This window comes from Nocardia sp. NPDC041819, from assembly GCF_055590505.1.
In genome coordinates, this window is the sequence record NZ_JBVJAP010000002.1 from 782,939 (window position 1) to 837,859 (window position 54,921).

Consider the following 54,921-nt stretch of genomic DNA (forward strand, 5'->3'; position numbering starts at 1 on the left):
GACGCCGTAGCGGATCAACCCGAACGGCGCGGGCATGCGCTCGTACAGGTCGATGCTCACGTCGGCATCGGACTTCATCAATGCGTCGGCGGCGTAGATCCCGGCCGGTCCGGCGCCCACGATCGCGATGCGGAGCGGGCGGGTCCTCGCGGTGTGCGCGTCAGGCCCGGCGGAGGAAGCCTGCGTCACCACGGAGGGCTCGCGAACACCGCCATCCTCTACTGCACTCTGTTCGGTCATCTCTTTACGCGCACCTTACGGTCGAAACAATTAATGACGTCTGGCTTAGCTTAGGCTAAGTTGACGCACCGGCTCGGTCGCGCCCTCGGGGCGCACGCCTGCGTTGCCGGCTAGTGGCTGCACGGTGCTCCGTTCGCCGCGGCGTGGAGCTGCCGATTCGCTATGACAGCAGGCCGCCGTCCCGCGATTCTATCGGGATGGCCGATGCCACCCCGCGTCGGTGCGTGAACTCGGCGGATGCCGTCGAAAGCCACAATCGTCGCTTACCCGCTCGCGCGAGGCCTATCGCGGACGCCAGGACCCGGTCGGCGCCACCCCGGTCCGCAGCCGGGGGCCGAGCGCTCGATACCCGCGCCGACCAGGGATCATCGAGCCATGACCGAACAGCAGCCGACCCCGGGCGAGGACGAGATCATCCGGGTCGATCAGACCGACAAGCGCTCGGCGGCCCCGTTCATCGCGGCCGCGGTGGTCGCGGCGATCGTGCTGATCGCGATCGTGCTCGGCGGCGTGCTGTCGCCCGCTGAGAAAAATGTCACAGAAGCCGACCGCATCGCGGCGGCCGTCCGCAACTTCGTCGACGGCTCCAACCGCAGCGACGCCGTGCCGCCGCCCGGCACCGCGTGCCAGGGTTTCGATGCGACCCGCTCGCCGCTGGCGGGGCAGGACGGCGCCGGAAAGCTGGTCGAGATCACGAAAATCGACAGTCCGATCATGGACGGCGACCGAGGGAAGGCGACCGTCACCACGAAGGTGGACGGGCAGGAGCGGACCTCGACCTGGAATCTCACCCGATCCGGCGGTAAGTGGCTGGTCTGCACCTGAGCGTTCGCGCAGTGTGCGCCACCGTTTGACAGGGTGACCCGGGTCGGTGCAATCTCAGTCGAAGGTCATGAGAACCAGTGTCAAGCCCCGGCATTACTGGTCGGCAACCCTCCTCCGCGGTGGGGTGCTCCGGGTGACGACCTGGCGGCGCCCTGGTCCCGGGCGCGGCAAGTGCGGATTCGCAGGAGGTGCACATGAGTTATGCCGGTGACATCACCCCACAGCAGGCTTGGGAGCTGCTGCGGGACGATCCCGAGGCCGTCCTCGTGGACGTGCGGACGGAAGCGGAGTGGAAGTTCGTCGGCGTCCCCGACACCAGTTCGATCGAACGGCCGACCGTGCTGGTCGAGTGGGTCGATTCCACGGGCGCGCGCAACGAGACGTTCGTCGAGCAGTTGAAGCAAGCGCTCGACGGCCACGATCCCGAGGCTCCCGTCGTCTTCCTCTGTCGCTCCGGTCAGCGTTCGATCGGTGCGGCGATCGCCGCCACCTCGGCGGGTTACCGCACCTCCTACAACGTGCTCGAGGGCTTCGAAGGCCCGCTCGACGAATTCGGGCATCGCGGCGGCGCGGGCTGGCGTGCCCTCGGATTGCCCTGGCGGCAGTCGTGATCACCGGCGGCGCGTTCGACAAGCCGCTGCCCGACGGCGTCGGTCCCGCGACGCTGGGCGTGCGCGGCGGGCTGCGGCGCTCCGGTTTCGAGGAAACCGCCGAAGCGCTCTATCTGACCTCCGGCTTCGTCTACGAGAGCGCCGAGGCCGCCGAGGCCGCGTTCACCGGCGAGGTCGAGCACTTCGTGTACTCCCGCTACGGCAACCCCACGGTGGCCATGTTCGAGGAGCGGATGCGCCTGATCGACGGCGCCGAGGCGTGCTTCGCCACCGCCAGCGGCATGTCCGCGGTGTTCACCGCGCTGGGCGCGCTGCTGAAGGCGGGTGACCGGCTCGTCGCCGCGCGCAGCCTGTTCGGCTCGTGCTTCGTGGTGTGCAACGAGATCCTGCCGCGCTGGGGCGTGGAGACCGTCTTCGTCGACGGCGAGGATCTCGATCAGTGGGAGCAGGCGCTGTCGGTGCCGACCCAGGCGGTGTTCTTCGAGACGCCCGCCAATCCGATGCAGACCTTGGTCGACGTGCGCCGGGTGACCGAGCTGGCGCACGCGGCGGGCGCGAAAGTGGTGCTCGACAACGTATTCGCCACTCCGCTGCTGCAACGTGGCTTCGAACTCGGCGCCGACGTGGTGGTCTACTCGGGCACCAAGCACATCGATGGGCAGGGCCGCGTGCTCGGCGGCGCGATCCTCGGCGCCCGGGACTACATCGACGGCCCGGTGAAAACGCTGATGCGCCATACCGGCCCGGCGCTGAGCCCGTTCAACGCGTGGACCCTGCTCAAGGGCCTGGAGACGATGCCGCTGCGGGTGCGCCACTCGGCGGAGTCCGCCCTGCGCATCGCCCGCTTCCTGGAGAACAATCCGGCGGTCAGCTGGGTGCGGTACCCGTTCCTGGAATCTCATCCGCAGTACGCGCTGGCCACCGGTCAGATGAGCGCGGGCGGCACCGTGATCACCTTCGAGCTGAGCGCACCCGAGAACGAGGCGAAGAAGCGCGCTTTCGAAGTCCTCAACCGGTTGCGCATCGTCGACATCTCCAACAACCTCGGTGACGCGAAGACCCTGATCACGCACCCGGCCACCACGACCCACCGCGCCATGGGGCCCGAAGGCCGGGCCACCATCGGCCTGACCGACGGCGTCGTGCGTATCTCGGTAGGCCTGGAAGACGTCGAAGACCTCCTCGACGATTTGGACACCGCTCTCTCCTGAGCCGCGAACCGTCGCGCGATCGGTCAGCCGATCGGCACGGTGACGCCGGGTGACGACGGTGCGCCGTGCAGGACCAGATGACTCGGTGCCTCGTTCTTCTTGCCGTTCTTCTTGCCGTTCTTGTTCTTGCCGGGCAGGTCGAAGGCCAGCCGGACGGTGCTGACGCGGCCACTGGCGATGCGCGTGAAGTCCTCGCCGGGCGAATTGAGTTCCGCGGTGACCGCCGCGTCGGGTGCGACGGAGCGGCCGCCAGTGGTGACCAGCCGTTGATCGGCGACGGCGAGAACTTGTTCGTCGCCGGACACATTGGTGACCGTCAGCGTCACGACCGTGTGGGAATCGCCGGTGTTCGCCGGGTCGGCGGCGCGCACATCGATCACGGCGAAAGCGAGGTCACCGTCGCGCACCGCGGGACCCGGCCCGGGTGGCCCGTCGCTCGGTGGCAGCGAAGTATCGGCCGGCGTGGCGGCCACGGTGGTTGTCGGGCCCGCGACGGGTGCGGACCCCATATCGATGCCGCCGAAAAGCCACAGCGCTGCCACCGCGACGAGCACCGCCCCGGCGGCGACGGGCAGCCACCGGCGCTCGCGTCGGCGAGCGAGTTGCCCGGCCGGAGTAGGTGAACCGGCCTCGGGCGTCGGCCGCGCCGGGATGGCGGAAGTCATGATCCGGGTGGACGTACGGCCTGCCGGTGCCGGAGCCGGTGCGACCGGCGGGGTCGGTCGCGCGGACGCGGACCGCATAAGGGCCGCCGACGCCGCCGCGGCGAATTGCCCCGCGCTGCGGTAGCGCGCGTCCGGCTCTTTGGCCATTCCCCGGGCGATGACGGCGTCGAGTGCGGGCGGGACGTCACGGGCGGCCAGCGAGGCGCGCGGCGGTTCGGTCATGAGGTGGGCCCGCATCTGCTGTGCCGGATCGCCCGCACCATAGGGCGGCTTTCCGGTCAAGGACTCGTAGAGCACGCAGGCCAGCGAATAGACATCGGACCTGGCATCGACGGCGGCGCCGGTGAATCGCTCCGGCGCCATGTAGCCGAGCGTGCCGACCACCAGCCCGGTGGCGGTGAGCGCGGTGCCGTCGGCGGCGCGGGCGATACCGAAGTCGATCAGATACACGAAACCGCTGGTGTGCAGGAGGATATTGCCCGGCTTCACATCGCGGTGCACGAGTCCGGCCGCGTGGGCGGCATCCAGCGCCTCGGCGGCCTGGGCGATGACGTCCACGGCCCGATCCGGCCGCAACGCGCCCGATCTCAGCCGCGTGCCGAGGTCGACGCCTTCGATGTAGGCCATCTCCAGGAACAGATGACCGTCGACCTCGCCGAACGCGTGGATGGGCACGATGTGCGGGTTGCGGGCACGGGTTCCCAGCCGCGCCTCCCGCTCGAAACGCTGCCGATAGAGTGAATCGGCGGTATACGCCGCGGACAGCACCTTCACTGCGACGGCCTGCCCGGCGCTGTCGTGCGCCAGCCACACCTCACCCATGCCGCCACGGCCCAGCAAGCGCTCGAGGGAATAGTTCCCGAACGTGCCACCGGCGCTCTGCACGGACATGCCTCGACCGTATCGCCGGGTTTCGTCGCCGTCGCGGGCGGGAGGCCGCGCACTCGCTCTCGACGCCATGGCCGCACGGAGTGCACGGGCTTCCTCAGGCGTCGGCGGCGCGTTCGATGTCGGCGAGATGGGTGATGTTCGCCTGGTCGTCCGGGGACGAACTCGGTTCGGTGGTGAACCAGGCGTCGAGGATCTCCCGGAGTTCGGCGCTGGAGGTCGAACGCAGGCTCAGGGCGAGGACGTTGGCATCGTTCCAGGTGCGGGCGCCCGCCGCGGTCGAAGCGTCGGCGCAGAGCGCGGCGCGCACGCCGGGGACCTTGTTGGCCGCGATCGAGGCGCCGGTGCCGGTCCAGCAGCAGACGATCGCCTGGTCTGCCTCGCCGGAAGCGACGTCCCGGGCCGCCGCCTCGCTGGCCCATGCCCAGTCGTCGCGTTCGGTATCGCACAGCGCGCCGTGCGGCACGATCTCGTGGCCGCGCTTGTCCAACTCGTCGATCAGCTCCTGGGCCACTCCGACCCGCTCGTCCGCCGCCACCGAGATTCGCATGCTCCCAGCGTAGTTGCCGGTTCATCGAGAGAGTCGCTCTTCGTCATTGACAGTATGCTGTCATATATGACAGCATACTGTCATGCCTATGAAGACAGTGCACATGGCCGTTTACGACACACTCGCCGATTGGGAGGTGGGCGCGGCCACCGCGCACATCAACAAGCCGAGCTGGCACCGGGAGCCGGGGACATGGCAGGTGAAGACGGTCGGCCCGAGCGCGGAGCCGATCACCACCATGGGCGGCATGCGCATCGTGCCGGACGTCGCGCTCGCCGATCTCACGCCCGCCGACAGCGCGATGCTGATCCTGCCGGGGGCGGAGACCTGGGAAGGGTCGGAACTGGACCCGTTCACGCACAAGGCGCGCGAATTCGTCGACGCGGGCGTGCCGGTCGCCGCGATCTGCGGCGCGACGTTCGGCCTGGCCAAGGCCGGCCTGCTCGACAACCGCGAGCACACCAGCAATGTCGCGGAATTCCTGCGCTACAGCGGCTATTCGGGCGCGGACCACTATGTCGAGGCCCCGGCCGTCACCGACGGTGACGTGATCACCGCCAGTGCGAGCGCGCCGTTCGAATTCGCGCGCGAGGTGCTCGGCAGGCTCGGCGTGTACGAGCCGCACGTGCTGGACGGCTGGTACCGGTTGTTCGCACACGCCGATCCCGGCGGCTGGGCGGTGCTCGCGGAGTACGACGCGCAGCACGCGTAAGCGAGAATTGCCGGTGATCCGGCCGGATCGCCGACATCGGGAGGTGCCGCATGACCCCTGAACAGGAGTTGTTCGCCACGGCGGCGATCACGTCGTTCCGCCTGAACGGTCAATTCCTCGCGGTTGCCGAGGAACTGGCCCGCCCGGCGGGTCTGACCGCCGCTTGGTGGCAGGTGCTCGGTGCGGTGACGCGCGGGCCGCTGCCTGTCGCGGGCATCGCCCGCGAAATGGGCATCACCCGGCAGAGCGTCCAGCGCATCGCGGATCTGTTGGTGGACAAGGGACTCGCCGAATATCGACCCAATCCCGCGCACCGCCGCGCGAAACTCGTCGCCGTCACCGAGGCGGGGCTGGCCGCGGTACGCCGCATCAACCCGCGGCACAAGGTGATGGCCGAACGGCTCGTGGACGAGCTCGGCTACGAGCAACTCGCGCGCACTGTCGAGGCTCTCACCGCGTTGTCCGCCGCCGTGGACGCGATCACCACGGACGGCGACTGACTGCGGCAGTCATCGGCGATTGCGTTCGGCGCGCTCGCGGCGATCTCCGGGGGTCCGCCCGCCGAGGCCCCGGGGCGCCCTCCGGCAGTGTGCGTCGTCTGCCCCGGACGCACCCTCTCATTCGGTGAACGGGGACCCGGTCTTCCCGATCAGGTCGGCGACGGAGTCCACCACCATCGTGGGGCGGTAGGGGAAGGCTTCGAAGGACCCACGGGTGGAGATGCCGGAAGTGACGAGGATGGTGCGCATGCCCGCCTCCAGGCCGGAGATGACGTCGGTGTCCATCCGGTCGCCGATCATCACCGTCGACTGGGAATGGGCGCCGATGCGACGCAGCGCGGAGCGCATCATCAGCGGGTTCGGCTTGCCGACGTAGTACGGGTCGCGGCCGGTGGCGCGGGTGATCAGCGCGGCCACCGAGCCGGTCGCGGGCAGCGAGCCGTCCCGGGACGGACCGGTCGGGTCCGGATTGGTCGCGATGAAGCGGGCGCCGCGCTCGACCAGCCGGATCGCGGTGGTGATCGCCTCGAAGGAGTACGTGCGGGTCTCGCCGAGCACGACGTAGTCGGGATCGCTGTCGGTCAGCACGTAGCCGATCTCGTGCAAGGCGGTGGTGAGCCCGGATTCGCCCACCACGTACGCGGTGCCGTTGGGCCGCTGTTCGTTCAGGAAGGTGGCGGTGGCCAGCGCGGAGGTCCAGATCGCTTCTTCCGGGATGTCGAGCCCGGTGTGCCGCAGCCGCGCCTGTAGATCGCGCGGCGTGCGGATCGAGTTGTTGGTCAGCACCAGGAACGGGGTGTCGTTGGCGCGCAGTTCGGCGAGGAACTTGTCGGCGCCCGGGATCAGATGGTCCTCGTGCACCAGCACGCCGTCCATATCGGTCAAGTAGGACAGGATCGGCTCGTCTGCGGTCACGCGGGCCATTATCCGCTATCGCCCCGCGACCGGAACGGCCACGACCGGCAGGCGGTGCGGATCATCCGCGCCAGGCCGTCGGCGCGGAGGCGGCAGCGTTGACTACTGTCGAGAACGGATCGCGATGGCGGCGAAACGAAACGCGAGGAGCGTGGCAGATGAGCGGACTCAAGCTCGGATACAAGGCATCGGCGGAGCAGTTCGGCCCCCGTGAACTCGTCGAGATCGCGGTGCTGGCCGAGCAACACGGCTTGGACAGCGCCACGGTGAGCGACCATTTCCAGCCCTGGCGGCACAAAGGCGGGCACGCACCCTTCTCGCTGGCCTGGTTGGCCGCGGTCGGCGAGCGCACCCAGCGCATCCAGCTCGGCACCTCGGTGCTCACCCCGACCTTCCGCTACAACCCCGCGGTGATCGCGCAGTCCTTCGCCACCTTGGGCTGCCTGTACCCGGATCGCGTCATGCTGGGGGTCGGCACCGGTGAGGCGCTCAACGAGATCGCCACCGGATACACCGGCGAATGGCCAGAGTTCAAGGAGCGTTTCGCGCGGCTGCGCGAGGCGGTCGATCTGATGCGCGCACTGTGGACCGGCGACCGCGTCGACTACGACGGCGAGTACTACAAGACCGTCGGCGCCTCCATCTACGACGTGCCCAAGGGCGGCATCCCGATCTACATCGCCGCGGGGGGCCCGTTGGTCGCGCGGTACGCCGGACGCGCGGGCGACGGCTTCATCTGCACCTCGGGCAAGGGCATGGACCTCTACACCGAGAAGTTGATGCCCGCCGTCGCCGAGGGCGCCGCGAAGGCCGGACGCAGCGTGGAGGTCATCGACCGGATGATCGAGATCAAGCTGTCCTACGACACCGATCCCGAACTGGCCAGGGAGAACACCCGGTTCTGGGCCCCGCTCTCGCTCACCGCGGAGCAGAAGCACAGCATCACCGACCCGATCGAGATGGAGGCCGCCGCCGACGCGCTGCCCATCGAACAGATCGCCAAGCGCTGGATCGTCGCGAGCGACCCCGACGAGGCGGTCGCCCAGATCAAGCCCTACCTCGACGCCGGCCTCAACCACCTGGTCTTCCACGCCCCCGGCCACGACCAGCGCCGCTTCCTCGACCTCTTCCAGCGCGACCTCGCCCCCCGCCTGCGCGCCCTCGCCTGACGTTGACGAGTGGCACACCACGCCAGAGGCCCTTTCGGCCGAGCCGCGGTGGTGTGCCACTCGCGGCGTCATGCCCGGCGGAGGGCGAAGATGCGGAGATCGCGGGTGGTGCGGGAGCGGTAGGCGGCGTAGGCGCCGGTGATGTCGACGAAGCGTTGGAAGATGGGGGTTTTATCGGGGTCTTCGACGGGGGTGGCGGTTACGGGGATGCGTTCGCCGGCTATCGCTACCGTGGCGGTGGGGTTGGCCAGGAGGTTGGCGGTCCAGGCGGGGTGGTGTGCCTGGCCGAAGTTGCTGCCGATCACGTAGAGCGTGTCGCCGTCGTGCACGTAGAGCAACGGCTGGGTGCGCGGCTGCCCGGATTTGCGTCCGATGGTGGTGAGCAGGATGACCGGCGCGCCGATCGGGCCGAGCACGGTGTACTTGGCGCCGGTGCGCTCGAGGACCGCCCGGTCCAGCGGGGTGAGGGCGCGGACCAGCCGGGAGCCCGGCTTGGTGGCCGCGAATCTGCTTGCCGCGCGGGCGAACAGGTTGGTGCGCGAACCCCACTGCCGATCCGGAAATTGCTCAGCCATGCCCGGACTATAGCGGGGCGGAAACCGGCCACGGTGGCCCCTGACACCGCGAGGCGCTGACACCGAGGCGCCGCTGATACCGCGAGGCGTGCCGACACCGCCGGGCATGGTGACACCGCTCGGCATGCGAGGCGCCACCGATACCGCTGAACCCTTCGCTACCGCTCGGCCTCGCGGCCTGGAGTGTTCCAGGCCGGCCCTGCGGCGGGCCGCGCTCGCTTGCCCGGCGAGTGATCACCGTCGCGCGGCGCGGCCCGGTTGCCCCCGGTTCACTAAGCTTTCCGGCATGGCCGACAACGCTCTATCCGCCGTGTACATCGCCTCTCCCGAGGGCGACACCGGCAAGTCGACGGTGGCCCTCGGGGTGCTGCAGATGCTGTGTGCGACGACCGCGCGGGTCGGCGTGTTCCGGCCGATCACGCGCTCGACCACCGAGCCCGACTACATCCTCGAACTGCTGCTCGAGCACAGCACGGCGGACATCGACTACGCGCAGGCGATCGGCACCACCTACGAGCAGGTGCACGCCGACCCGGACGCGGCGATCAGCGAGATCGTGCTGCGCTTCCACGAGGTCGCCAAGATGTGCGACGCGGTGGTCGTGGTCGGCAGCGACTACACCGATGTGGCCAGCCCGAGCGAGTTGCGCTTCAACGCCAGGATCGCGGTCAATCTGGGCGCACCGGTGCTGCTGGTGGTGCGCGGCGCCGGACGCACCCCGGACGAGGTGAAGCAGCTGGCCGACCTGTGCGCGGCCGAGCTGGCCCACGAGCACGCGCAGCTGGTCGCCGTCATCGCCAATCGCTGCGACCCGCAGGGGCTGGACGAGGTGGCCGCGGCGCTGCGCGGCTTCGGCGTCCCCTCCTGGACACTGCCCGAGGTCCCGCTGTTGATCGCGCCGACCATGGCCGAGCTGTGCACCGCCATCGGCGGCGAGATGTACAGCGGCGATCCGGAATTGCTGCACCGCGAGGCGCTGAAGATCATGGTCGGCGGCATGACGGCGGAACACATCCTGGAACGGCTGGTCGAGGGCGTAGTGGTGATCGCGCCGGGCGATCGGTCGGACGTGCTGCTCAGTGTCGTGAACGCGCACGAAGCGGAGGGCTTTCCGTCGCTGTCGGGCATCATCATGAACGGTGGCCTGCTGCCGCATCCCGCGGTGGCGCGGCTGATGACCGGGCTCAAGCCCAAACTGCCGATCCTCACCACCGAACTCGGCACCTACGACACGGCAGGGGCCGCCTACCGCACCCGGGGGCGGATGTCCGCGGGCAACCCGCGCAAGGTGGACACCGCGCTGGCGCTGATGGAAGAACGCGTGGACGCCGTGGAACTGTTGCGGCGCATCGATGTTCCGCCCAGTCCGGTGGTCACGCCGCAGATGTTCGAATACCAGCTCATCGAGCGCGCACGGGCCGACCGCAAGCGCATCGTGCTGCCCGAGGGCGACGACGACCGTATCCTGCGCGCCGCCGGCCGGGTGTTGCAGCGCAAGATCGCCGACCTGGTCATCCTGGGCGACGAGACGACGGTGCGCGCGCGTGCCGCCGAACTCGGGGTGGACATCTCCGCCGCGCAGGTGCTCGACCCGCGCACCTCCGGTTACCTGGACGAGTTCGCCGCCGAGTACGCCGAACTGCGCAGACACAAGGGCATGACGGTGGAGCGGGCCCGCGAAACTGTCGCCGACATCTCGTATTTCGGCACCATGATGGTGTACAAGGGGATCGCCGACGGCATGGTCTCCGGCGCGGCGCACACCACCGCGCACACCATCCGGCCCTCGCTGGAGATCATCAAGACGGTGGAGGGGGTCTCCACCGTCTCCAGCGTGTTCCTCATGTGCCTGGCCGACCGGGTGCTCGCCTACGGTGACTGCGCGGTCGTGCCGGACCCGACGGCACAACAGCTGGCCGATATCGCGATCTCCTCAGCGGCGACCGCCGAACGCTTCGGCATCGAACCCCGGGTGGCGATGCTGTCGTATTCGACCGGCGAATCGGGCAGCGGGGCCGACGTGGACAAGGTGCGCGTGGCGACCAAGCTGGCGCGTGAACGGGCGCCGGAGCTGCCGGTGGAGGGCCCGATCCAATACGACGCGGCCATCGAACCGACCGTCGCCGACGCCAAGCTGCCCGATTCCGAAGTGGCCGGCCGCGCGACGGTGTTCGTGTTTCCCGACCTCAATACCGGCAACAACACCTACAAGGCGGTGCAGCGCAGCGCGGGAGCGATCGCGATCGGACCGGTGCTGCAAGGTCTGCGCAAGCCGGTCAACGACCTCTCGCGCGGCGCACTGGTGGCCGACATCGTCAACACCGTGGCGATCACCGCCATTCAGGCGCAGGAGAGTTGATGCGGGAGCGCGGGATGCGGGAGGTTCGATGAGCGAGACGGCCGAGAACATGGTGCTGGTGATCAACTCCGGCTCCTCGTCCATCAAATATCAACTGCTGGATCCCGATTCGGGTGTGGTCGCGGCCTCCGGCATGGTCGAGCGGATCGGTGAGGACGAGGGCGGGCTCGAGCATCGCGCCGACGGCGAGACCACCGAGCGCCGCGAGCCGATCGCCGACCACGCCGCCGGGTTGCGGCTGGTCTTCGACACCTTCGCCGCGACGGGCCATGATCTGGTACGCGAGGGCGTGCGGGCGGTCGGACACCGGGTGGTGCACGGCGGCGAGGTGTTCTACCGGCCCACCCTGATCGACGACGACGTGGTGGCCTCGATCTCCGAACTCGCCGCGCTGGCGCCGCTGCACAATCCGGCCAACGTCGCCGGGATCGAGAGCGCGCGGGCGCTGTTGCCGGGAGTGCCGCAGGTCGCCGTGTTCGACACGGCGTTCTTCCACGGCTTGCCCGCCGCCGCCAAGACCTACGCCATCGACGCCAAGGTGGCCGCCGCGCACGGCATCCGGAAGTACGGCTTCCACGGCACCTCGCACGAATACGTGTCCGGCCGCGCGGCCGAGCTGCTCGGCCGCGAACCCGCCGAGCTGAACCAGATCGTCTTCCATCTCGGCAACGGCGCGTCGGCGTCGGCCATCCGGGGCGGTCGGCCGGTCGACACCAGCATGGGCCTCACCCCGCTGGAAGGGCTGGTGATGGGTACCAGGTCCGGCGACCTCGATCCCGGCATCGTCGCGCATCTGGCGCGGTCGGCACACCTGGACATCGACCAGATCGACGCCCTGCTCAACCGGGATTCCGGCATCAAGGGCCTGTCCGGCGTGAACGATTTCCGCGAACTGCGGCGCCTCATCGCGAGCGGGGACGAGGCCGCGCGGCTGGCCTACGACGTGTACATCCATCGGCTGCAGCGTTACCTCGGGGCGTATCTGATCGAACTCGGCGGGGTCGACGCGATCACCTTCACCGCCGGAGTCGGGGAGAACAGTCCGCAGGTGCGCGCCGACGCCCTGGCCGGGCTCAGCCGGTTCGGCATCGAAGTCGATCCGGTCGCCAACACCGCGGAAAGCCGTGCCGCGCGACTCATCTCCCCGTCCGGCGCGCCGGTCGCGGTGCTCGTGGTGCCGACCAACGAGGAGCTGGCCATCGCCCGCGCCGCACGGCAACTGGTCGAGCGGCGCGACTAGATCCAGGTCTTCGCGCGAATAGCGTTCGCCAGGTCGACGAGCGCGTAGCGATGCTTGCGATCGGGCGCTCCGCGGGCCAGCGAGCGCAGCCCCGCCTCGGTGCCGGTACGCAGTTCGCGTTCGGTGAACGGCGCGCCGAACAGTGTGGCATCGGGACGTTTCGGCGTGTTGCCCGCTTGCAACCAGGCCAAGGCCGCACCGAGCACCAGCACCCGCATCTGCACCGCCCGGCTCTCACCCGTGGGCAGGCTCAGCACCCGGGACGCCGAGATGTGCAGGGTCGCCTCGTCGAGATCGGCCACCGCCGCGGCCGTGAGCAGGAACAGCACGGCGGTCATCCGCGCGGTGGTGAAATGCCGCGACGCGGCGGGCACGGCGTCCAGCGCCCGCACGGCCTCGTCCACCCTGCCGTCCGCGGCCAGCTGCCTGGCCAGCCCGAAGGCAGCGCTCACCACGGTGCGGTCGGTGCGCCACACGGTCTCGTACGCCTTCTCGGCGTACGCGCGCCATTGCTCGGGATCCGGCGAATCCCAATGCTGGAGGATGAGTTCGGCCGTGGCGGCGAGGGCGAGCTGAGGAGCCAGCTCGCCGGGGACCACACGGAGGACCTCGTCGAAATTCGAGAAGGCGCGCTCGTACTCCCCATCGAGCAACTCGGCCATACCGCGATACCAGCGCACCCGCCACTCCCGCTCGGGCAACCGCGCGAGCAGGTCCACGACGGTGGCCGACTCCCGCAGATCGAGCCGCACACGCGCCTCGGCCAGGGTGAGTTCCAGATCGAGCGTCTCCGGGGCGTTGCCGGGATCGGCCTCGGCTCGTTCGCGGACGGTGCGCAGCGCCTCCAGCGCGTGGTCCGGCTCGGGATGCACCGCGGCCGAGAGCAGGGATGCGGACGGATCGGCCGGATCGAGCAGCGGGATCGGCAACCCGGCCACCACGTCGCGGGCGTCGAGCATGCTGCTGCGCGGACGGCCGTCGGTGTAGGCGTCGGTCTGGCTGATCAGCTCCTCGGTGCCGAAACTGGTCCGCGGCGGCGCGAAGACGGTGGACAACTGCGGGTGCTCGGTGTCGGTCTCGAGCGCGAGGATCTCCCGCAGCACGCCGGACAGCTGCGCGGACATCACACGGGCGGAGGGGAAGCGCCGCCGCGGGTCCGGGTCGGTGGCACACAGCAGCAGTCGATGGAAGAACTCGTAGCGCGCCAGCACCGGCTCGTCGGCGGGATCGGGGAGCCCGTCGAGGTAGCGTCCGTGCTCCGAAGGCATGCGCAGGGTCAGCACGGCCAGCGTGCGCCCCACGGTGTAGATGTCGGAGGCGACGGTCGGGCCGGTTCGCGCGACCTCCGGCGCCTGGAAACCCCGGGTGCCATAGAGGTTTCCGTATGCCTCGATGGTGGCGACGGCGCCGAGGTCGATCAGTTTGACCTGGTCCTCGGTGACCATGACGTTGTCGGGCTTCAGATCGTTGTAGGTCAGGCCGGTCGAGTGCAGGTACTCGAGCGCGGGCAGGATCTCCAGCAGATAGGCGATCGCCTCGGCGACCGGCATGCGCTTCGGGCGTTCGTAGGAGTCGAGGATGTCGCGCAGCGACCGGCCGCCCACGTACTCCATGACGATGTAGCCGACCGGTGTGCCGTCGGGGCCGGTGTGCTCGACGAAGTTGTAGATCTTGACGATGCTCGGGTGCGCCACCTCGGCCAGGAATTGGCGTTCGGCCATGGCCACCGCCTGCGCCTCGCCGTCACCGCTGTGCAGCAGGCCCTTCAGCACGACCCAGCGATCGCTGACATTGCGGTCGATCGCCAGGTAGATCCAGCCGAGTCCGCCGTGGGCGATGCAGCCCTGCACCTCGTACTGCCCCGCCACCATGTCGCCCGCGTGCAGCGTGGGGCGGAAGTCGAAGGGCGCCTCGCAGGTCGCGCACATGCCCGCCGTGGTCGCGGGCCGGGTCGCCGTCGCCCGGCCGACCGGTTTGCCGCAGCGCCAGCAGAATCGCCTGCCCTCGGAGACCACCGCGTCGGTGAGGACGGCGTCGCGGGGATCGGCGGGCGTCACTGTCGGGATCGGCACCAGTCCCGCGCCGAGCCGCCGCACCGCCGGACGGGTGCGCGCGCTGCGCACGCTGCGTCCGGAGGTGCGCAGCGGCGACGACGTGGGTTCGGATGCGGTGCGGCGCGTTTCGCCGGGTCCCGCCGCCGCGGTCAACGGCTGGTCGCCCGCCTTTTCCGTGCCGGGGATCTCCTCCGGCGCGAACGCCGGGGGCTTCTCCGGTCCGGAGTCGCGCATCCACGCGACAGTGCCCGACGGCGTGTCCGGATGGTCGACCTGTATCCGGGTCGAGTCGGAGTCTTGTTCGGCCGCTGTCTGTTCCGTCGTGCCCGACGGCGTGTCCGGACGGTTGACCTGCATGCGGGTCGAGTCGGAGTCTTGCTCCGCCGCTGGCTGCGCCGATTTCGCGGGCGACACTTGTTGCCCGGCGCCCGCGGTCCGTGTCGGTGCGGCGGACTGGTCTTCACCGGTGCTGCCCGGGTCCTCGCCAGAGGCGGCTCGTGCGGTTTCTCGAGCGACCGATGGATCCTGCGCCGCAGCTGGCGGGTCCGCGTCTTCGGCGCGGTGCCAGGCGACCGTGCCCGGCGAGACAGCGGCCACAGGCGATTCCGGATCGATCGAGCCCACCCGCTTACCGGTTGCCGGCGAGTGAGCGTCCAGGTGTCGTGTCCCCGCGTGGTCTCCGCGCGGCGGTTTCGCCGCCGCGCCCGGATGACGCCCGGCCGCTCCGGTGCACCCGTCCTCGAACACCTCGGCCGGGCCGGGCCGCCCCGGGGCGGTTTCGTCCGGGTCGGGCTCGGGGGCGGGCCGTGTGCTCATCGGCCGGTCAATCCTGATAGGTAGGGGCGGGCGGGGCGGGAACGGGACCGAGGACGGTGAGATATTTCTGGTACAGCCCGACCCACGTGCCGTCGTTACGGACGCGTTCCAGGGTGCCGTTGACGAATCGCACCAGATCGTCGTTGCCTTTGGTGATGCCGATGCCGTACGGCTCTTCGCTGATACTGCCGCCGACCAGCTCGGTGTACGGGTCCTGCGCGGCCAGGCCCGCGAGGACGGCGTCGTCGGTGCTCACCGCGTCCACCTGGCGCTGTTGCAGGACGACCAGGCAATCGGCCCAGCTCGGTACGGTGAGGATGGTCGCGGCCGGTTGGTCGCGGCGCATGTGCTCCAGCGACGTGGTGCCGGAGACGATGCACACCCGTCGGCCCGCCAGATCGGCCAGACTCCGGATCCCGGAGTTCTTCACCGCGAGCACCCGCTGGTTGGCGTGCAGGTAGACGGTGGAGAACGCGACCTTCTCGCGCCGCTCACAGTTGATCGTCATGGTTTTGGCGACCAGGTCCACGGTGCGGTTCTGCAACGCGGTCTCGCGCTCGGCGGAGCCGAGACTGCGGAATTCGATCAGATCCGGGCTGCCGAGCAGGTCGCGGGCCACCTCCCTGGCGATGTCGGCGTCGAAACCGACGATGGCGCCGGAGATCGGGTCACGGTAGCTGAACAGATTGCTGCCGGTGTCCAGGCCGACGAGCAGCCTGCCGCGCGCCCTGATCGCATCGATCGTCGGTCCGCGCGCGCCCGCCCCCGCGCCGCTCGGGCGCAGACTGGCGGTCGGGTCTCCGCATCGCGGTGTGCCCGGCGGCGGCGGGACCGGGGAATCGGTCAGCACCGGAACGGCTCTGGCGGGAAACGGGGAATCGGTGTACTTCGGCGTCTTGGTCGACACCGGCGCGCTGGAATCGCTCGCACAGCCGCCCGTCAGCGCGGCCACGAGGACGGCGGCCACCAGAATGCCGCGGGCGGATCTCATCGGTACTCCCGAAGCCGGGGCCATATGCCCAGTCCGACATAGCCTGCCGCCAGGACGCCGAGCACCATCGCTCCCGCGCCCAAGAAGTCCAGGACGCGTGCGGCCTGGGAGATCTCGTCGCGCAGCGTGTTCCTGGTCGCGGCGATACCTTGCTCGAGCGAACGGTCCAGCGCCTCCACCTGCACGGTGGCGTCGGCGGAGCCTGGACCGGTCGCCACCACGGCCGCGCTGTTGAAATCGCCCTTGGCCAGGGCGTCGTTCATCCGCTGATGCGCCACCCGCCAGCGCGCCAGCGCCGGAACGGCGTTGCGCACCTCGCCCGCCGCGGGCGCGGAGCCGGGATAGTTGCCGATCAGATCGGCCAGCCGTTCGATGTCCGCGTCGTAGGTGCGGTCGTAGTCGCCGGTCGCGTCCCGGCGCACCAGCTTCAACGTCTCCGCGGCGCGCGCCTGCTGCGCCAGGATCCGGCTCTCGGTCAGACGCGAGGAAGGTACCGCGCCGTCGTCGCGGGCGCTGATCATCGACGCCGCCGACACCGAACCCGCGATCACCGTCCACGCCAGCAGGATCAGCATGGCCACCGACGCGAGCAGCAGGCCGGGATTGAGCACCCGCCGCCAGCGTCGCGCCAGATCCCGCTGTACCCAGACCAGCACGCCGAGGGTGAGGATCAGCAGGCCGATGGCGGCCCACGGCGGGCGCACATGGTTGCGCTGCGCGTCGGTCACCGCTGCCGAGCGATGGTTGTGCAGCTCCTCGGCCATCGGTAGCAGCGTCGTCTGCATCTGGTTGGACGCCTCGCTCAAATACGCGGCGCCGACCGGATATCCGCTGCGATTGTTCGTCCGTGCGGTTTCCACCAGACCTGAGTACACCGGCAGGCCGGTGACTATGCCGGTGCGCAGCCTGGCATCCGGATCGATCGCCGCCCCCGGCCCCGCCCGGTCGGATTGGGTCACCAATTCCGCGGCCGCTTCGCCCAGTGCCTGCGTGTAGCGATCCCGCACCGCCTGCGGCTCCAGCCCGCCCGCGATGAAGGCGGTGCTCGCCGCGGCGTCGGCGATCGACAGCGAGGTGTAGAGCCGATGCGCGGAATCGGCGTCCGGTTCGGTGTCGTAGAGCAGCACGTCCAGGCTCTGCTGCCGGTCACCGACCGTCGCGGCGGTCATCGAACCCGCGGCCAGGCACAACCCGATCAGCAGCAGCCCGAGCGCGATCAGCCGTCCGGGTGAGGAATTGGCGAACGAGCGCAGGTTGGCCAGGTCGAGACGTTCGCGCACCACCGCGACGCTCAGCCCGCCCGGATCGTCCCGACCGGCGGGCTCGGGCACGGACGATGGCCGGAGTTCGGCCGTCGTCGGCTCGGAGCTAGCCATGTCCACCTCCCCAGTTTGGGCCGCGTACGCGGATTTCTCGACGGTTGGACCGAAGATCCGATCGACCCGTGCGTGTTGGTGCGGAGTTTATTGTGGTCGTACGGGAGCCGTTGCGTGTGAAACACCCTCGGTTGGGAGGAAACGATGGTGGGCGCTGCCGCAGCTGGACGAGGATGGGTACGAGATGCGTGGTGACGGTGACGGTTGGTCGCTGGGCCCGGACGGGCTGCGGCACTGGGGTCGCTTCGGGGCCGCCGGCCTGCTCCTGCGCGCTCCGCTGGCCGAGGGCGGTTCGGCCGTGCTGCTGCAACACCGCGCTCCGTGGAGTCATCAAGGCGGCACCTGGGCATTGCCCGGCGGGGCGCGCGACAGCCACGAGACGTCCGTGCACGCGGCGGTCCGCGAGGCTTGGGAGGAGACGGGCATCGACCCCGCCGACGTCCGGGTGCGCGGCGAGCGGGTGACGGCGTCGGCCCTGAGCGGCTGGACCTACACGACGGTCGTCGCCGACGCGGTGATGACGCTGCCGACCACCGGTAATCGCGAAAGCACCGAGTTGGCCTGGGTCCCCGAGGACGAGGTCGACGCCCGCCCGCTGCATCCGGGCTTCGCGGCGTCCTGGCCCACCCTGCGCGCCGCGCCCGCGCGGGTGCTGCTCGCCGAGATCGCGGGCGACCGAGCCGTCGCCGCCGCGCTGCCGCGCACGCTCGACCTCGCCGACCTCGGTTTCGTCTGGCTGCATTCGGATCCGGCCGGGCCTGGCGATTACGCCAGGATCGTCGACGAGCCGGGCGCGCAGCCCGCACCGAGCGGGAACACGGCGGTGGACACCGCCCTGTCGTTCACCCGCGGGCAGCTGCTGTCCTGACCGCGCCGCTCACGCGTTCGCCAGCAGCGCCGTTTTCAGCTCGCGCGCGGCGGCTTCCGGATCGCGCGCTTCGGTGATCGCGCGCACCACCACGACCCGCTTCGCCCCGGCTTCCAGCACTTGCGCGAGGTTCTCGGCGTTGATCCCGCCGATCGCGAACCAGGGCCGGGTGGGATGGGCTTCCGCGGTGGAGCGGATCAGTTCCGGGCCCGCCGCCTGCCTGCCCGGTTTGGTCGGGGTCGCCCAGATCGGTCCGGTGCAGAAGTAATCGATGTGCTCGTCGATCGCGGCGAGCCCGGCCTGCGCGCGATTGTGCGTGGATCGTCCGATCACCACCTCGGGCCCGAGAATCCGGCGCGCGTACCAGGGCGGGAGGTCGCCCTGTCCGAGGTGCAGCACGTCGGCGCTGGAGGCGAGGGCGATGTCGGCGCGATCGTTCACCGCGACCAGCCCGCCGTGCCTGCGCGCGGCGGCTTTCAGTTCGGCCAGCGCGCCGAGTTCGGCCCTGGCCTCGAGCGGACCGAACTTCGCTTCGCCCGGTGATCCCTTGTCTCTGAGCTGGATGATGTCGACTCCGCCTGCGAAAGCGGCCTCGGCGAACTTCGCCAGATCGCCCTTCTCCCGGCGTGCGTCGGTGCAGAGGTACAGCCGCGCGTTCGCCAGACGCTCCCGCGGCGAGGCGGGTCGATTCGGGTGGGAGGGTTGCACGCCTTCGACCGTAGCCGCGCTACCGTGGGGATGCGAAACAGGAGGCAGGTGGATCGGGATGCGGACTCTGGCCGTCGTCGGTGGCGGCGCCATCGGGCTCGCCGTGGCCTGGCGGGCCGCCGAGGCCGGTTGGTCGGTCACGCTGCTCGATCCGGCGGTCGCGACCGGGGCCTCCTGGGTGGCCGGAGGAATGCTCGCACCGCTGTCGGAAGGCTGGCCCGGCGAGGACCGGGTGCTGGAATTCGGCGCGGCGTCGCTGGCCCGCTGGCCCGGCTTCGCCGCCAGGCTCGAAGCCGCGACCGGCGTGTCGGTCTTCGTGGCGGACGAGACCATGACCGTCGCGCTGGACGCGGCCGACGCGGCCGACCTGCGCACCGTGGCCGACTGGGTCGGCAGCCGCGGGCACGAGCTGCGGATGCTGGACCGCGCCGGAGTTCGCGAGCGGGAACCCGGCCTGGCCCGAACGGTGCGCGCCGCGCTGCTCGCGCCCGCCGAACCCGCGATCGACAACCGCAAGCTGCTCGCCGCACTGCGGCGGGCGGCCGAGGCGGCGGGCGTCGTGGTGCGCGCCGAGTCCGTAGACTCGCTGACGGAACTTCCCCACGACCAAGTCGTGCTCGCCGCGGGAGCCGCGTCGGCGGCGTTGTGGCCGGAATTGCCGGTCCGCCCGGTCAAGGGCGAGATCCTGCGCCTGCGGCACCGGCCGGGCGTCGCGCCCGCGCCGCGCCGGGTGATCCGGGCCCGGGTGCACGGGCGGGCGGTATACCTGGTGCCGCGCGCCGAGGGCATTGTCGTCGGCGCCACGCAGTACGAAGCGGGTTTCGACACCGCCGTCACCGTAGCGGGCGTTCGCGATCTGATCGCCGACGCGGAGGCGGTGTTCCCCGGCATCGGCGAATACGAACTCGCCGAGGCAGGCGCCGGTTCCCGGCCGGGTAGCCCGGACAACCTGCCGCTGATCGGCCGGCTCACCGACCGGATCGTGGTGGCCACCGGGCACGGCCGCAACGGCATGCTGACCGTGCCGCTCACCGCGGACGCGGTGGCCGGCCTGCTCGGCGGGGCGGTGCTGCCCGAAGCGGAAGTTGCCGACCCGCAACGCTTTTCGACGACTGTAGGAGGAAGCAGATGACGCTGTCATCCGTCCCCATCGGTGTCACGGTGAACGGCGACGAGCACGAGTTCGCCGAGCCGCTGACCGTACGCGAGCTGCTGGAGCGCCTCGACCTGCCGTGCCGGGGCGTCGCGCTGGCGGTGGACGGCGCGGTGTTCCCCAAGTCGCGCTGGGACGAACCGGTCGGGCGCGGCTGGCAGATCGAGGTGCTGACGGCGGTCCAAGGTGGCTGAGGCCGCGGCGGAATCCGGGAGGGCCGACGCCCCGCTGCGGATCGCGGGCCGCGAGTTCGGTTCCCGCCTGATCATGGGCACCGGCGGCGCGGAGAACCTCGCCGTCCTCGAGGAGGCGCTGATCGCCTCCGGCACCGAGTTGACCACCGTGGCCATGCGGCGCATCGATGCCGCGGGCGGTACGGGCGTGCTCGACCTGCTGAAACGACTGGACATCGCGCCGCTGCCGAACACGGCGGGCTGTCGCACCGCGGCCGAAGCGGTGCTCACCGCGCAGCTGGCGCGCGAGGCGCTGGACACCGACTGGGTGAAGCTCGAGGTGGTCGCCGACGAGCGCACCCTGCTGCCCGACCCGATCGAACTGCTCACCGCCGCCGAACAACTCGTCGACGACGGGTTCGTCGTGCTGCCCTACACCAACGACGACCCGGTGCTGGCCCGCCGCTTGCAGGACGCAGGCTGCGCTGCCGTGATGCCGCTCGGCGCGCCCATCGGCACCGGCCTCGGCATCGGCAACCCGCACAACATCGAGATGATCGTCGCGGACGCCGAGGTCCCGGTCATCCTGGACGCGGGCATCGGCACCGCAAGCGACGCCGCCCTCGCCATGGAACTCGGGTGCTCGGCGGTACTGCTCGCCACGGCCGTGACCAGGGCGAAGCGCCCCGAACTGATGGCAGCGGCGATGGCGGACGCCGTCCGCGCCGGGTATGCCGCCCGGCTGGCCGGGCGCATCCCGAAGCGGTTCTGGGCACAGGCGTCGTCGCCCGCGCTGTGATCGGGTTCGCTCGTGTCGGGGCTGCGGACTTCGGGTGCGCGGCGATGTTGTCCGCCTCGACCGGACGGGGGCGCCCCGCCCCCAGCTGACGGCCGCTGCGGTGGCGGACGTGGCGCCGGTGGATATGCGTCCGGTCGGCCGGGCGCATCCCGAGCGGTTCCGGTGCGGGCGTCGCCATCCCCGGTCCTCGGACACGTGCGGAGGTAGGCCGCACCCCCGCACGGTGTTGTCGCGGCTCAGCCGTTGACGAAGGTGAGGTTCGTCGCGTCGTAGCGCGTCCCCGCGATCTGCTCCGGTGGCGCGGCGGCTTCGATGGCGGCGAGGTCCTCGGGGGACAGCTCGATGGCCAGGGCCGCGAGGTTCTCCTCCAGATAGCGCTGCCGCCGGGTGCCGGGGATCGGCACGACGTCCTCGCCGCGGTGCTGCACCCAGGCCAGCGCGAGCTGGCCCGCCGTGACCCCCTTCGCCGCGGCCAGCTCGGTCAGCTTCGCGACGATCGCGAGGTTCCGGTCGAGGTTGCCCTCGGCGAAACGCGGCTGGCTGCGCCGCACATCGGTCTCCGCCAAACCTTCGACCGAGTTGTAGCGACCGGTCAGGAAACCGCGCCCGAGCGGGGAGAACGGGACAAGGCCGATGCCCAGTTCCCGGCAGACCGGCGCGATCTCCGCTTCCAGATCGCGGGTCCACAGCGACCACTCACTCTGCAACGCGGCGATCGGATGCACGGCGTGCGCGCGCCGGATGGTCTGCGCTCCGGCCTCCGACAGCCCGAGGTGGCGGACCTTCCCCGCCTGTACCAGCTCGGCCATGGCTCCGACGGTCTCCTCGATCGGCACCTGCTGGTCGACCCGGTGCAGGTAGTAGAGGTCGATGTGGTCGACTCCGAGCCTGCGCAGCGACGCCTCGCACGCCTGCCGCACATAGGGGGCGTCGCCGCGGATGTGGGTGGGCTCGCCCAAGCGATTGGCGAAACCGAACTTCGTGGCCAGCACCACCTCGTCACGGCGCTGCGCGATGGCCCGCCCGATCAATTCCTCGTTGTGCCCCGCGCCGTAGAAGTCGGCGGTGTCCAACAAGGTCACGCCGAGGTCGAGGGCGTGGTGCAGCGTCGCGATCGACTGCGCGTCGTCCGCTTCGCCGTAAGCGTGACTCATGCCCATACATCCCAGACCCTGCGCGGAGACTTCGAGTTCGCCGAGCCGCCGAGTGGAAACGTCGATCATGCTGCAACCTCCTGGGTTCGAATCGGTCGCTTCCGACGCTAGGTGTTGGAGCGCACTCCATGTCAACCGCGCGGGCGTAACCCGCGAGTGGCACACGGTGAAGATCCTTCTCGCACTTCGCCGCGACCATGTGCCACTCGCGGGAGTGGTCAGTCGGGGGTTGGGCTGGTGCGTCGGTTGCGGCGGGAGCGGGCGAGGTCGTATGCGGTGCACAGGAGTTCGCGGGTTGGTTCGGCGGTTTGCGTGCCAGGGTTGATGACCGCGAGCCAAGCGGCGGAGCCGTAGACGGGGTGGGGGATCATCGTGTCCGTCGTGCTCGGATCGTGCGGGGACGGTTCGCGGGGGGTATGGCCGGTCCACTGGATGAAGGCCTCTTTGCCTGCGGCGATGTTGACGCGGAAGGTGTTCGGGCGGTCCAAGCGGGATCCCTCGTCGCCGGGATAGTTCTTCGTGACGATTGTCGCGAAGGGCTGGGTCTTCGTCGGCACGACGCCGTCCGGTGCGTAGTAGAAGAACGTATCGCCCCAGCTGATCTCCGGTGATCCGTCGCTGGGGCCGGGACGCAGAACCAGTACTCCCTCGAGGGCGGAGACGAAGTCGATGATCTCGTCGATGGTCATGTGCTCCAGCGTTTCATTAAGGTGCTTATCGCGACTTCGGCCCGGATATCGAGGAGCAATAGCGTGGAAACTCTCAACTCGCGATTGCGAACGGTCGATGTGGCGCGGCGTGCCGGGTACTCGGTGCAGCAGATTCGCAACCTCGAGCGAGACGGTGTGCTGCCGCCTGCGCTGCGCACGGCAGCGGGCTATCGCGAGTACGGGGAGGTACACGTGCGATCCGCGCTGGCATACCGCGCGCTGGCGGCGGGCGTCGGTCCCGTCGAGGCCAAGCGGATCATCCGCACCGCGCACGACCGCCCGATCTCCGAGGGGCTCGCGCTTGTCGACGCGGCGCATGCGCGGCTGCACCGTGAGCGAACGGACCTCGCGCTGGCGAAGCGGGCGGCAGCGGCGATCTCGGCCGAGCCGATCGATGACGTCCGGCCATCGGATTCGATGAGCGTCGCCGAACTCGCCGCCGCGCTGGGCGTACGCCCCTCGACACTGCGGCATTGGGACGCCGAGGGACTCGTGGTCCCCGACCGTGCCGCCACACACCGGACGCGGCGGTACTCACCCGCTCAGGTTCGCGACGCCCGGATCGTCCACCAGCTTCGCAGCGCCGGATACCGCGTCGACACCCTTCGCACCTTGATGCCCGACCTGCCGCGCGGCCACCGATCCGCGGACGTCGAAGCCGCGCTCGCGGCCAGGGACGCGAGCATCACGGCTCGCTCCCACGCCCTCCTCGACGCGGCCGCCGCGCTCACCGCCGTCATCGCGCTCGCGGCCTCCTGATCTCGGCCGCCGGGTTCACGCGAGGGCGCATCGCAACGATCGCTCGAACCTCTCGGAAGGCCGATCGCCCAGGATACGAAACCTGGATCCCCCGGTATCGAGCGTGCTGCGCGATCCGAGCATGATCCCCGATTACGTCGCGCCGCTCCTGCAAGTCGCCGAACTGCTGGGCCGCTGAGGCTTCGGTGCGTCGGGTCGTCACGACGTAAGCGGAAGGACTGAGTTACCCGTCGCCGGCTGTGCTGTCCGGTTCGCTGCTCGTGCCGCACTCACGGAGCCACCGCTCAGCGGACAGCTTGCGCGGGCACGCCGGGGTGCATGTGGCATGAAGCTTCAGCAGGCCCTGCGCGTGCTTCTCATCGACGGGCCAGTTGCTGTCCTCGCAATAGTCCTGGATCCAGCTGCGCCGCGGCGTCATCGCTGCTGCTCGCGGTCGATTCGGTCCATGACCTCACGGAACGGCACGCGCTCGTCCGGATCGTCACCAAACTCGAGTAGCCACGGCAGCACCCAGAACAGCAGGATCAGCAAGCCGCCTACAGCGGCCATGACGATCAAGGTGACAGCGAGTTCGGTCACTCCGGAACCCCCTTGCATTGTGGTGTGGTTGGTGGCACCCGGCGCCGAGGAGTTCGGGGCTCGACCCGGCGCTGGGTGCTACAGAAAGTGTGTTCTGCGGGGACCGCTGCGAATCGCCACAACATGTGGCAGCGTTGAAGCATGGATGAGATGGGGGTCGGAGGACGGACCGCCAGGGCGCGCAAGCTGGCGCGGCTCACACAAACTCAGCTTGCGCACAAGGCAAACGTGTCGCTGTCCCTGCTACGCAAGGTCGAACAGGGTGACCGCCCGGCCTCGCCCGCGTTCATCGCTGCCGTCGCTCGCGTACTGGGGCTGAATGTCGCCGATCTGACCGGACAGCCCTACATCCAGGACCGCACCGACACCGCGGCGCACGCCGCGATTCCCGAACTTCGGCGCGCCATCCTCGCGTTCAACGACGAACCCCTCGCCGGGCCAACCACATTCGAGGAACTGACCGACGCTGTCGACCGCGTACGGGAGGGGATGCGCCGGGCTCACTACTCGGAGCTGACCGCCGACCTTCCCGACGCCATCCGGGGCCTGCACATGCTCGCCGACGACGAGCACTCCAGCCGCCATCGGGAAGCAATCCACTCCACCCTCGCCTACGCCTACAGCAAGGCCATGCTGTTCGCCTACCAATACGGCTACCTCGACCTGGCAGGGCTCGCCGCGGAACGCTGCGGGTGGGCGGCCGAACGCAGCGGCGACCCGATTTGGCCGATCGCTGCCGAGTACAACCGTGCCCTGGTCTTGCTGTCCTCCGGTGCCTATGTCGGAGGATTGCGGACGATTGAACGCGCCCACACCGCCAGCGAGCAACTGGCTACGACGCCTGATCTGCTCGCGGTGCGCGGCGCACTGCACCTGCGCGGGGCCATCCTCTCGGCTCGAGCACTCGATAGCGACGCCGCGGACTCGCACATACAGGAGGCTCGCGGTATCGCCGCGGCGATCGGTGCGGACAAGTACCGCAACTATGGAACCGGGTTCCGACCGTCGAACGTCGACATCCACTCCGTTGCCGTACCCGTTGAACTATCCGATGGAACCACGGCCGTGGCTCGCGCCGAGCAGATCCGCCTGCCCACGTCGGTGGCGCCGTCGCGCGCCGGGCATCACTGGATCGACGTGTCCCGCGCCTGGCTGCTCCATGGGGACAAGGACCGCGCGCTCGCCGGTCTGGACCAGGCGCGACGGATCGCGCCGGAGCTGACGCGCAACCACCCCCAGGTGCACGAGACAGTGCGGGTGCTCGCCAACGCACGGCGCGGCACCGACCAACTCGCCCGGTTCGCCAAGTGGGCCAACATCAAGATCTGACTTGATCGACGCCTACGACCGACACCGGACGTGGACCGCTCAACACCACGAAGGCCCGCAACCGATTCGTCTGGTTGACCTTCTCTGTTCTGGTGAGCGTGTCCCAACTTGTCACAATTCCGTTCGTACGGGGGAATCCGAGAGAGTGCGCCAGAGTGGGAAACTCCAGCTCACTGGACCTGCCCGTACGGGCTTGCACCCACCCGCACACCTCTCCCTCATCCTCGAGGATGATCCAACTCGGCACTATTTACCGACGCGCGCGGCCGCGATTTGCGGAATGCTGGGCGCATGATCGAACTGAGAGGCCTGACCAAGCACTACGGGCAGACCGTAGCGGTGCAGGATCTGTCCTTCACCGTTCGACCCGGCCAAGTGACGGGATTCCTGGGGCCCAACGGTGCGGGCAAGTCGACCACCATGCGGATGATCCTCGGGTTGGACAAGCCCACCGCGGGCACCGCGCTGATCAAGGGCAAGCCGTACCACGAACTGGACCATCCGCTGCGCACCGTCGGCGCGCTGTTGGATGCCAAGTGGGTGCACCCGAACCGGTCGGCGCGCGCCCATCTGGAGTGGATGGCCGCGTCCAACGACATCGCCAAGTCCCGAGTGGAGGAGGTGCTGCGGCTGGTCGGCCTTTCGGAGGTGGCGGGCAAGACGGCGGGCGGTTTCTCGCTGGGCATGTCGCAGCGCCTCGGCCTGGCCGGGGCGCTGCTGGGCGACCCCGAGGTGCTGCTGTTCGACGAGCCGGTGAACGGCCTGGACCCGGAGGGCATCCTGTGGATCCGCCGGTTCATGCAGCGGCTGGCCGCCGAGGGCCGCACGGTACTGGTCTCCAGCCACCTGCTGTCGGAGATGGCGCAGACCGCCGAGCACCTGGTGGTCATCGGGCGCGGCAAGCTCATCTCGGACTCGACCACGCAGGAGTTCATCGAACGCGCCTCCGAGCAGTCGGTGCGGGTGCGCAGCCCGCAGCTCGACCAGCTGCGCAGCGTGCTCACCTCGAACGGGATGACCGTCCGCGAGGACGGCGCGGGCGCCGACGGCCCCGCGCTCATGGTGGCGGGCGTGGCCAGTGACGCGGTCGGCAAGCTGGCCGGCGAGCACAACATCACGCTGTTCGAGCTGGCCCCGCAGCGCGCGTCGCTGGAAGAGGCGTTCATGCGGATGACCGGTGGCGCCGTGCAGTACCACGGCGAAGGCTTCGACCCGACGGGAGCGTCGGGCCCGGACGCGGCGGCTCGCGTAACCGCGGACGGCGGCTCCTACACAGCGATGGGAGGTGCGCTCTGATGGGCGTGCTGGCAGCGGAACGAATCAAGCTCACCTCCACCAGGTCGCCCTGGTGGTGTTCGGCGATCGTCGTCGTCCTCGCGCTCGGGATGGCCGCGCTGCTCGCCTCGGTGGCGCGCGCGTCCTACGGCAAGGAGGGCGCGATCGACCTGACCGTCTCCACCGCGGTGGCCGGGATCAGCGGCTTCGGCGTGATGGTCCTGATGATCATGGCGACCTTGACCGTGACCAGCGAATATCGCTTCGGCCTCATCCGGACGACGTTCCAGGCGACGCCGCACCGGGCCAAGGTCGTCGCGACCAAGGCCGGGTTGGTCGGCGGCTACGGCGCGGTACTGACCCTCGTCCTGGTGTTCCTCGCCTACCTGGTGGCCAAGGCGCTGAGCGGACCGGACGCGGGCGCGGCCCTCACGCTGTCCAGCCCGGAGGACTGGCGCGAGGTCTACGGCATCCCGATCTACGTGTTCCTGTGCGTCCTGCTCGCCATCGGCGTCGGCGTGCTGGTGCGGCAGTCCGCCGCCGCGATCTCGCTGATCGTGCTGTGGCCGCTGCTCATCGAGGGGCTGCTCGGAGCGTTCGGCAGCTTCGGCCGCAACGTGACCCCGTTCCTGCCGTTCGCGAACGCGAACCGCTTCTTCAGCGCCTCCGCGTCCACGGCGAACTGGCACTGGGGGCCGTGGGGCAGCCTGCTGTACTTCACCGTCTTCGTCGCGATCGTCTTCGGCGCGGCCTTGGTCGTGGTGAACCAGCGCGACGCGTGACGCATGCGGCGAGGCCGCTCGACCACCCGAGTCGCCATCCCTCGCCACTCGGGTCGGCGGGGCGCCGACCTTGTCGGGAGGTCCGGCGCTCCGTCCACCGCCCGCCACTGCCCGGCGGACGGTGCGTCGATCGGCCCGGCGCGAATGCTCGCGCCGGGCCGATCGTGCGTGTGAACATCGCGGAAACTATGTCCATGCCGCTTCCGAGACCCCTTCTCGGCCGAGTAGCCTCGGTTCAGCAACCAGCTCGTTATCCAACGCGGAGCCCGTCGACGTGCTCGCTGTGTTCGTCGCGGAGGTGAGAGATGGCGATGATCGGTAACCTGCCGACGTCAGATCGGCTGAGATACTCTCGGGGCGTGAATGAAACACCTTCCGGCGGCCCCGAGTCGGGGCCGGGGCCGGAGGCCGATGGAGGCGTACCGCCCGAGGTGGTCATTCCGTTGGAGCCGTCCGATGGGATCGATCCTTCCCGCCGTTCCGGCAGATTCCGTCGCGGGCAGCTGTCCGCCCTGGTGAACGCCGCGAATCAGCGGGCTGATCTGATCGGCGCGCTGCGCAGGGCGCGCCAGCAGCTGCCGGGGGACCCGGCATTCGGCGATCCGCTGTCGGTTTCCGGGCCCGGTGGCGCGCGGGCGGTCGCGCGCGCGGCGGACAAGCTGGTCGGCGACGCCCCGAGCGCGGCGCGCGAAATCGGTTTCGGGGCCTTGCAGGTCTGGCAGGCCGCGCTGGAACGGATGGGACGGGGTAGAGGTAGCCAGGAAATAACTGTCATGTTCACCGACCTGGTGGCCTTCTCGCGCTGGTCGCTGTCGGCCGGTGACGAGGCCACCCTCGAACTGTTGCGCAAGGTGGCCAAGGCCATCGAGCCGCCGATCGCCGAACGCGGCGGTCAGGTGGTCAAGCGCATGGGCGACGGCGTGATGGCGGTGTTCCCCTCGGCGGACCGGGCGATACGCGCCGCGGTGACCGCCAAGCGCAACCTGGCCGACGTGCAGGTGCGCGGCTACACCCCCAACATGCGGATCGGTTTGCACACCGGTTCCCCGCGCGAGATCGGGGGTGACTGGCTCGGGGTGGACGTCACGATCGCGGCCCGGGTGATGGAGGCCGGTGGAAACGGCAACACCATGCTGTCGGAGGCCACGCTGCTGGGGTTGCGGCCGGAGACGCTGGCGGAGCTGGGTTTGACGGTCAAGCAGTATCGCCGCGGCCTGTTCGCGGCTCCCCTCAGCGGCGTCCCCGATGACCTGCGGATCTTCCGGCTGTCCAAGGGCTAACCGAGCCACCAGGTCAGCGCGCCGCCCGCCGCGAGAACGGCGCAGACGGCCAGCGCGATCGACAGCGGCCGGGCCGTCTTCCAGGTGGTGTAGGCGCCGCCGAGCAGGAACCCCGCCAGGGCGAACAGAACGATCACGGTGACGTCGCTGGACACGTGCCCATCTTGCTCCGGCCCGCTCGACCACCGCTGTGCGGGTGGGGATCGTTCAGGGTGCAATTAACAAGCACGCATGCTTGCTTTTTTCTGGCCCGGGTGTGATGCTGGTCGCGGAACGCGGACTTCACGGGTGCGGCATGCGGCCCATCCTGACGGTTCGCCGTACAGGAGGCATTCCCGCTGATGAGTATGCTGGCCGCCGACCCGGACGTGCTCCGGATCGGAAACTGTTCCGGCTTCTACGGTGATCGGCTCGGCGCCATGCGCGAGATGCTGGACGGTGGCCCGATCGACGTGCTCACCGGCGACTATCTCGCCGAGCTGACCATGCTGATCCTCGGCCGGGACCGCATGAAGGACCCGGACCTCGGCTACGCCAAGACCTTCGTCAAGCAGATCGAGGAATGCCTCGGGCTCGCGCTGGAACGCAACGTGCGCATCGTGACCAACGCGGGCGGCCTGAACCCGGCCGGCTTGGCGGCGAAGCTGCGCAAGGTGGCCGCCGACCTCGGGCTGGACGCGAAGATCGCGCATGTGGAGGGTGACGACCTCCTCGCCCGCGCCGGTGACCTCGGTTTCGGCGCGCCGCTGACCGCCAACGCCTACCTCGGCGCCTGGGGCATCGTCGAATGCCTGAACGCGGGCGCGGACATCGTGGTCACCGGCCGGGTCACCGACGCGTCGGTGATCGTCGGTCCGGCCGCCGCGCACTTCGGCTGGGGCCGAACGGATTACGACCGGCTGGCCGGCGCGGTGGTGGCCGGGCACGTGATCGAGTGCGGCACCCAGGCCACCGGCGGCAACTACGCCTTCTTCACCGAACTCGCCGATCTGGGCAGGCCGGGCTTCCCGATCGCGGAGATCCGCGCCGACGGCAGCAGCGTCATCACCAAGCACGCGGGCACCGGCGGGGCGGTCACGGTCGACACCGTCGAGGCCCAGTTGATGTACGAGATCCAGGGCCCCCGCTACGCCGGACCCGACGTGACCTCCCGCCTGGACACCATCCGGCTCGACCAGGACGGCCCGGACCGGGTGCGGATCAGCGGCGTCACCGGCGAGGCCCCGCCGCCCCGGCTCAAGGTCTCGCTGAACACGCTCGGCGGCTTCCGCAACGAGATGGAGTTCGTGCTCACCGGGCTGGACATCGAGGCGAAAGCCGAACTCGCGCAACGACAGCTGGAATCCTGGCTGCCGACCAGGCCCGCCGAGCTGACCTGGACGCTGGCCCGCCTGGACCGGCCGGACGCGCAGACCGAGGAGCAGGCCAGCGCGCTGCTGCGCTGCGTGGTCCGCGACCCGGACCCGAACAAGGTCGGGCGCGCCTTCTCCAACGTCGCGGTGGAACTGGCGCTGGCCAGCTATCCCGGATGCAGCTTCACGACCCTGCCCGGCAATGGATCGCCCTACGGCGTGTTCACGCCCGGGTTCGTCGACGCCGCGGAGGTCCCGCACACAGCGGTGCTGCCCGACGGCACCCGCGTCGGCGTGCCGCCGTCCGCCGAAACGGCCGAACTCGCCGCGCTCGCCGAGCCGCCCGCCCCGGAAGCGCTGCCCGCCGGGGAGACCCGCCGCGCGGCGCTGGGGACGATCGCGCTGGCCCGCAGCGGCGACAAAGGCGGTGACGCGAATATCGGCGTGTGGGTCCGCACCGACGAACAATGGCGCTGGCTGGTGCACACCCTCACCGTGGCGCGCGTCAAAGAACTTCTGCCGGAGACCGCTTCGCTGACGGTCACCCGGCATGTGCTGCCCAATCTGCGGGCGCTGAACTTCATCATCGAAGGCCTGCTCGGTCAGGGCGTGGCCTATCAGGCCCGCTTCGACCCGCAGGCCAAGGGACTCGGCGAATGGCTGCGGTCTCGTCACCTCGACATTCCAGTGGAGCTGCTGTCATGACGAAACTCTGGGAAACGCCGGAACGACGCGAATTGCGAGCCACGGTCCGTGGCTTCGTGGAACGCGAGATCCTGCCCTACCTGGACGGCTGGGAGCGCGCCGGGGAGATCCCGCGCGAGCTGCACAAGAAGGCGGGCGCGCTCGGCCTGCTCGGCGTGCAGTTCCCGGAATCCGCGGGCGGTTCCGGCGGCGACGGCGTGGACGCGATGATCGTCTGCGAGGAGATGCATCAGGCCGGGGCGTCCGGCGGACTGTTCGCGTCGCTGTTCACCTGCGGCATCTCCGTTCCGCACATCATCGCCTCGGGCAACGCCGAGCAGATCGAGCGGTGGGTGCGGCCGACGCTGGCGGGCGAGAAGATCGGTTCGCTCGCGATCACCGAACCCGGCGGCGGATCGGATGTCGGACACCTCACCACCACCGCGCGTCGCGACGGCGATCACTACATCGTCAACGGCGCCAAGACCTACATCACCTCCGGCGTCCGCGCCGACTTCGTGGTCACCGCGGTGCGCACCGGGGGGCCGGGCTCGGGCGGCATCTCGTTGCTCATCGTCGACAAGAACACGCCGGGCTTCACGGTCAGCCGCAAGCTGGACAAGATGGGCTGGCTGGCCTCCGACACCGCCGAGTTGTCCTACGTCGACGTCCGGGTGCCGGTGGAGAACCTGGTCGGCCCGGAGAACTCCGGCTTCTTCCAGATCGCGGGCGCGTTCGTCAGCGAGCGCGTCGGCCTCGCGGTGCAGGCGTACTCCAGCGCGCAGCGGTGCCTGGACCTGACCCTGGAGTGGGTACGCAACCGGGAGACCTTCGGGCGTCCGCTGATCAGCAGGCAGGCGGTGCAGAACACGGTCACCGAGATGGCTCGGCGCATCGACGTCGCCCGCGTCTACACCCGTGATGTGGTGCAGCGCAGCGCCGAAGGCGAGACCGACCTGATCGCCGAGGTGTGCTTCGCGAAGAACACCGCCGTCGAGGCGGGCGAGTGGGTGGCCAACCAGGCCGTCCAGTTGTTCGGCGGTCTCGGCTACATGCGCGAATCGGAGATCGAACGCCAGTACCGGGATATGCGCATCCTCGGCATCGGCGGCGGCACGACCGAAATCCTCACCGGACTGGCGGCGAAGCGATTGGGGTATCAGTCATGACCATTCTGCGCAGCACCCTGGACACCGCGGCGCCCGAGTACGAAGCCGCCGCCGACGCGATGACGGCCAAGCTCGCGGAGGTGGAGGCCGAGTTCGCCAAGGCCATCGCGGGCGGCGGACCGGACAAGCTGGCCCGGCACCGCAAGCGCGGCAAGCTCACCGCGCGTGAGCGCATCGAACTGCTCGTCGACGAGGACTCGCCGTTCCTGGAACTGTGCCCGCTGGCGGGCTGGGGCAGTGAATTCCACGTCGGCGCCAGCACCATCGCCGGGATCGGCATCGTGGAGGGCGTCGAGTGCATGATCGTCGCGCCCGACCCGACCGTGCGCGGCGGCACCTCCAACCCGTGGACGCTGCGCAAGACGTTGCGCATCAACGACATCGTGCGGGAGAACCGGCTGCCGGTGATCTCGCTGGTGGAATCCGGCGGCGCCGACCTGCCCACGCAGAAGGAGGTGTTCGTCCCCGGCGGCCGGATGTTCCGCGACCTCACCCAGGCGTCGGCGGCGGGCATCCCGACCATCGCGTTGGTGTTCGGCAACTCCACCGCGGGCGGCGCCTACATTCCCGGCATGTCCGATCACGTGGTGATGATCAAGGAGCGCTCCAAGGTGTTCCTCGGCGGCCCGCCGCTGGTCAAGATGGCCACCGGTGAGGAGTCCGACGACGAATCCCTCGGCGGCGCCGACATGCACGCGCGGGTCTCCGGTCTCGCGGATTATTACGCGCTGGACGAGCAGGACGCGATCCGCATCGGACGCTCCATCGTCAAGCGGCTGAACTGGCGCAAGCAGGGCCCGGCTCCGCGCGCCGAGGTGATCGAGCCGCTGCACGACCCGGAGGATCTGCTCGGCATCGTGCCGTCGGACCTGAAGATCCCGTTCGACCCGCGCGAGGTGATCGCCCGCATCGTGGACGGTTCGGACTTCGACGAGTTCAAGCCGCTCTACGGCAGCAGCCTGGTCACCGGATGGGCCGAACTGCACGGCTATCCGGTGGGCATCCTGGCCAACGCGCGCGGCGTGCTGTTCTCCGAGGAATCACAGAAGGCCACCCAGTTCATCCAGCTGGCCAACAAGACGAACACGCCACTGCTGTTCCTGCACAACACCACCGGTTACATGGTGGGCAAGGAGTACGAGCAGAAGGGCATCATCAAGCACGGCGCGATGATGATCAACGCGGTCTCCAATTCGAAGGTGCCGCACATCTCGGTGCTGATGGGTTCGTCCTACGGGGCGGGCCACTACGGCATGTGCGGCCGTGCCTACGACCCGCGTTTCGTCTTCGCCTGGCCCAGCGCGAAATCCGCCGTGATGGGCGGCGCGCAGCTGGCGGGCGTCATCTCGATCGTCGGCCGGGCCGCCGCCGAGGCCAAGGGCCTGCCGTTCGACGAGGAGGCCGACGCCGGGATGCGCGCCATGGTGGAGGCGCAGATCGAGGCCGAATCGCTGGCGATGTTCATGTCAGGGCGGCTCTACGACGACGGCGTCATCGACCCGCGCGACACCCGCACCGTGTTGGGAATGTCCCTGTCGGCCATTCACAATGCCCCGATCAAAGGCGCCGACGGCTTCGGCGTCTTCCGAATGTGAGGCCGGATATGACTGCATCGCACGGCGATTCGAATACGGGTGGGCAGATCATGAACGTTCTCGTCGCCAACCGTGGCGAGATCGCCCGCCGGGTCTTCGCCACCTGCCGCCGGATGGGTCTTGGCAGCGTCGCGGTGTACTCCGACGCGGATGCCGCCGCGCCGCACGTCACCGAGGCGGACGCCGCGGTGCGGCTGCCCGGCAACACGCCCGCCGAAACCTATCTGCGCGGTGAACTGATCATCGAGGCCGCGCTGGCCGCGGGCGCCGACGCCATCCACCCCGGCTACGGGTTCCTCTCCGAGAACGCCGATTTCGCCAAGGCCGTGCTCGACGCCGGGCTGGTCTGGATCGGCCCGCCGGTCGAGGCGATCGAGCAGATGGGCTCGAAGGTCGCCTCGAAGAAGATGATGGACGCCGCCGGAGTGCCGGTGCTGGCCGAGCTGGACCCGGCCGAGGTCACCGAGTCCCACCTCCCGGTGCTGATCAAGGCGTCCGCGGGCGGCGGCGGGCGCGGTATGCGGGTGGTGCGCGAGCTGGCCGATCTGACCTCGCAGATCGAGGCCGCACGTCGCGAGGCGGAATCCGCCTTCGGCGATCCGACGGTCTTCTGCGAGCGCTACCTGGAGACCGGCAGGCACATCGAGGTCCAGGTGATGGCCGACACGCACGGCGCCATCTGGGCGGTGGGCGAGCGCGAGTGCTCCATCCAGCGTCGCCACCAGAAGGTGATCGAGGAGGCGCCGTCGCCGCTGGTGGAACGCACCGAAGGCATGCGGGAGCGGCTGTTCGAGGCGGCGCGCCTCGCGGCGGGCGCGATCGGCTACACCGGCGCGGGCACCGTGGAGTTCCTCGCCGACGAGCAGGGCGAATTCTTCTTCCTCGAGATGAACACCCGCCTGCAAGTGGAGCATCCGGTCACCGAGTGCACCACCGGCCTGGACCTGGTCCGGCTGCAACTGGACGTCGCCGCGGGCGGCGCGCTGCCCGCCGAACCGCCCGCGATGCGCGGACACTCGATCGAGGTGCGGCTCTACGCCGAGGACCCGGCGCAGGACTGGCAGCCGCAGAGCGGAACCGTGCACCGGATCGACATACCCTCGGTGCGCACCGAATTCGATCTGCTGGACCGGCCGGGCGTGCGCCTGGACACGGGCGTCGTGGACGGTTCGGTGGTCGGCGTGCACTACGACCCGATGCTGGCCAAGGTCATCTCCTACGCCGAGACGCGCGGCGAAGCGGCCCGCTTGCTGGCCGCGGCCCTGCACCGCGCCAAGATCCACGGCCTGGTCACCAACCGCGACCTGCTGGTGCGCGTGCTGCGTCATCCGGCCTTCCTGGCCGGTGACACCGACACCGCGTTCTTCGCCACGCACGGGCTGGACGTCCTCGCCGCGCCGCTGGTGTCGGCGTCCGACGAGGCGCTGTCCGTCGTGGCGGCGGCACTCGCCGAGGCCGCCGCCAACCGTGGCCGCGCGCGGGTGGGCGGCGGGCTGCCCAGCGGGTGGCGGAACCTGCCGTCGCAGTCGCAGCGCAAGTCGTACGAGAGCCGCGCGACCGGGACGCACGAGGTGGGATACCGCTTCGGCCGGACCGGCGTCACCGTGGACGGTCACGACGGTCTGGAACTCGTCGAGTCGGCTCCCGATCGTGTCGTGCTGTCGGTTCCGGGCGAACGCGGCCCGGTGCGCAGGCGATTCGAGGTCGCCCGCTACGGCGACCAGGTCTATGTCGACTCGCCGCTCGGCCCGGTGGCGCTGCGCCGGGTGCCGCGCTTCAGCGACCCCGCCGACCAGGTGGCCACCGGCTCGCTGCTGGCGCCCATGCCGGGCAGCGTGATCCGGCTCGGCGCCGAGGTCGGCAGCCAGGTCGAACAAGGTCAGCCGATTCTGTGGCTGGAGGCGATGAAGATGGAGCACACCATCGCCGCGCCCGCCGCGGGCGTGCTCAGCGCCGTGAACGTCACCGTCGGCCAGCAGGTCGACGTCGGCGCCGTGCTCGCGGTCGTCGAACCCGTGGAAACCCAGGAGAACTGATGAGCCACAATCGCGCAGCGCTCATCGAGCCGACGGGGTGCGGGAGCACCCGCAAGATACAGGAGAACTGATGAGCTTCATCGAAACCGACGAGCAGAAGGCGCTGCGGGCCGCCGTCGCCGCGCTGGCCGCGAAGTACAACTACCGCGACTACGTGCTGCCCAAGGCGCGCAAGAACGAGCCGCTGGACGAATTGTGGCAGGAGGCGGGCAAACTCGGCTTCCTCGGAGTGAACCTGCCCGAGGAGTACGGTGGCGGCGGCGCGGGCATGTACGAGCTGTCGCTGGTGATGGAGGAGCTGTCCGCGCAGGGAGCGGGCCTGCTGCTCATGGTGGTCTCCCCGGCCATCTGCGGCACCATCATCACCAAGTACGGCACCGACGAGCAGAAGCAGGAGTGGCTGCCCAAGCTCGCCGACGGCTCCGGCAAGATGGTCTTCGGCATCACCGAGCCGGACGCCGGCTCCAACTCCCATCAGATCACCACCACCGCGCGCCGCGACGGCGACGACTGGATCCTCAACGGCCGCAAGATCTTCATCTCCGGCGTCGACCAGGCCGAGGCCGTGCTGATCGTGTCCCGCACCGAAGACCACAAGACCGGCAAGCTCAAGCCCGCCCTGTTCATCGTGCCGACCGACGCCGAAGGCTTCACCAAGACGGCGCAGGAGATGGACATCATCGAGCCCGACCACCAGTACAGCCTGTTCCTCGACGACGTCCGGCTGCCCTCCTCCGCGCTGGTCGGCAAGGAGGACGCGGCGTTGATGCAGCTGTTCGCGGGCCTCAACCCGGAGCGCATCATGGGCGCGGCCATGGCGATCGGCCTGGCCCGCTACGCCATCGATCGCGCCGTGGAATACGCCAAGGAGCGCACGGTGTGGAAGACGCCGATCGGTGCGCACCAGGGCATCTCGCATCCGCTCGCCCAGGTGAAGGTCGAACTGGAGCTGGCGAAGCTGATGATGCAGAAGGCCGCGACCCTGTACGACACGGGCGACGAGATGGGCGCCGCCGAGGCCGCCAACATGGCGAAATACGCGGCGGCGGAGGCCAGCATCAAGGCGCTCGACCAGGCCATCCAGACCCACGGCGGCTCCGGCCTGACCAGGGACGTCGGGCTGGCCGCGATGCTCGCCGCCGCGCGCATCGGCCGCATCGCGCCGGTCAGCCGGGAAATGGTCCTGAACTTCGTCGCCCAGTACTCGCTGGGCCTGCCGAAGTCGTACTGAGAGGACGCCGCATGACCGAGACGGCTCCGTTCATCCGCTACGAGGTGAGCGACGGCGTCGCGACGCTCACCTTCGATTCGCCGCACAACCGCAACGCGCTGTCGTCCAAGCTGGTCGCCGAGTTGCTGCGCGGGCTCGACGACGCGGCCGCCGACGACGCGGTGCGCGTCGTCGTGCTCGCGCACACCGGCAACACCTTCTGCGCGGGCGCTGATCTCAGCGAGGCCAGTGACGCCGATCCGGCCGTGGCCGCCGACGAGCGCACCCGGGTCATGATCGGCGTGCTGCGCAGGCTGGTGGAGATTCCGAAGCCGGTGATCGCGCGGATCGACGGCAACGTGCGGGCAGGCGGCATGGGCATCGTGGCGGGCTGCGACCTCGTCGTGGCCGGACCGGCCAGCAGTTTCGCGCTCACCGAGGTGCGCATCGGGCTGGCGCCGTTCATGATCTCGCTGACCCTGCTGCCCAGGCTCAGCCCGCGCGCGGCCGGCCGGTACTACCTGACCGGCGAGAAGTTCGACGCCGCAGTGGCCGAGGAGATCGGCCTGGTCACCGTCACCGCCGACGACCCGGCGGCCGAGGTGGCGCGGCTGTGCGCGGAGGTGCGCAAGGGCTCCCCGCAGGGGCTGGCGGAGGCAAAGCGACTGGTCAACGCGGGCATCCTCGCCGAGTTCGACGCCTCCGCCGAAGAACTCGCGCGGCGTTCGGCGAGCTTCTTCGGCACCCCCGAGGTGCACGAGGGCATGCTGGCCTTTTTGCAGCGCCGCCCGCCGAGCTGGGCAGAATGACGACCATGGCGACACCCCACGAACCCAAGCAGGACCGCAGCCGCGCCACCCGGCAGCGCCTGCTCGAGGCGACCATCGACTGCCTGGCCGAGATGGGCTGGGCGGCCGCGACGGTCGCCGTGGTCGCCGAACGGGCCGGGGTGTCGCGTGGCGCGGCGCAGCATCACTTTCCCACCAGGGAGGATCTGATCACCGCCGCGCTGGAGTACATGTTCGACACGCGCAGCGGGCAGGCGGTGCAGGAAGCCGCGACGCTGACGGAGCTGGGTGACGGCCTGGCCCGCACCGAGGCGGTGGTGGCGGGGCTGGTCGAGTCCTACACCAGCCCGTTGTTCAAGGCGGCGCTGCAAGTCTGGACGCACGCCGCCGCCGACCCGGTGTTGCGGGAGCGGATCGTCCCGCTGGAGGCCCGCTTCGGGCGGGCCTCGCACCGCCGCGCGGTCGAAGCCCTGGGTGTGGACGACTCGGACCCGGTCACCCACCATTTGGTGCAGGCGACCCTGGACATGGCGCGCGGTCTCGGCCTCGCCGACGTTCTCACCGACGATTCGGCCCGCCGTAAGCGGATAGTCGAACAGTGGGCGGCCACGCTTCACGCCGCCTTGCACGCCTCCCGCTGAACCCGAGCCCGCGACCGGGCCGGGCGCGGGGGCTCGAGTGCCGGTCTCGGTACCCTGTATCACTACCTACGTAGTATTCGAAGGGTGTCCACCAAACGCGACCTCGTCTTGGACGCGGCGATCGACCTGCTGGGATCCCGCGGTACCCGCGCGCTCACCCACCGCGCGGTCGACGAGGCCGCGGGCATGCCCGCCGGATCGGCGTCCAATTACTTCCGCACCCGGGAAGCGCTGCTGATCGGTATCACCGAGCGCCTCGAGGCGCGCGACTACGCGGATTGGGAGGTGCTCACGCGGCAGCCCGCGCCCGGCACGATCGACGAACTCGTCGAGGGCATGGCCGCGTTCGTCGTGCACGCCGTGCGCGCCGACCGAATGCGCACCCTGGCCCGCTATGCCCTGTTCCTGGAAGCGCAGTGCGTTCCCGCGCTACGCGAGACCATCCGCCGAGGACATCTGCGGCTGACCGAATGGACCGCGACGCTGCTGGCGGGAATCGGCGCGGATCGGGCGGATGCGCGGATCCTGGTCGACCAAATCGACGGGATCATCCTGCATCAGCTGGTGAACCCGGTAGCGGACTTCGATCCACGCCCCGCGCTGGACCGGCTGATGCGCGCGCTGGCCGCCGGGAGCGATTGACCTGCGGCGCTCGCCGAGCGGCCTGCGCATCGCGACGCGCCGCACGCCGCGCTGCTCAGCACAGACCTTGCTGCTCGAGCCTTCCCGAATCGATGGCGTAGGAGGAGGCTCCGATCGCGGCGCCGATCAGGCCGACGATGATCGCGCCGGGAATCGCGCCGACGAAGAAGACGGGCAGGCCGACGAGCGCGCCGATGGCGGCGCCGATCGCCGCGCCGATTCCCGTGCGCAGTTCGATGGTGTCGCCGGGCGGCAGGCATGCCTTGATGTAGGTCACCTGCGGGGGTTCGCCGGTCGCCGCGACGACCGATTCGGCTCGGTCGGCGGGAGCCGCCGATGCGGTGGCGGCGAATCCGACGGTGAGCGCGGTTGCGACCAGTGCGCTGACCACCGTCACGGTCAGCTTCATAAAAGCGTTCAACTGTTTCCCTGAAAGTTCGCGGTGGACACGTCAGCTGATGGTCCGGCTACCGGCCCGGAGCCGTCACGCGTCCGATCATCATCGCTGGAGTTTTGCGGGATGCCAAGAGCGGGCGCTCGAATCATCGGCGCCGGTCGCATGTTCGACGTTCCACCGCTGTGCGCCCGCGCGCATCGCGGGATCGTGACCAGGGAAGGTGACTGCGCACAACGCGATCCGCACCGGCGCCGAGGTATGGCGCCGGTGCGGATGCGGTGTTCAGCGGGCGCAGGGGTCGCGCTGAACACCGGGAGGCGATGCGGCCCCGGGGAATGCAGGGCGACAGGACCGCATCGCGCGGTTTCAGTGGGTGGCGGTCAGGTCGTACACAGTGACCCCGTCCACCTGGGTGGCGGTGAAGTTCTCCTGGACCCACTGCGTGATCTGGGCGCTGGGGGAGGAGTCGGACGAACCCGGCCCGCCGCGTCCGCCGCCGACGAAGTAATGGATCTTCCCTTCGGCGACATATTGCTTGAACTGCTCCAGCGTCGGCGAGGGGTCGCTGCCGTTGAAGCCGCCGATGGGCATCACGGGCAGTTCGGTGGCCAGCTGCAAGCCCGCGGCGCTGTTCGAGCCGATGGCCGCGGCCACCCAGGTGTAGTCGCCGCCGTTCTGCTCGAGCAGGGACACGACCTGGGCGCTGGGTTCGCTCGCCCCGAGCAGACCGCCGATTCCGCCGCCGTTGGGGCCGGGACCGCCGTCTCCGGGCGCGCCCTGCGTCGCGGCGGTGCCCTGCGGGGCCTGCCCGCCGGGCAGCGTTCCCGGCGGGAACATCGTGCCGTCGCCAGGTGGGTTGCCCTGCGGTGCGGTACCGGGCGGCGTACCCGCGCCGTCGGGGAGCTGCCCGTCGCCAGGCATCCGGCCGCCGGGTGCATTGCCCGGTTGCGGAATGCGGCCGTCCGATGTCGCGCCTCCCGGCGAACGCCCATCCGGCGGCGTACCGCCCGGAACCTGTCCGGCTCCATCGCGGCCGGTGGTCCCGGTTCCATCCGGCATGCGGCGATTCATCCCCGGCATTCCCTCACCCCACGGTGGCCGACCACGCATCGCGACGTTCGGCCCGGCCGAAGGAATCGAACCCGCGTGCGGCGTCGCGATCGTGTCGACGGCGTAGGCGACCGGTCCGGCGAGGAAGGTGAACGCCACGGCCAGCGCCGACGCCACGGCGAGCTTGCGCGGCGCGGGCACGAGCACGGCGAGCGTCGCGATCACGCCGACGACCAGCACCGTCCAGCGCAGCCACGACTGCCATTCCGCACTGCGGGACAACAGCATCCAGGCGGTTGCCGTGGTGAGACCCACCGCGAGCGCCGACGTAAGCCGCACCCACAGCCGGTGCCGTCCCCGCCACGACAGCACCGCACCCGCGCCGACGAGCGCGGCGATGGCCGGAGCCAGGGCCACGGTGTAGTACTGGTGGAAGATGCCGGCCATGAAGCTGAAGACCAGCCCGGTCCCCAGCAGCCATCCGCCCCAGAGGACGAGCGAGGCGCGCTGTGGATCGGTGCGAGCGGCTCTGCCGCGCAGCAGGATTCCCACGACGAGCGCGACCAGCGCGGCGGGGATCAGCCACGCGATCTGACCGCCTTGCGCCGGTTCGAACATCCGCGTGATGCCGGTGCTTCCCCACATGCCGTTGCCGCCCGGCGGAAGGTCGCCGCCCGGTCCGACGCTGCCGCGCTCGTTGCCATTGAGCCTGCCGAGCCCGTTGTAGCCGAGGGTGAGTTCCAGGATCGAGTTGTCGTGCGAGCCGCCGATCCACGGACGTGACGAGGCGGGCCACAGTTCGACCGCCAGCAACCACCAGCCCGCGGTCACCACCATCGCGGCCGCGGCGGCGAAGAGTTGCAGGATGCGCTTGCCGAGTTTCGGCGGGCCCGCGATCGAGTAGGTCAGCGCGAGCGCCGGAACCACCAGCAGCACCTGCAATTGCTTGGTGAGAAAACCGAAGCCGATCAGCACGCCGGTCGAGACCAGCCAGCGCCAGCGGCCGTCCTCCACCGCCCGCGTCATCGCCCAGGCGGCCGCGACCATCAGGAACACCAGCAGCGCCTCGGGATTGTTGAACCGGAACATCAGCGCCGCGACGGGCGTCACCGCCAGCGCCAACCCGGCGAGCAATCCGGCCGCGGGCCCGAACGGCCTGCGCACCGTCGCCCACAGCAGTGCCACACTGGCCACCCCGAGCAGCACCTCCGGCACCAGGATGCTCCAGCTGCTCAGCCCGAAGGCCCGCACCGACAGCTCCATCAGCCACAGTGAGGCGGGCGGTTTGTCCACGGTGATCGAGTTCGCCGCGTCGGAGGACCCGAAGAAGAACGCCTTCCACGAGACCGACCCCGCCTGTACCGCGGCCGAGTAGAACGAATTCGCCCAACCGTTGGCGCTCAGGTTGCACAGATACGCCACCGCCGTGCCGATCAGTAGCGCCGCCAGCGCCGGATACTCCCAGTTCCGGCGCGGCCTCGGCCGCGGTTCGGTCGCGGCGGGTCGCGCGGTGAGCGTCGCCGTCATCAACGGTCTCCCTCGGCGGTGCTTCCGGCGGCGGCGAGAGCCGGCGCGCTCCGCGCGCCGTCGCCTCCGCTGTCGCGGAACACCCAGCGCAGCCCGACGAACCGCAACAGCGTCGCTACCAGATTGGCCACCACCAGGACGAACAGCTCCAGGTGCACCGAGGCGTCCGGCGCCCACCGATGCAGCGCGAACAACGATCCGCTGGTGAGCGCCAAGCCGATGCCGAAGATCACCAGCCCTTGGAACTGATGCGACACGGCTCCGTTCGACCCGCGCACGCCGAAGGTGAAGGCCCGGTTGGCGGCGGTATTGCCCACCGCCGTGATCAGCAGCGCGGCGAAGTTCGCCACCTGCGCGCCGGCGAGCGGCTGCAACAGCACGTAGAGCAGCAGATAGGCCAGCGTGCTCAGCACGCCGACGATCGCGAACCGCACGAGTTGCCCGACCATGCCCAGCGGCACTCCCGGCACCAGCGGTTCCCGGCCCACCGACCGGCGCAGTTCCTCGAGCGGCAGCGTGCCGGTGGCCAGCGCCCGCCCGAGCCGCCAGATGCCGAGCAGGTCCTTGCGCGCGGTGTCGATGATGTCGACGCGGCTGTCCGGATCATCGATCCAGTCCACCGGAACCTCGTGGATGCGCAGCCCCGCCCGCTCGGCGAGCACCAGCAATTCGGTGTCGAAGAACCACTCGCCGTCGTGCACCAGCGGCAGCAGGCGGCGCGCCACGTCGGTGCGCATGGCCTTGAAGCCGCACTGGGCGTCGGAGAAGTGCGCGCGCAGCGAGGCTTTCAGCAGGAGGTTGTAGCAGCGCGAGATGATCTCGCGCTTGGGCCCGCGCACCACCCTGGACGCGGCATCGAGCCGGGTGCCGATGGCCAGGTCGGAATGCCCGGTGATCAGCGGTGCGACCAGGGGCAGCAGCGCGTTCAAGTCGGTGGACAGGTCGACGTCCATATAGGCGACCACCTGCGCGTCGGAGCGTTCCCACACCGCTCGCAGCGCCCGCCCGCGTCCCTTGGCGGACAGGTGCACCACCCGTACGTCGTCCAGTTCTTCGGCGAGCAGCTGGGCGACCTGTAGCGTGTCGTCGGTGCTCGCGTTGTCGGCGACCGTGATGCGCGCCGGGAAGGGGAACCCGTCGCGCAGGTAGGCGTGCAGTCTGCGGACGCACACGCCGAGGTCGGCTTCTTCGTTGTAGACGGGTATCACCACGTCCAGCACGGGCGCACCCGTGGTCTCGGTCCGTTCCGCCGCCGCGACGGTCAAGGTCTCGGTCATGCGAACAACATTCGACGGCTACGCTGCCACGGCGCTGGGCCTCAGCTGTGAGGTTCCTGGGGGTGCCGCCCGAGCCGGATCACGCCATGGGCGGGCCCCGTAGCGTACGGTCGATGACAGCGGGACCATTCAGGTTCTCCGAGCAAAGGACCACGTTTGTCCGACAAATCTCCGCGCAGTTCGATGTCCAAGAAATCCGGGAAGTCCCTGAAGGAAAAGCGAGCGGAGAAGAAGGCCAAGACCGCGGGTGACAGCGGCGCTGGTTCCAGCAAACACTGACCGGTGGGACGGGACCCGGCCGACGGCCGGGTCTCCATACCCGGGTGGACAGGTAGCATCCGGATTCGTGATGCTCAGCGGCCGGACGGAAGACGACCCGCCGCGCAAACGTGTGGACGCGCGCACCGAGCGTTGGCGCGAGCATCGCAGGAAGGTGCGCGAAGAATTCGTCGACGCGGCTTTCCGCGCGCTCGACAAGTTCGGCCCCGCGGTCAGCATGGGCGATATCGCCAAGGAGGCGGGCGCCGCCAAACCGAAGCTGTATCGCCATTTCGAAGACAAGACCGACCTCTACAACGCGATCGTCGACCGGGTGCGCGACATGCTCTGGGAACAGATCATGACCAGTTTCGACCTGACCGGCGACTCGGCCGCTGACCTGGTGCGCCGCGCCGCGTCCGAATACGCGCAGGTGGTGTCGCGGCAGCCGAACGTCTTCCGGTTCATGCTGCACAGCCACTTCACGCAACGCTCCGACGACGCCGACCGCGCGCTGCAATCGGCCCGGCAGTCCGCCCACCGCGCCGCCGAACTGTTCGCCGGTGCCGTGGACGAGGAGTCGGTGCGGGTCGCGAGCGCGGAACTGGTGATCTATTCGATCTTCGGTGCGGTGGCCTCGGCCACCGATTGGTGGCTGGGGGTGAACCGGGTGGAGCCGCCCGCCATGCCGGTCGAGCAGTTCGCCGCCTATCTGAGCGAGATCATCTTCGCGCTCGTGGCGGCCAGCGCTCGGCTGCACGGCATCGCGATCGCAGCCGATCTTCCACTGCACCGCGCCTTTTCCGCTCTGTGACCGCCAGCGCCCCCCGGGCCGGGCGCCGAGGTCTTCGCCGCATCCACGCCGAACGTCGTTGTTCCGATCGCCTCGCCGTTGAAGCCATCCGTGTCGGCGACGTCTTCAGTATCGCAGCGCCCACCGACAGGAAATGGCGTGCGCCGAGCGGTTGCCCCGCTCAGTTTCCATGCAATCGCCACAGCGGGGACACCGGCCCGTGGCCCGCGCCCAGATCGTAGGACGCGGCCAGGCAGCGGTAGGTCCACTCCTTGGCGAACTCGATCGCTTCGGGCACCGAATAGCCGTGGGCCAGCGCGCAGGCGGTCGCGGCGGCCAGCGTGTCGCCGCCGCCGTGGTCGTTGCCGGTCGCGATGCGCGGGGCGGTGAACTCGAGGAACCGCTCGCCGTCGAACAGCAGGTCGGTGCTGTACTCGGAGGAACGCAGGTGCCCGCCCTTCACGACCGCCCACTGCGGCCCCAGCTTGTGCAGCGCCTCGGCGGCGCGCCGCGCCGAATCCTCGTCTTCGACGTCGATACCCGTGAGCAGGCGGACCTCGTCCAGGTTCGGTGTCACCACGGTGGCGAGCGGGATCAGGGTGCCGCGCAGCGCGTCGAGCGCCTCTGCGTGCAACAGCGGATCGCCGTGCATCGAGGCCGCGACCGGATCGACGACCAGCGGAATGTCGCCGTCGCGACCGATGCCGACCTCCTGGCACACCGCCGCCACCGCCTCGATGATCGCGGTGGAGGCGAGCATGCCGGTCTTCGCGGCGCCGACGCCGATGTCCGTGGTCACCGAGCGCACCTGGTCGGCGACGACCTGCGGCGGAATCTCGTGAAAGCCGCTGACGCCCACAGTGTTCTGCACGGTCACCGCCGCGACGGCCACCAGTGCGTGCACACCGCACAGCGCCATGGTGCGGGTATCGGCTTGGATTCCGGCGCCTCCGCCGGAATCGGTACCGGCGATGGTGAGCGCCCGGACGGGGGTCTGCCCCTCGGCGGGCAATGGCAGCAGTTTCACGACACAAACCCTACGGCGACCCGGTCCGGTGGCCACCGGCAACCAGAACCCGCGCGCGGATAGCAAAAATGAAAATCGTTATCATTAATGTCATGGACTCCGACCTGCTTCCCGTCACCGTGCTGTCCGGCTTCCTCGGTGCGGGCAAGACGACGCTGCTCAACCACATCCTGGCCAACCGGGAGGGCCGCCGGGTGGCGGTCATCGTCAACGACATGAGCGAGGTCAACATCGACGTCGCGCTGGTCGCCGGCCAGGGCCACCTGGACCGCACCGAGGAGAAGCTGGTCGAGCTGACCAACGGCTGCATCTGCTGCACCCTGCGCGAGGACCTGATCGAAGCCGTGGCCCGGCTCGCTCGCGAAGGCCGCTTCGATCAATTGGTGATCGAATCGACCGGCATCTCCGAGCCGATGCCGGTGGCCGCGACGTTCGACTGGGAATTCGAGGACGGCTTCCGGCTCGATGACGTCGCTCGGCTGGACACCATGGTGACCGTGGTCGACGCTTCGACCTTCCTCGCGGAGGTGGCGCGCGGGCAGGCGCTGGCGGAGCGGAACCTGCAAGCGGGCGACGGCGACGCGCGCACCATCGCCGACCTGCTGGTGGATCAGGTCGAGTTCGCCGACGTCCTGCTGGTCAACAAGACCGACCTGGTCGGCGCGGCCGCGGCGGGGGCGGTGGAGGCGACGGTGCGCCGCATGAACCCGCGCGCCCACGTGCTGCGCACCAGCAACGGCGTGGTCGATCTGGCCGAGGTTCTGGACACCGGCCGCTATGACCCGGTGGTCGCCGCGGAGGCCGAGGGCTGGGCGGAGGAGCTCGCCGGTGGGCACACGCCGGAGACCGAGGAGTACGGCATTCGCAGCCTCACCTACACCGCCGATCGGCCGTTCCATCCGCTGCGCCTCTCGGCCGCGCTGGAGCAGTTGCGAGGGCTCCTGCGCAGCAAAGGATTCTGCTGGATCGCGAGCCGGTCGACGCTGGCCGCGGTGTGGTCGCAAGCGGGGCCGAACCTGGTCTTCGAACCCGCCGCCTGGTGGTCGTCGCTGGAAGTGCCGCCGGGGCAGGAGATCGTCTTCATCGGGATAAAGCTGGATTGCGACAAGGTGCGCTCGCTACTGGATGGCGCCCTGCTCACCGACGCGGAGTTCGCCGAGGGGCCGGGCGCGTGGGCCGAGTATCCCGATCCCTTCCCGGCGTGGGGGGAACTGCACGAGCACGCCTGAAGATCGCGGCCCATGCTCCCGGCTTCGGGGCATGGGCCGCTGCCGTGCCACCGCATGGGCGCGCTCAGTTCGAGATTCCGGGCGCCTGGCGGAGGTAAGTCGTGTCGGTCAGTTGCTCGATCATGAAGTCGGCGATGTCGGCACGGGCGATCTTCAGGCTCAGACCGCGCTCGTCCGCCGGGAATCCGCGCCGGTAGCTGCCGGTGGCCGGTCCGTCGGTGAACGCGCTCGGTCGCACTATCGTCCAGTCCAGGTCGCTGGCCAGGACGTATTCCTCCTGCCGGACGTGATCGGCATAGGCAGGGCGCAGCAGCAACCCGAACATCACGTACTTCCACAGGAAGTTCAGGTTGCCCCGGCTGTCGCCGACGCCGAGGGTCGTCTGGCAGATCAGGCGCTTGACGCCCGTGCGATTCATCGCGTCGATGACCGCCGCGGTGCCGCCCGCCCGGACCACGCCGTTGCGCCCGTTGCCGAGCGAGATCAGCACCGCGTCCTGCCCCTGCACCGCTCGCCGCACCGAATTCGTGTCCAGCACATCGCCTTCCACCACGCGCAGCCGGTCGTGCCGCTGCGTGACGCTCGCGGCGCTGCGGGTGAAGGCCGTCACCTCGTGGCCCTCCCGCAGTGCCTGCTCGACGACGAGACGGCCGACGGTCCCGGTGGCTCCGAAGACTGCGATTTTCATGGTTTTCTCTCCTGTTTCGAAAGCTGCTGTGCCGTTGATGAATCCAGTACATCAGCGGGAAGCGAGACGAACCATGGCCACAAGTCTCGATGCCATAAGAGAAAGTCTCAGCGCAGCTCGGCGAAGAACTCCGTGATCTCCTCCGCCATCAACGCGGGCGCCACGTGGTGCAGGTAGTGGGTGAACACGTCGTGCGTGCGCCACGACACGATGTTGTGGTCGCGCTCGGCGAAGCGGCGGATGCCGTGGAAGTCCCCGGTGGAGCCGCACAGCGCGAGCGGAACCGTGGTCGGCGCCGTGGGATGCTCGGCCTTGTCCTTCTCGAAGTAGTGCCGGATCGCCGAACCCGCGGTGCCGGTGAGCCAGTGGATCGCGATATTGGTCAGCACGAAGTCGTCGTCGAGGTCCGGACCGAGCAATTGGCCGTTCCAGCCGACCAGCCCGGCGGGCGAGTCCGTGATCGCGTGCGCCAGCGTCTGCGGTTGCTGCGATTGCAGCACGTTGAAGCCCATCTTGTTCTTCACGAACCAGTCCAGGGTGGCCAGCGACCGCTGCTCGTCATCGGTGAGATCGGCCAGCTCCGCCGGATCGCCGGACGGGAACGAGTACACCTGCGTCACGTGCACGCCGACCACCTGTTCCGGCTCCACCCGCCCGAGTTCCGGCGAGATCTGCGAACCGCCGTCGTTGCCCACCGCGCCGTAGCGGGTGTAGCCGAGCCGCCGCATCAACTCCGCCCAGGCGCGTGCGATCCGGCTGTCGTTCCAGCCCGCTTCGGTGGTGGGGCCGGAGAAGCCGTACCCCGGCACGGAGGGGATCACCAGATCGAACCCGGCGGCGGTGAGCGGCTCGATGACGCCGATGAACTCGACGAAGGTACCGGGCCAGCCGTGCGTGAGGATCAGCGGAAACGCGTCCTCCCGGGTGGACTTCACGTGCAGGAAATGGATGTTCTGGCCGTCGATCTCGGTGGTGAACTGCGGGTAGGCGTTCAACGAGTTCTCCACCCCGCGCCAGTCGAACCCGTCGCGCCAGTAGCCGACGAGGTGGCGCACGCGCTCGACGCTCACCCCGTAGGTATCGCCCGAGCCCGGGATCTGCTCGGCCCAGCGGGTGCGGGCGAGGCGGTCGCGCAGGTCGTCCAGGTCGGCCTGGTCGACGTCGATGCGGAAGGGGGTGATCGCGGACATTTCTGCTCCTTTGAAACGGAATGTTCTGTTCTGATTGAACCGTAACAGAACGGATCGTTCCGTTCAAGTGCTATCCTGGTGTCATGCCGAAAACATCCGACGCCCCAGCTCAGAAGGGTCTACCTGGCCGTAAGGCGCAGGCCGCCCGCAACGACGGCTTGATTCTGGAGGCCGCCCGAGCCGTGTTCCTCGCCGACGCCACGGCCCCGATCTCCGCCGTCGCCGAACGCGCGGGCGTCGGGATCAGTGCGCTGTATCGCCGCTATCCGAGCAAGGAGGTGCTGCTGCGCACGCTCTGCCACGACGGTCTGCGCCGGTACAACGCGGAAGCCGATGCGGCGCTGGAAGATCCGGACGGCTGGCACGGCCTGGTCGGCTTTCTCGAGCGAGTGGTGGACGCCGACGTGCACTCGCTCACCGTGCATCTCGCGGGCACCTTCACCCCTGACGAATCCATGCTGCCCGACGTAACGCGCTCCGGCGAAGCGACCGAGGAGATCGTGCGCCGCGCGCACGCCACCGGCAAGCTGCGCCAGGACGTCACGCCGCAGGATCTCGGGCTGATCCTGGAGTCCTGCGCGGCCGTCGCGGTGCCGAGCCCGGAGCGCACCGTCCAACTGCGCCGCCGCGTGCTCGCGATGCTCGTGGCCGGGCTGTGCGCGGACGGCGACCTCCCTGGCCCCCCACCCGCGCCGGGCGAATTCAACTGGCGCTGGGCTCGGCGATGATTTCTCCCGCGCCGACCGGTCCGCACTGGTAGGAATACCGCTGTCCGCCCCGAAAGGATGCGCCGTGAACTGGACACTCGAGGTCGTCATCGTGCCCGTGTCGGATATCGACCGAGCCAAACAGTTCTACGCCGAACAACTCGGCTTCACCGTCGACCACGATACGAAAATCAATGACAACGTCCGTATCGTGCAACTGACCCCACCCGGCTCGGGCTGTTCGATCGTCATCGGCAAGGGCGCGGTGCCCGACATGACACCCGGCTCCCAGCAAGGCCTGCAACTCGTGGTCAACGACCTGCGCAAAGCCCACGAGGAACTCACCGCCCGAGGCGTCGAGGTCACCGAAATCCAAGTCTTCGGCGAGAATCCCACCCCCATGCCCGACCCACTCGACAACGTCGGATTCTTCTTCTTCACCGACCCGGACGGGAACGGCTGGGGCGTCCAGCAGATCTCGACCCGTCCGTGAGGGTTGTCGCGACGAACGCCGAGTGGGTCTGCCTCGGCTATCGGTTGCCGAGGAAGAGGGTTTGCGTGCTGCGGCCCAAGGGACCCTTTTCGTCGTAGAGCGCCGATTCGGCCATACCTATGCCATGGGGTTGGGGGTAGGTGACGGCGTCGAGGCAGACCCATTCGCCTGCGGGCTGGCGGTGCAGGGTGACCGTCAGGTCGGTGTTGATGAACAGGTACTTCGACCAGTCCATGACCGCGCTGACGCCGTTTCCGGAATCCGCCGCCGCGAGGGTGCGTTCCAGCGGGCTCGGGTCGGTGCCCGCGACGATCGGATATTTGATCCTGATCCAGCACACCGCCGGGCCGGGCTCGGTGAAGGATCCGCTGACGAAGCGGTATTCGATGGCGGTGTGGAAGCCCACCGCCTGGGTGGAGGGGAACGGCGCGGGCACGTCCGCGTGTTCGGGGCCGGGACGTGTGCCGGTGGGCAGGAAACGTTCCGGCAGTAGCAATTCCGGTTCGGACAGCTTGAACCGCCAGGCATTCGCGCGCATCACCGGCCCGCGCTCGGTGGACAGCGTCGCCTCGATGAGTTCGACGCTGCGGCCGGGGCGGACGACCCGCGCCGCCGCGGTGAGCGGTGCCAGTGGCACCGGGCCGAGGATCTCGACCGCGACCCGGCCGACCTGGAACCCCGGGCGCGGCTCGCACCGCTCGATCACGTGCCCGAGCAGCGCCGAGGGCGGACCCGCGTGCTGGGCATCCGGCGACCAGGGGCCGCGGGTCAGCTCGGTGGACAGAAAGCGATCCGGCCGGTCGGGGTCGGGAAGGTAGAAGGCGTCGCTCACAGTGCCCCGCCTGCGCTCGATTCCGTCGTGCGCGCCCGCGCGCACGGTCCTCGGTTCCTTCGCCGGTGCTCGCTCACGTCGCTGTCCGTCCTTCGGGCCGATCGGTCGGGTTGTACAACGACGGTAGCCCGCTCCGGAACGGAACTCGAGGTCAGACCCGGCCGAACGCCAGCGCGACGTTGTGCCCCCCGAAGCCGAACGAATTGTTCAGCGCGAAATCGATGCGCTGGGTGCGCGGCGCGCCCGCGACGATGTCCAGGTCGATCGCCGGGTCGAGATTGTCGAGGTTCAAGGTGGGCGGGACGACCTGATCCCGCAGGGTGAGCATGGTGACCAGCGACTCCAACGCGCCGACCGCCCCGATGGAATGCCCGAGCGCCGATTTCGGCGCGTAGACCGAGGCATCGGGCACCACGGACGCGATCGCGTTGGCCTCCGACGCGTCGCCGATGGAGGTCGACGTGGCGTGCGCGTTCACATGCTGGATGTCCGAAGCTCGCAGTCCTGCGGTGTCGATGGCCTTGCGCATCGCGCGAGCCGCGCCGATGCCCTCCGGCTCGGACGCGACGATGTGATAGGCGTCGGAGGTGATGCCCGCGCCGAGCACCCGCCCGTGCACGGCGGCCCCGCGCGCGCGAGCGTGCCGCTCGGACTCGAGCACCAGCAGCGCGCCCGCCTCGCCGAAGACGAATCCGTCGCGGTCCCGGTCGAACGGGCGTGACGCGCGTTCCGGGTCGTCGTTGCGGGTGCTCATGGCGCGCATCATGGCGAAACTCGCGATGGGCACGGCGTCGATATGCCCTTCGACGCCGCCCGCCACCACCACGTCCGCCTCGCCGGTGGTGATCAGCCGCCACGCGTGCGCGATCGCCTCCGAACCCGAGGAGCAGGCCGACACCGGAGCGAAAACACCTGCCCTCGCTCCGATCTCGAGCCCGACGGTGGCGGCGGGACCGTTCGGCATCACCATCGGCACCGACATCGGCGACACCTTGCGATAGCCGCCCGCGCGCATCGCGTCGACCGCCGAGATCAGCGCGTCGCCGCCCCCGAGCCCGGTGCCGATGGCCACCGCCAATCGGTCACCGTCCACCTCGGGCGCGCCGGCGGAACGCCAGACCCGGCGGCCGAGCACCAGCGCCATCTGCTCGACGTAGGAATGCCTGCGCTGTTCGACCCGGGTGAGCTCGGTGCCGGGCTGTGACTTCAGCTTGCCGCCGATGCGGACCGGCAGGTCGTACTCGGCCACGAAATCGTCCTCGAGCGCACCGATTCCGCTGTGCCCCGCCAGCAATTCGGACCAGGTCGTGTCCATGTCGTCGGCCAGCGACGTGGTCGCCGCGTACCCGGTAACCACCACCGAATCCCGAGTTTCTGAAGCGATTGTTACAGTCACGATGTCATGAATACCTGTACCAATCGCTACAGTCAACCCATGGCCCGCCCCCTAGACCACGCCAAACGCGCTGAACTGCTCGCCGCCGTGGTGCGCTACATCGCCGACCACGGCCTCGCGGACCTGTCGCTGCGGCCACTGGCCGCCGAACTCGGCACCAGCTCGCGCATGCTGATCTACTACTTCACGACCAAAGAAGAGCTGCTGGTCCAAGCGCTGGCGACGCAGCGCCCCGACATCGCGGCCGTATTCGCCGATATCCAGGATGCGTCCGAACTCCGCGACCGCCTCTGGGACTTCTGGACCGTCAACACCTCGGGTGAGGGCCGCACGAGCGTGCGGGTGATGCTGCAAGTCGTCGGCGCGGCATGCGCTCCGCGGAGTCCGTACGCCGACTACGCCGTCTCGGCGATCGCCGCGTTCGTGTCGGCGCTGGCCGACGGGCTGCGCAACCTTCCGTCCATTGACGACCCCGAAGTCGTTGCGACCCTGCTTGTGTCGGGCTTGCGAGGGATTTTGCAGGACCGGATGATCACCGGCGAGGTCGAGCGCACCGACCGCGCGGCCCGCCGCCTGATCGAGCAGACGGTGCTCTGAACTCGCATATCGGCGCATCCGGGCGGTCATGGTGCGACGGTGACCATTCATCCGACCGAGCGACCAGAGTGAGGTAGGCGCCTTCGCCTGATGCCGCCGGAGATCCTCACGCAGCAGGTCGTCGCCGAAATCACTCGACAGCGGACTCCGGATGCGCATGCGCGAAGACGCGTTTCAGCATCGCGTGCAGTTGATCGCGCTCGGCCGGGTCCAATGGGGCGAGGATTTCGTCGCCGACCTGACCGGCCTCCCGATCGAGGGAACGCAATGCCGCGCGGCCGGTGCGGGTGATGCGCACGGTGATCCGGCGACGGTCGCGGTCGTCGCGCGTGCGTTCCACCCGACCGGCGGCTTCCAGTTCGTCGACGATCTTGGCGACGTCGCTGGGGTGGATGGCCAGACGCTCGGCCAGATCCCGTTGGGCGTGCGGGCCGAAATCGGCCAGCGCCGCGAGGATCGCCATGTGCCACAGGCGCAGGCCGCGGGCGGCGAGCCGGTCGGCGAATCGGCCGCGCGCGGTCTTGCCCACCCGGGACAGGAGGTAGATGTCGAGGCCGAGCAGGCTCGGCGGCAGTGCGCGTCCGGAGTCCATCGAACTATTGTAGGTCCGGACCTACAATAGGTTCGCACCAACTAGTTGGAGACGCCGTGGACGCACTTCATCCGAGACTTCTGGTCACCCGATTCGCCGAATGCTTCGAGTTCTACGCGGCCGTGCTGCCCGAGCTGATCGGGGCGACCCTGATCAAGGGAACCGCTGCGGGTCCCTATGCGAACTGGGACGTCGGGGACCAAGGTGCGCTTGTGCTCTTCGATCGCTCCGCGATGGCGGAGGTCGTCGCGACGTCGGCGCTGCCGGAGCGAGCCGCGCCGTCGCAGGACGCGGTCATGTTCGTCTGCCGGGTCCGCGATGTCGACGCGGGTGCGAAACTGTGCGCCGAGCACGGCGCGACGGTTGTCACGGGTCCGGCCGATCGGCCGCAGTGGGGCCCCGGGCTGCGCACCGCCCACCTGCGTGACCCGGAGGGCACGCTGATCGAACTCCAGTCCTACTGATCGCCGAGCGGTTCTGATCGGAAAAGTCATGTGTGGAGGGGCGCTTTCGATCCGCGCCTCTTCCCGGTTCAACCCCACCCGATGCAGGGGGTGGACGTATCCGTGGTCAGCGACGCGGAGCCGTGAAGAACGGCGCCGCGTCGCTCGACTGACCTGACCGCTGTCAGCCTGTCGACCGTGAAACCGGGCAACTGCGTTCGATTTCCCAGTGCGCCTGGGGCATCGGAGGCTCGTCTCCGGCAGCTACTCGGCGTATGGCTGATCCTCGCCCTGGGCGCTGTAGCCGATGCTCCAGATGTAGCCGTCGGGGTCCGCGAAGGTGCCGCCGTACCCACCCCACTGCGTTGCGGCGGCAGGCTCGAGGACCGTGGCACCCGCCTTCTCGGCTTCGTCGAGAATCTCGTCGACCCGCGCCTCACTGCGTACCACGTATGTCAGGGCCAGCCCGCTGAAACCGCTCCCTTCCGGACTCGTACCCATCTCTGCGGCCAGACCCTCGCGACCGTAGAAGCCGATGAGCGGCCCGTCCTCGGCCGAGAAGAACACCGACACGCCGTAGTCCCGATCGACCTTCCAACCGAGCCCGTCCACGTAGAAACGCTTGGACCGATCCATATCCTGGACGCCGAGCAGGATCGAGCTGATATTCGCTTTCATTCCGTTTCTCCTTAGGTCATATAGGCCGGGGACGCACACGACGGTCACGCTATTGGTGGCCCGCTGGGCAGCGCTTCTCGAATCCTGACCGGTTCGGCCGCCGGGCCGGACTGCTCCTCGCGGTATCCCTGACCGGTAGACACGGCAGCGGCTGGGGCCAACCGAACGCCTGTCCGGTGCGGGGGGTGCACTAAGCCCGGCCACCGGTCCGGCGGAAGCCATGACCGACCGGCCATGTGTGCGCACTCGCCTCGGGAGTTATGCCCTCGGCAGGTCTCGATGTTCGGGCCGATGCACGCGGCTGACGAGAACCAACAGGTCCCGTAACCTCGGGCCATGGGCGCAGATCTCGGGGAACGCCTGC

The 54,921-nt window shown here is 69.5% G+C and carries 56 protein-coding genes and 1 riboswitch (2 of these 57 only partly in view); of the genes, 33 read left to right on the forward strand and 23 right to left on the reverse strand.

All coding sequences use genetic code 11. The features are described 5' to 3' along the window. On the reverse strand, positions 1 to 240 hold the start of the coding sequence (locus tag ACZ6DL_RS10315; protein WP_466050228.1) for an FAD-dependent oxidoreductase. The gene continues 1,224 nt to the left of window position 1, outside the view; 240 of the gene's 1,464 nt are visible here — the first part of the coding sequence; its start codon is at positions 238 to 240; the stop codon falls past the left edge of the window. Between the two features lie 375 nt (positions 241 to 615). Here ACZ6DL_RS10315 and ACZ6DL_RS10320 point away from each other — a divergent pair, with 375 nt between their 5' ends. From ACZ6DL_RS10320 to ACZ6DL_RS10330, 3 genes are all read left to right on the forward strand, one after another. Continuing rightward, positions 616 to 1,065: an Rv0361 family membrane protein gene (locus ACZ6DL_RS10320; RefSeq protein WP_393232406.1), complete on the forward strand. Its 450-nt coding sequence runs from the start codon at positions 616 to 618 to the stop codon at positions 1,063 to 1,065. A gap of 63 nt (positions 1,066 to 1,128) precedes the next feature. Continuing rightward, a riboswitch (SAM riboswitch) is annotated at positions 1,129 to 1,245 on the forward strand. Positions 1,246 to 1,259: 14 nt separating this feature from the next. Next, on the forward strand, positions 1,260 to 1,676 hold the full coding sequence (locus ACZ6DL_RS10325; protein ID WP_466050229.1) for a rhodanese-like domain-containing protein: 417 nt from the start codon (positions 1,260 to 1,262) through the stop codon (positions 1,674 to 1,676). Beyond that, on the forward strand, positions 1,673 to 2,887 hold the full coding sequence (locus tag ACZ6DL_RS10330; RefSeq protein ID WP_466050230.1) for an O-succinylhomoserine sulfhydrylase: 1,215 nt from the start codon (positions 1,673 to 1,675) through the stop codon (positions 2,885 to 2,887). The genes ACZ6DL_RS10325 and ACZ6DL_RS10330 overlap by 4 nt, the downstream gene beginning before the upstream one ends. A gap of 23 nt (positions 2,888 to 2,910) precedes the next feature. Here the strand turns inward: ACZ6DL_RS10330 and ACZ6DL_RS10335 are convergent, their stop codons facing one another. Continuing rightward, positions 2,911 to 4,443, reverse strand: a complete 1,533-nt coding sequence (locus ACZ6DL_RS10335) for a serine/threonine-protein kinase (protein ID WP_466050231.1) — start codon at positions 4,441 to 4,443, stop codon at positions 2,911 to 2,913. 94 nt (positions 4,444 to 4,537) lie between these two features. After that, positions 4,538 to 4,990 carry an RpiB/LacA/LacB family sugar-phosphate isomerase gene (locus ACZ6DL_RS10340; RefSeq protein WP_466050232.1) on the reverse strand — a complete coding sequence of 151 codons (453 nt, stop codon included), beginning with the start codon at positions 4,988 to 4,990 and terminating at the stop codon, positions 4,538 to 4,540. A gap of 88 nt (positions 4,991 to 5,078) precedes the next feature. On the opposite strand from ACZ6DL_RS10340, the gene ACZ6DL_RS10345 reads away from it, so the two are divergent. After that, positions 5,079 to 5,702 carry a type 1 glutamine amidotransferase family protein gene (locus ACZ6DL_RS10345; protein WP_466050233.1) on the forward strand — a complete coding sequence of 208 codons (624 nt, stop codon included), beginning with the start codon at positions 5,079 to 5,081 and terminating at the stop codon, positions 5,700 to 5,702. Between the two features lie 50 nt (positions 5,703 to 5,752). Next, positions 5,753 to 6,202 (forward strand): MarR family winged helix-turn-helix transcriptional regulator, encoded by a 450-nt coding sequence (locus ACZ6DL_RS10350; protein WP_466050234.1) that lies wholly within the window; start codon positions 5,753 to 5,755, stop codon positions 6,200 to 6,202. 117 nt (positions 6,203 to 6,319) lie between these two features. Here ACZ6DL_RS10350 and ACZ6DL_RS10355 read toward each other — a convergent pair whose 3' ends face one another. Next, the gene (locus ACZ6DL_RS10355; protein ID WP_393233148.1) at positions 6,320 to 7,078 is read right to left on the reverse strand and encodes an HAD-IIA family hydrolase; all 759 of its coding nucleotides are present in this window, start codon (positions 7,076 to 7,078) and stop codon (positions 6,320 to 6,322) included. A 197-nt stretch (positions 7,079 to 7,275) separates the two neighbouring features. On the opposite strand from ACZ6DL_RS10355, the gene fgd reads away from it, so the two are divergent. Then, a complete protein-coding gene (gene fgd, locus ACZ6DL_RS10360) occupies positions 7,276 to 8,286 on the forward strand; it encodes a glucose-6-phosphate dehydrogenase (coenzyme-F420) (RefSeq protein ID WP_040870708.1) in 1,011 nt (336 codons plus the stop codon). A gap of 68 nt (positions 8,287 to 8,354) precedes the next feature. On the opposite strand, the gene ACZ6DL_RS10365 is transcribed toward fgd, so the two are convergent. Further along, positions 8,355 to 8,861, reverse strand: coding sequence for a nitroreductase/quinone reductase family protein (locus ACZ6DL_RS10365; RefSeq protein ID WP_062967849.1), 507 nt, complete (start codon positions 8,859 to 8,861; stop codon positions 8,355 to 8,357). A gap of 286 nt (positions 8,862 to 9,147) precedes the next feature. Here ACZ6DL_RS10365 and pta point away from each other — a divergent pair, with 286 nt between their 5' ends. Both pta and ACZ6DL_RS10375 read left to right on the forward strand, forming a co-directional pair. Next, on the forward strand, positions 9,148 to 11,220 hold the full coding sequence (gene pta, locus ACZ6DL_RS10370) for a phosphate acetyltransferase (RefSeq protein ID WP_466050500.1): 2,073 nt from the start codon (positions 9,148 to 9,150) through the stop codon (positions 11,218 to 11,220). Between the two features lie 28 nt (positions 11,221 to 11,248). After that, complete coding sequence (locus ACZ6DL_RS10375; protein ID WP_466050235.1) at positions 11,249 to 12,460, forward strand: acetate kinase; 1,212 nt, start codon at positions 11,249 to 11,251, stop codon at positions 12,458 to 12,460. Here the strand turns inward: ACZ6DL_RS10375 and ACZ6DL_RS10380 are convergent. Genes ACZ6DL_RS10380 through ACZ6DL_RS10390 form a run of 3 tightly spaced genes read right to left on the reverse strand, consistent with a single transcriptional unit; the run spans position 12,457 to position 17,697 of the window. Continuing rightward, positions 12,457 to 15,330 carry a serine/threonine-protein kinase gene (locus ACZ6DL_RS10380; protein WP_466050236.1) on the reverse strand — a complete coding sequence of 958 codons (2,874 nt, stop codon included), beginning with the start codon at positions 15,328 to 15,330 and terminating at the stop codon, positions 12,457 to 12,459. The two genes, ACZ6DL_RS10375 and ACZ6DL_RS10380, sit on opposite strands and share 4 nt — an antisense overlap. A gap of 7 nt (positions 15,331 to 15,337) precedes the next feature. Further along, positions 15,338 to 16,321, reverse strand: coding sequence for a glutamate ABC transporter substrate-binding protein (locus ACZ6DL_RS10385; RefSeq protein WP_466050237.1), 984 nt, complete (start codon positions 16,319 to 16,321; stop codon positions 15,338 to 15,340). Then, positions 16,318 to 17,697, reverse strand: coding sequence for a hypothetical protein (locus ACZ6DL_RS10390; protein ID WP_393232425.1), 1,380 nt, complete (start codon positions 17,695 to 17,697; stop codon positions 16,318 to 16,320). The genes ACZ6DL_RS10385 and ACZ6DL_RS10390 overlap by 4 nt, the downstream gene beginning before the upstream one ends. Before the next feature lie 184 nt (positions 17,698 to 17,881). Between ACZ6DL_RS10390 and ACZ6DL_RS10395 the strand changes: the two genes are divergently transcribed. Beyond that, positions 17,882 to 18,565, forward strand: coding sequence for an NUDIX hydrolase (locus tag ACZ6DL_RS10395; RefSeq protein WP_466050238.1), 684 nt, complete (start codon positions 17,882 to 17,884; stop codon positions 18,563 to 18,565). 9 nt (positions 18,566 to 18,574) lie between these two features. On the opposite strand, the gene thiE is transcribed toward ACZ6DL_RS10395, so the two are convergent. After that, a complete protein-coding gene (gene thiE, locus ACZ6DL_RS10400) occupies positions 18,575 to 19,273 on the reverse strand; it encodes a thiamine phosphate synthase (RefSeq protein WP_466050239.1) in 699 nt (232 codons plus the stop codon). 58 nt (positions 19,274 to 19,331) lie between these two features. On the opposite strand from thiE, the gene thiO reads away from it, so the two are divergent. Genes thiO through thiG form a run of 3 tightly spaced genes read left to right on the forward strand, consistent with a single transcriptional unit; the run spans position 19,332 to position 21,398 of the window. Further along, complete coding sequence (thiO, locus tag ACZ6DL_RS10405) at positions 19,332 to 20,405, forward strand: glycine oxidase ThiO (protein WP_466050240.1); 1,074 nt, start codon at positions 19,332 to 19,334, stop codon at positions 20,403 to 20,405. Beyond that, positions 20,402 to 20,620: a sulfur carrier protein ThiS gene (thiS, locus tag ACZ6DL_RS10410; protein WP_040870696.1), complete on the forward strand. Its 219-nt coding sequence runs from the start codon at positions 20,402 to 20,404 to the stop codon at positions 20,618 to 20,620. The genes thiO and thiS overlap by 4 nt, the downstream gene beginning before the upstream one ends. Continuing rightward, complete coding sequence (gene thiG, locus ACZ6DL_RS10415; protein ID WP_466050241.1) at positions 20,613 to 21,398, forward strand: thiazole synthase; 786 nt, start codon at positions 20,613 to 20,615, stop codon at positions 21,396 to 21,398. Before thiS ends, thiG begins: the two co-directional genes overlap by 8 nt. 236 nt (positions 21,399 to 21,634) lie before the next feature. On the opposite strand, the gene ACZ6DL_RS10420 is transcribed toward thiG, so the two are convergent. After that, complete coding sequence (locus ACZ6DL_RS10420) at positions 21,635 to 22,621, reverse strand: aldo/keto reductase (RefSeq protein ID WP_466050242.1); 987 nt, start codon at positions 22,619 to 22,621, stop codon at positions 21,635 to 21,637. 149 nt (positions 22,622 to 22,770) lie between these two features. Continuing rightward, positions 22,771 to 23,241 (reverse strand): DUF6194 family protein, encoded by a 471-nt coding sequence (locus ACZ6DL_RS10425; protein WP_466050243.1) that lies wholly within the window; start codon positions 23,239 to 23,241, stop codon positions 22,771 to 22,773. A gap of 63 nt (positions 23,242 to 23,304) precedes the next feature. Here ACZ6DL_RS10425 and ACZ6DL_RS10430 point away from each other — a divergent pair, with 63 nt between their 5' ends. Then, complete coding sequence (locus ACZ6DL_RS10430) at positions 23,305 to 24,021, forward strand: MerR family transcriptional regulator (RefSeq protein WP_466050244.1); 717 nt, start codon at positions 23,305 to 23,307, stop codon at positions 24,019 to 24,021. A 414-nt stretch (positions 24,022 to 24,435) separates the two neighbouring features. Here ACZ6DL_RS10430 and ACZ6DL_RS10435 read toward each other — a convergent pair whose 3' ends face one another. Further along, positions 24,436 to 24,600 carry a hypothetical protein gene (locus ACZ6DL_RS10435; RefSeq protein WP_466050245.1) on the reverse strand — a complete coding sequence of 55 codons (165 nt, stop codon included), beginning with the start codon at positions 24,598 to 24,600 and terminating at the stop codon, positions 24,436 to 24,438. Positions 24,601 to 24,741: 141 nt separating this feature from the next. Here ACZ6DL_RS10435 and ACZ6DL_RS10440 point away from each other — a divergent pair, with 141 nt between their 5' ends. The 4 genes from ACZ6DL_RS10440 to ACZ6DL_RS10455 all read left to right on the forward strand — a co-directional run bounded on the left by ACZ6DL_RS10440 (position 24,742) and on the right by ACZ6DL_RS10455 (position 29,266). Continuing rightward, positions 24,742 to 25,929, forward strand: coding sequence for a helix-turn-helix domain-containing protein (locus ACZ6DL_RS10440; protein WP_466050246.1), 1,188 nt, complete (start codon positions 24,742 to 24,744; stop codon positions 25,927 to 25,929). 291 nt (positions 25,930 to 26,220) lie between these two features. Continuing rightward, positions 26,221 to 27,225 (forward strand): ABC transporter ATP-binding protein, encoded by a 1,005-nt coding sequence (locus ACZ6DL_RS10445; RefSeq protein ID WP_466050247.1) that lies wholly within the window; start codon positions 26,221 to 26,223, stop codon positions 27,223 to 27,225. Then, on the forward strand, positions 27,225 to 27,986 hold the full coding sequence (locus ACZ6DL_RS10450; RefSeq protein WP_466050248.1) for an ABC transporter permease: 762 nt from the start codon (positions 27,225 to 27,227) through the stop codon (positions 27,984 to 27,986). The genes ACZ6DL_RS10445 and ACZ6DL_RS10450 overlap by 1 nt, the downstream gene beginning before the upstream one ends. A 359-nt stretch (positions 27,987 to 28,345) precedes the next feature. Then, entirely contained in the window at positions 28,346 to 29,266 is a 921-nt protein-coding gene (locus tag ACZ6DL_RS10455) for an adenylate/guanylate cyclase domain-containing protein (protein WP_466050249.1), read from the forward strand. Here ACZ6DL_RS10455 and ACZ6DL_RS10460 read toward each other — a convergent pair. Continuing rightward, positions 29,263 to 29,421 carry a hypothetical protein gene (locus ACZ6DL_RS10460; protein ID WP_466050250.1) on the reverse strand — a complete coding sequence of 53 codons (159 nt, stop codon included), beginning with the start codon at positions 29,419 to 29,421 and terminating at the stop codon, positions 29,263 to 29,265. The two genes, ACZ6DL_RS10455 and ACZ6DL_RS10460, sit on opposite strands and share 4 nt — an antisense overlap. A gap of 186 nt (positions 29,422 to 29,607) precedes the next feature. Between ACZ6DL_RS10460 and ACZ6DL_RS10465 the strand changes: the two genes are divergently transcribed. From ACZ6DL_RS10465 to ACZ6DL_RS10500, 8 genes are all read left to right on the forward strand, one after another. Next, complete coding sequence (locus ACZ6DL_RS10465; protein WP_466050251.1) at positions 29,608 to 31,323, forward strand: acyclic terpene utilization AtuA family protein; 1,716 nt, start codon at positions 29,608 to 29,610, stop codon at positions 31,321 to 31,323. Next, complete coding sequence (locus tag ACZ6DL_RS10470; RefSeq protein WP_466050252.1) at positions 31,320 to 32,471, forward strand: acyl-CoA dehydrogenase family protein; 1,152 nt, start codon at positions 31,320 to 31,322, stop codon at positions 32,469 to 32,471. Before ACZ6DL_RS10465 ends, ACZ6DL_RS10470 begins: the two co-directional genes overlap by 4 nt. Then, positions 32,468 to 34,066 carry an acyl-CoA carboxylase subunit beta gene (locus ACZ6DL_RS10475; RefSeq protein WP_466050253.1) on the forward strand — a complete coding sequence of 533 codons (1,599 nt, stop codon included), beginning with the start codon at positions 32,468 to 32,470 and terminating at the stop codon, positions 34,064 to 34,066. Before ACZ6DL_RS10470 ends, ACZ6DL_RS10475 begins: the two co-directional genes overlap by 4 nt. An 8-nt stretch (positions 34,067 to 34,074) precedes the next feature. Next, positions 34,075 to 36,102, forward strand: a complete 2,028-nt coding sequence (locus ACZ6DL_RS10480; protein WP_466050254.1) for an acetyl/propionyl/methylcrotonyl-CoA carboxylase subunit alpha — start codon at positions 34,075 to 34,077, stop codon at positions 36,100 to 36,102. A gap of 70 nt (positions 36,103 to 36,172) precedes the next feature. Beyond that, positions 36,173 to 37,333, forward strand: coding sequence for an acyl-CoA dehydrogenase family protein (locus ACZ6DL_RS10485; RefSeq protein WP_396982963.1), 1,161 nt, complete (start codon positions 36,173 to 36,175; stop codon positions 37,331 to 37,333). A gap of 11 nt (positions 37,334 to 37,344) precedes the next feature. Next, positions 37,345 to 38,121, forward strand: a complete 777-nt coding sequence (locus ACZ6DL_RS10490; RefSeq protein WP_466050255.1) for an enoyl-CoA hydratase family protein — start codon at positions 37,345 to 37,347, stop codon at positions 38,119 to 38,121. A gap of 5 nt (positions 38,122 to 38,126) precedes the next feature. Further along, positions 38,127 to 38,741 (forward strand): TetR/AcrR family transcriptional regulator, encoded by a 615-nt coding sequence (locus tag ACZ6DL_RS10495; RefSeq protein WP_357122630.1) that lies wholly within the window; start codon positions 38,127 to 38,129, stop codon positions 38,739 to 38,741. An 84-nt stretch (positions 38,742 to 38,825) separates the two neighbouring features. Continuing rightward, positions 38,826 to 39,383 (forward strand): TetR/AcrR family transcriptional regulator, encoded by a 558-nt coding sequence (locus ACZ6DL_RS10500; RefSeq protein ID WP_466050256.1) that lies wholly within the window; start codon positions 38,826 to 38,828, stop codon positions 39,381 to 39,383. A 55-nt stretch (positions 39,384 to 39,438) separates the two neighbouring features. Here ACZ6DL_RS10500 and ACZ6DL_RS10505 read toward each other — a convergent pair whose 3' ends face one another. The 3 genes from ACZ6DL_RS10505 to ACZ6DL_RS10515 form a co-directional block, all read right to left on the reverse strand. Beyond that, positions 39,439 to 39,804 (reverse strand): hypothetical protein, encoded by a 366-nt coding sequence (locus ACZ6DL_RS10505; RefSeq protein WP_466050257.1) that lies wholly within the window; start codon positions 39,802 to 39,804, stop codon positions 39,439 to 39,441. 342 nt (positions 39,805 to 40,146) lie between these two features. Next, positions 40,147 to 42,357, reverse strand: a complete 2,211-nt coding sequence (locus tag ACZ6DL_RS10510; RefSeq protein ID WP_466050258.1) for a glycosyltransferase family 39 protein — start codon at positions 42,355 to 42,357, stop codon at positions 40,147 to 40,149. Further along, entirely contained in the window at positions 42,357 to 43,634 is a 1,278-nt protein-coding gene (locus ACZ6DL_RS10515; RefSeq protein WP_466050259.1) for a bifunctional glycosyltransferase family 2/GtrA family protein, read from the reverse strand. Before ACZ6DL_RS10515 ends, ACZ6DL_RS10510 begins: the two co-directional genes overlap by 1 nt. A gap of 156 nt (positions 43,635 to 43,790) precedes the next feature. Between ACZ6DL_RS10515 and ACZ6DL_RS10520 the strand changes: the two genes are divergently transcribed. Both ACZ6DL_RS10520 and ACZ6DL_RS10525 read left to right on the forward strand, forming a co-directional pair. Further along, positions 43,791 to 43,913: a hypothetical protein gene (locus ACZ6DL_RS10520; protein WP_281032571.1), complete on the forward strand. Its 123-nt coding sequence runs from the start codon at positions 43,791 to 43,793 to the stop codon at positions 43,911 to 43,913. A gap of 70 nt (positions 43,914 to 43,983) precedes the next feature. Continuing rightward, positions 43,984 to 44,706, forward strand: coding sequence for a TetR/AcrR family transcriptional regulator (locus ACZ6DL_RS10525; protein ID WP_466050502.1), 723 nt, complete (start codon positions 43,984 to 43,986; stop codon positions 44,704 to 44,706). Between the two features lie 160 nt (positions 44,707 to 44,866). Here ACZ6DL_RS10525 and thiD read toward each other — a convergent pair whose 3' ends face one another. After that, positions 44,867 to 45,712: a bifunctional hydroxymethylpyrimidine kinase/phosphomethylpyrimidine kinase gene (gene thiD, locus ACZ6DL_RS10530; RefSeq protein ID WP_466050260.1), complete on the reverse strand. Its 846-nt coding sequence runs from the start codon at positions 45,710 to 45,712 to the stop codon at positions 44,867 to 44,869. A gap of 92 nt (positions 45,713 to 45,804) precedes the next feature. Here thiD and ACZ6DL_RS10535 point away from each other — a divergent pair, with 92 nt between their 5' ends. Next, the gene (locus ACZ6DL_RS10535) at positions 45,805 to 46,941 is read left to right on the forward strand and encodes a GTP-binding protein (RefSeq protein ID WP_466050261.1); all 1,137 of its coding nucleotides are present in this window, start codon (positions 45,805 to 45,807) and stop codon (positions 46,939 to 46,941) included. 64 nt (positions 46,942 to 47,005) lie between these two features. Here ACZ6DL_RS10535 and ACZ6DL_RS10540 read toward each other — a convergent pair whose 3' ends face one another. Together ACZ6DL_RS10540 and ACZ6DL_RS10545 are read right to left on the reverse strand one after the other, a co-directional pair. After that, positions 47,006 to 47,629: an NAD(P)-dependent oxidoreductase gene (locus ACZ6DL_RS10540; protein ID WP_466050262.1), complete on the reverse strand. Its 624-nt coding sequence runs from the start codon at positions 47,627 to 47,629 to the stop codon at positions 47,006 to 47,008. Between the two features lie 107 nt (positions 47,630 to 47,736). Next, complete coding sequence (locus tag ACZ6DL_RS10545) at positions 47,737 to 48,819, reverse strand: epoxide hydrolase family protein (RefSeq protein ID WP_466050263.1); 1,083 nt, start codon at positions 48,817 to 48,819, stop codon at positions 47,737 to 47,739. A gap of 83 nt (positions 48,820 to 48,902) precedes the next feature. Between ACZ6DL_RS10545 and ACZ6DL_RS10550 the strand changes: the two genes are divergently transcribed. Together ACZ6DL_RS10550 and ACZ6DL_RS10555 are read left to right on the forward strand one after the other, a co-directional pair. Further along, positions 48,903 to 49,547: a TetR/AcrR family transcriptional regulator gene (locus tag ACZ6DL_RS10550; protein ID WP_466050264.1), complete on the forward strand. Its 645-nt coding sequence runs from the start codon at positions 48,903 to 48,905 to the stop codon at positions 49,545 to 49,547. A gap of 64 nt (positions 49,548 to 49,611) precedes the next feature. Then, positions 49,612 to 50,019: a VOC family protein gene (locus tag ACZ6DL_RS10555; RefSeq protein ID WP_466050265.1), complete on the forward strand. Its 408-nt coding sequence runs from the start codon at positions 49,612 to 49,614 to the stop codon at positions 50,017 to 50,019. A gap of 37 nt (positions 50,020 to 50,056) precedes the next feature. Here the strand turns inward: ACZ6DL_RS10555 and ACZ6DL_RS10560 are convergent, their stop codons facing one another. After that, the gene (locus tag ACZ6DL_RS10560) at positions 50,057 to 50,851 is read right to left on the reverse strand and encodes a thioesterase family protein (protein ID WP_466050266.1); all 795 of its coding nucleotides are present in this window, start codon (positions 50,849 to 50,851) and stop codon (positions 50,057 to 50,059) included. 151 nt (positions 50,852 to 51,002) lie between these two features. Continuing rightward, positions 51,003 to 52,247, reverse strand: coding sequence for a KasA/KasB family beta-ketoacyl-ACP synthase (locus tag ACZ6DL_RS10565; RefSeq protein WP_466050267.1), 1,245 nt, complete (start codon positions 52,245 to 52,247; stop codon positions 51,003 to 51,005). A 39-nt stretch (positions 52,248 to 52,286) separates the two neighbouring features. Here ACZ6DL_RS10565 and ACZ6DL_RS10570 point away from each other — a divergent pair, with 39 nt between their 5' ends. After that, on the forward strand, positions 52,287 to 52,844 hold the full coding sequence (locus ACZ6DL_RS10570; protein WP_466050268.1) for a TetR/AcrR family transcriptional regulator: 558 nt from the start codon (positions 52,287 to 52,289) through the stop codon (positions 52,842 to 52,844). Positions 52,845 to 52,974: 130 nt separating this feature from the next. Here the strand turns inward: ACZ6DL_RS10570 and ACZ6DL_RS10575 are convergent, their stop codons facing one another. Continuing rightward, on the reverse strand, positions 52,975 to 53,436 hold the full coding sequence (locus tag ACZ6DL_RS10575; RefSeq protein WP_466050269.1) for a MarR family winged helix-turn-helix transcriptional regulator: 462 nt from the start codon (positions 53,434 to 53,436) through the stop codon (positions 52,975 to 52,977). A gap of 56 nt (positions 53,437 to 53,492) precedes the next feature. Here ACZ6DL_RS10575 and ACZ6DL_RS10580 point away from each other — a divergent pair, with 56 nt between their 5' ends. Continuing rightward, positions 53,493 to 53,900 carry a VOC family protein gene (locus ACZ6DL_RS10580; protein WP_466050270.1) on the forward strand — a complete coding sequence of 136 codons (408 nt, stop codon included), beginning with the start codon at positions 53,493 to 53,495 and terminating at the stop codon, positions 53,898 to 53,900. Positions 53,901 to 54,143: 243 nt separating this feature from the next. Here the strand turns inward: ACZ6DL_RS10580 and ACZ6DL_RS10585 are convergent, their stop codons facing one another. Beyond that, a complete protein-coding gene (locus ACZ6DL_RS10585; RefSeq protein ID WP_466050271.1) occupies positions 54,144 to 54,557 on the reverse strand; it encodes a VOC family protein in 414 nt (137 codons plus the stop codon). A gap of 336 nt (positions 54,558 to 54,893) precedes the next feature. On the opposite strand from ACZ6DL_RS10585, the gene ACZ6DL_RS10590 reads away from it, so the two are divergent. After that, on the forward strand, positions 54,894 to 54,921 hold the beginning of the coding sequence (locus ACZ6DL_RS10590) for a helix-turn-helix domain-containing protein (protein ID WP_466050272.1). It continues 1,133 nt past the right edge of the window; the window shows 28 of its 1,161 coding nt (coding positions 1-28); it begins with the start codon at positions 54,894 to 54,896; the stop codon falls past the right edge of the window.

Coding starts and splice junctions, on each gene's coding strand:
- ACZ6DL_RS10320 (WP_393232406.1), top strand. CDS start 616: ATGACCGAACAGCAGCCGACCCCGGGCGAGGACGAGATCATCCGGGTC.
- ACZ6DL_RS10325 (WP_466050229.1), top strand. CDS start 1,260: ATGAGTTATGCCGGTGACATCACCCCACAGCAGGCTTGGGAGCTGCTG.
- ACZ6DL_RS10335 (WP_466050231.1), bottom strand. CDS start 4,443: ATGTCCGTGCAGAGCGCCGGTGGCACGTTCGGGAACTATTCCCTCGAG.
- ACZ6DL_RS10340 (WP_466050232.1), bottom strand. CDS start 4,990: ATGCGAATCTCGGTGGCGGCGGACGAGCGGGTCGGAGTGGCCCAGGAG.
- ACZ6DL_RS10345 (WP_466050233.1), top strand. CDS start 5,079: ATGAAGACAGTGCACATGGCCGTTTACGACACACTCGCCGATTGGGAG.
- ACZ6DL_RS10350 (WP_466050234.1), top strand. CDS start 5,753: ATGACCCCTGAACAGGAGTTGTTCGCCACGGCGGCGATCACGTCGTTC.
- ACZ6DL_RS10355 (WP_393233148.1), bottom strand. CDS start 7,078: ATGGACGGCGTGCTGGTGCACGAGGACCATCTGATCCCGGGCGCCGAC.
- fgd (WP_040870708.1), top strand. CDS start 7,276: ATGAGCGGACTCAAGCTCGGATACAAGGCATCGGCGGAGCAGTTCGGC.
- ACZ6DL_RS10365 (WP_062967849.1), bottom strand. CDS start 8,861: ATGGCTGAGCAATTTCCGGATCGGCAGTGGGGTTCGCGCACCAACCTG.
- pta (WP_466050500.1), top strand. CDS start 9,148: ATGGCCGACAACGCTCTATCCGCCGTGTACATCGCCTCTCCCGAGGGC.
- ACZ6DL_RS10375 (WP_466050235.1), top strand. CDS start 11,249: ATGAGCGAGACGGCCGAGAACATGGTGCTGGTGATCAACTCCGGCTCC.
- ACZ6DL_RS10380 (WP_466050236.1), bottom strand. CDS start 15,330: ATGAGCACACGGCCCGCCCCCGAGCCCGACCCGGACGAAACCGCCCCG.
- ACZ6DL_RS10385 (WP_466050237.1), bottom strand. CDS start 16,321: ATGAGATCCGCCCGCGGCATTCTGGTGGCCGCCGTCCTCGTGGCCGCG.
- ACZ6DL_RS10390 (WP_393232425.1), bottom strand. CDS start 17,697: ATGGCTAGCTCCGAGCCGACGACGGCCGAACTCCGGCCATCGTCCGTG.
- ACZ6DL_RS10395 (WP_466050238.1), top strand. CDS start 17,882: ATGCGTGGTGACGGTGACGGTTGGTCGCTGGGCCCGGACGGGCTGCGG.
- thiO (WP_466050240.1), top strand. CDS start 19,332: ATGCGGACTCTGGCCGTCGTCGGTGGCGGCGCCATCGGGCTCGCCGTG.
- thiS (WP_040870696.1), top strand. CDS start 20,402: ATGACGCTGTCATCCGTCCCCATCGGTGTCACGGTGAACGGCGACGAG.
- ACZ6DL_RS10420 (WP_466050242.1), bottom strand. CDS start 22,621: ATGATCGACGTTTCCACTCGGCGGCTCGGCGAACTCGAAGTCTCCGCG.
- ACZ6DL_RS10425 (WP_466050243.1), bottom strand. CDS start 23,241: ATGACCATCGACGAGATCATCGACTTCGTCTCCGCCCTCGAGGGAGTA.
- ACZ6DL_RS10440 (WP_466050246.1), top strand. CDS start 24,742: ATGGATGAGATGGGGGTCGGAGGACGGACCGCCAGGGCGCGCAAGCTG.
- ACZ6DL_RS10445 (WP_466050247.1), top strand. CDS start 26,221: ATGATCGAACTGAGAGGCCTGACCAAGCACTACGGGCAGACCGTAGCG.
- ACZ6DL_RS10450 (WP_466050248.1), top strand. CDS start 27,225: ATGGGCGTGCTGGCAGCGGAACGAATCAAGCTCACCTCCACCAGGTCG.
- ACZ6DL_RS10465 (WP_466050251.1), top strand. CDS start 29,608: ATGAGTATGCTGGCCGCCGACCCGGACGTGCTCCGGATCGGAAACTGT.
- ACZ6DL_RS10470 (WP_466050252.1), top strand. CDS start 31,320: ATGACGAAACTCTGGGAAACGCCGGAACGACGCGAATTGCGAGCCACG.
- ACZ6DL_RS10475 (WP_466050253.1), top strand. CDS start 32,468: ATGACCATTCTGCGCAGCACCCTGGACACCGCGGCGCCCGAGTACGAA.
- ACZ6DL_RS10480 (WP_466050254.1), top strand. CDS start 34,075: ATGACTGCATCGCACGGCGATTCGAATACGGGTGGGCAGATCATGAAC.
- ACZ6DL_RS10485 (WP_396982963.1), top strand. CDS start 36,173: ATGAGCTTCATCGAAACCGACGAGCAGAAGGCGCTGCGGGCCGCCGTC.
- ACZ6DL_RS10490 (WP_466050255.1), top strand. CDS start 37,345: ATGACCGAGACGGCTCCGTTCATCCGCTACGAGGTGAGCGACGGCGTC.
- ACZ6DL_RS10495 (WP_357122630.1), top strand. CDS start 38,127: ATGGCGACACCCCACGAACCCAAGCAGGACCGCAGCCGCGCCACCCGG.
- ACZ6DL_RS10510 (WP_466050258.1), bottom strand. CDS start 42,357: ATGACGGCGACGCTCACCGCGCGACCCGCCGCGACCGAACCGCGGCCG.
- ACZ6DL_RS10515 (WP_466050259.1), bottom strand. CDS start 43,634: ATGACCGAGACCTTGACCGTCGCGGCGGCGGAACGGACCGAGACCACG.
- ACZ6DL_RS10525 (WP_466050502.1), top strand. CDS start 43,984: ATGCTCAGCGGCCGGACGGAAGACGACCCGCCGCGCAAACGTGTGGAC.
- ACZ6DL_RS10535 (WP_466050261.1), top strand. CDS start 45,805: ATGGACTCCGACCTGCTTCCCGTCACCGTGCTGTCCGGCTTCCTCGGT.
- ACZ6DL_RS10540 (WP_466050262.1), bottom strand. CDS start 47,629: ATGAAAATCGCAGTCTTCGGAGCCACCGGGACCGTCGGCCGTCTCGTC.
- ACZ6DL_RS10545 (WP_466050263.1), bottom strand. CDS start 48,819: ATGTCCGCGATCACCCCCTTCCGCATCGACGTCGACCAGGCCGACCTG.
- ACZ6DL_RS10550 (WP_466050264.1), top strand. CDS start 48,903: ATGCCGAAAACATCCGACGCCCCAGCTCAGAAGGGTCTACCTGGCCGT.
- ACZ6DL_RS10570 (WP_466050268.1), top strand. CDS start 52,287: ATGGCCCGCCCCCTAGACCACGCCAAACGCGCTGAACTGCTCGCCGCC.
- ACZ6DL_RS10575 (WP_466050269.1), bottom strand. CDS start 53,436: ATGGACTCCGGACGCGCACTGCCGCCGAGCCTGCTCGGCCTCGACATC.
- ACZ6DL_RS10585 (WP_466050271.1), bottom strand. CDS start 54,557: ATGAAAGCGAATATCAGCTCGATCCTGCTCGGCGTCCAGGATATGGAT.